We start from the raw sequence: 57671 nt of genomic DNA, 5'->3' as shown, positions 1-57671 counted from the left end.
AGCGCCAGATCGGCACCGGCGTGGTCGTGACCGAAAGTGGCATCGTCATCACCAATCACCACGTCATTGCCGATGCCAGCCGCGTGGAAATCCGCTTCCACGACGGGCATGTCGCCGAGGCGTCCATCCTCCAGGCGATTCCGGAAAAGGACATCGCCATCCTGCAGGCCAAATCCATCCCCGACGACCTGCCGGCGGCCACGCTCGGCTCCAGCCGGGAGCTGGCGCCCGGCGCCGAAGTCGTGGCGGTGGGCTTTCCGTTCGGCATCGGCCCGTCCGTCTCCGCCGGCGTGGTGTCCGGGCTGGACCGCCAGTTCATCTCGCCAGACAACAAGCAGAAGCTGGACAAGCTGATCCAGTTCGACGCCGCCGCCAACCCGGGCAACTCGGGCGGGCCGCTGGTCAACATGAACGGCGAGGTGGTGGGCATCGTCACGGCCATCCTCAACCCCAACAAGGACGGCACTTTCCTCGGTATTGGCTTTGCCATCACCATCGAAAGTGCCGGCGCATCCATCGGATCTTCCCCCTTCTAGACGCGGAGGCCTATGAACGACGAAGCCCGGAGCGCTGCGGACAGCGCCAACCTGATGGAACGCCTGCTGTACGAGGTGAAGCGCGTGGTGGTGGGGCAGGACCACTTCCTGGAGCGGGTACTGGTGGCCGTGCTGGCTGGCGGGCACCTGCTGGTGGAAGGCGTGCCGGGCCTGGCCAAGACGCTGACCGTCAACACGCTCGCCCGCACCATGAGCGGCACGTTCAAGCGTATCCAGTTCACGCCGGACCTGCTGCCGGCGGACCTGGTCGGCACGCGCATGTACAACCAGGGCACCGGCGAGTTCTCCACCGTGCGCGGGCCGGTGTTCGCCAACCTGCTGCTGGCCGATGAAATCAATCGCGCCCCGGCCAAGGTGCAGAGCGCGCTGCTGGAAGTGATGCAGGAGAAGCAGGTCACCATCGCCGGGGAGACGCATCGCGTGCCGGCGCCCTTCCTCGTCATGGCCACCCAGAACCCGATCGAGACCGAGGGCACCTACCCGCTGCCCGAGGCGCAGGTGGACCGCTTCATGATGAAGGTGCTGGTGGGCTACCCGAGCGAGGAGGAGGAGGTCGTCATCGTCAATCGCGTGACCGGCCCGCGCATCCATGTCGGGGCGATTGCCACGCCGGAGCATCTGGTCGAATTGCAGGAAGCCTGCCGCAAGGTCTATGTCGACCCGGAACTGATCCAGTACGCGGTGCGCGTGGTGGCGGCCACCCGCAAGCCCGGCAACTACGATCTCGCCGACATGGATCGCTACGTGTCCTTCGGCGCCAGCCCCCGCGCCACCATCGGCCTGATCGAAGGCGCCCGCGCGCTGGCCTTCCTGCGCGGCCGGCACTATGCCGTGCCCGAGGACGTGGTGGATCTGGTGCCCGATGTCCTGCGCCACCGGCTGGCGCTCTCCTATGAAGCCATGTCCGATGGCGTGACGGCGGACCAGTTGATCGCACGCATCCTCAAGGCCCTGCCGGTGCCGGAGCGGCCGCTGGAAACCCATGCTCGGGCGGCTGTTCGCTAGGCGCCGGGCCGGCGCGGACGGCATTGCCGCCGCCGCCCCGCTCCCGCCGGCCCCCCCGCCTGCGGAGGCKCCGCTGGGCGGCCCGCGCGTCAGCCAGACCGAGGCGCTGGTCMGCCGCCTGGAATGGACCGTGGTGCGCCGGCTGGACGGCATGCTCCAGGGCGACTACCGCACCCTGTTCCGCGGCTTCGGGCTGGATCTTGCCGATCTGCGCGAATACCGGCCCGGCGACGATGTGCGCCACATCGACTGGAACGTGACCGCGCGGCTGCAGACGCCGCATGTGCGCGAGTTCCAGGAAGACCGCGAGGTGGCAGTCTGGTTCCTGCTGGACCTGAGCGGCTCGATCGACTTCGGCTCGGGCAGCGTGCGCAAGCGCGACCTGCTGAACGATTTCACCACCGTGCTGGCGCTGCTGCTGACGCGCTATGGCAACCGGGTAGGCGCGGTGTTCTACGGCGGCGCGGGCGAGATCGCCACCTCGGTGATCCCGGCGCGCGCGGGGCGCCGCCAGTTGCTGCACCTGCTCGACCGCATGCAGGCCACGCCGGCCGCTTCGCCGGGCGACACCCGGCTGCGCGACCTGCTCGAACGCGCGCGGTCCGTGGCGAAACGCCGCTCCGTGATGTTCGTGGTCTCCGACTTCATCAGCGCGCCGGGCTGGCAGGCCTCGCTCGCCATGCTGGCCCGGCGCCACGAAATCGTCGCGGTGCGGCTGGTCGATCCGCTGGAAGTGGCCCTGCCTGATCTTGGGCTGGTGGTGCTGCAGGATGCCGAAACCGGCGAGCAGATGTTCGTCGACACCCATGACCCGGCCTTCCGGAAGCGCTTTGCGGCCGCCGCGGAGGCGCGCGAGGCGGAGTTGCGGCAGGGCTTCGCGCGGGCCGGCGTGGAGTGCCTGACCCTGTCGACCTACGCCCGGCTCGATCTGGCGCTGCTGCACTTCGCCCGGCAGCGACGCCATCGGCAAGGGGCCGCGAGCGGCGCGGGGGCATCATGATCGATGCGATGAGCCGCCTGCCCCTCTTCAGTTTCCTGTGGCCGGAAATGCTGTGGCTGCTCGGCTTCGTGCTGGTGCTGGGGGCCGGCTATGTCTGGCTCGATGCGCGCCGGCGCCGCGCAGCGGTGCACTATCCCGCGCTGCGCAGCGTCGGCCTGACCACCACGGGCGGCGCCGGCTGGCGCCGGCACGTGTCGCCCGGGCTGGCGCTGCTGGCCCTGAGCGCGTTGATCTTCGCCATCGCCCGCCCGCAGGCCGTGCTGATGCTGCCGTCCCGCATCGATACCGTCATGCTGGTGATGGACCTGTCCGGCAGCATGCGTGCGCAGGACGTGAAGCCGAGCCGCATTCGCGCCGCCCAGCAGGCCGCCAAGGTGCTGCTGGACGCCCAGCCCTCGGGGGTCAAGGTGGGCGTGGTGGCGATGGCCGCCACGGCCGCCGTGGCGCACGCGCCCAGCCGCAACCGGGAAGACGTGGCCAGCGCCATCGACCGCCTGAAACCGCAGGGCGGCACGGCTCTCGGCAACGGCCTGCTGATCGCGCTCACCACGCTGCTCCCGCAGGCCACCCCCGACGCCGCGCTCCTCATGGACGACGACATCCCCCCGCAGAAGACTGCCGATGCGCTGGGTAGCGACGACGACAAGCGACCCGGCTCCTACGCCTCGGGCGCCATCGTCCTGTTCTCCGACGGCGAAAGCAACGCCGGCCCGGCGGTGGTCCAGGCCGCCCAACTCGCCGCCGCCCACGGCGTCCGCATCTACACGGTAGGCGTGGGCACGACGGACGGCGTGGTGCTCTCGGTGGACGGCTGGTCGGCCCGGGTCAAGCTCGACGAAAAGGTCCTGAAACAGGTGGCCGACGTGACCRGCGCCGAATACTTCCGCCTGGAAGATGCCAGCCAGCTCAAGAAGGTCTACCGCGCCCTCAGCGCCAAGCTGGCGTTCGACAAACGCAACCAGGTGGAAATCACCGCCTTCTTCGCCGCGCTGGGCGCCCTGCTGGCCGGCTGCGCCGGGTTGCTGTCGCTGTGGTGGTTTGGGAGGGTGTTGTAATTTCTCTCTTGACAGAAATTACTGAAGCAATAGAATGCGATCCATGGAATTGAAACCGATCGCAGAACGCTTCGTGCTCCACTGGGGTGAAATGGGCTCGCGCTGGGGCGTCAACCGCACCGTGGCGCAGATCCACGCCCTGCTGTACCTGGCCGCCCGTCCGATGGACGCCGAGGAAATTACCGACACCCTGGGCGTGGCCCGCTCCAATGTCAGCAACAGCCTCAAGGAACTCCAGTCCTGGCATCTGGTGAAGGTGGTGCACCTAAAAGGCGAGCGCCGCGACTTCTTCGAGACGTCGAGCGACGTCTGGGAGCTGTTCAAGCTGATCGTGGCAGGCCGGCGCCAGCGCGAGATCGACCCCACCGCTGTGGCCCTGCGCGAATGCCTGGACAATCCCGCCCTCGAGGACGAGGACGCTGGCACCCGCGAGCGGATTGCCGAAACCCTGAAGTTCATCGAGACCATGAGCACGCTGGCCGATGAAATGCTGCGACTGAAACCGGAGACGCTGATGAAGACGCTGGGCCTGACCGCCAAGATCAGCAACGCCGTGCGAAGACGATCCTGAAGCCACCACGACGAACGGGCGACTGCCCGTTTCTTTTTCACGCAGTATTTCTGTCTTTACTGAAAAAACAGTATGAACGAGATCACGAACCACTTCCCCACCCGCAGGAGGGTGCTGGTCTGCGGCGCATCGGGCTTCATCGGCGCGGCAATCTGTAGGCGGCTGGAGCAGGCAGGCCATGAGGTGGTGCGGGGGGTCCGCACCCCACGATCAGACCGCGACATCGCCATCGATTTCAGCAAGGACACCACCGTCGAGGCCTGGCTGCCCCGGTTGGCGGGCATCGACGTGGTCGTGAACGCGGTCGGCATCATCGTCGAAAGCGCCCAAGCCCGGTTCGACGACCTGCACCACCGGGCGCCGGCAGCCCTGTTCCAGGCCTGCGCCCAGGCTGGCGTCCGCCGCGTGGTCCAGATCTCGGCGCTCGGCGCCGAGCAGGGCGACACGCCCTACTTCCACTCCAAGCATGCCGCCGACGAGGCGCTGCGGGCGCTGCCGGTGGAAGCCGTCGCATGGCAGATCCTGTATCCCTCGCTGGTCTACGGCGACGAAGGCACGTCGGCCGCCATGTTCCGCACACTGGCGGCGCTGCCGGTGGTGCCGATTCCCGCCCTGCCAGACGCGCGGTTCCGGCCGATCCACATCGACGACCTCGTCGCCATCGTGGAAGTGGCGATCGACCCGGCCACCCCGCCCGGCCAGACGCTTGCCTGCGTCGGCGGCAGCGAGGTCTCCTACCAAGGCATGCTCGACCACTACCGACGCGGCATGGGATTGCCGTCAGCGCACTGGCTGACGGCGCCCGCGCCGCTGATGGCGATGGCTGCGGCGCTCGGGCGATTTGTCCCCGGCGCTGCGCTCACGCCGGACAACTGGCGCATGCTGCAGGCCGGATGTACCGACGACGACGCGGCCATTACGGCGTGGCTTGGTCACCCGCCCCGGCGCGTGGACCAGTTCATCGCCCCGGCCCAGGCGGAATCCCTGCGCCATCGCGCTATCGCCACCTGGCGGCTGCCGCTGTTGCGCGCGGTCATGGCCATTGTCTGGATGGCCACGGCCTTCATCACGCTGTTCGTCTATCCGATGGAAGACAGCCTGGCGCTGCTGGGCGCCACCGGCATTCACGGCATGCCGGCGACGGTCGCCCTGTATGGCGCTGCCGGGCTCGACCTGGCCATGGGTGTGGCCTGCCTGCTGTATCCGCGCCGCGCGTTATGGGTCGCCCAGGCAGCGCTGATCCTCGGCTACTCGGCAGTCATCGCCGTGGCGATGCCGGAGTTCCTCGCCCATCCGTTCGGGCCGGTGCTCAAGAACCTGCCGATCCTCGCCATTCTGCTGATCCTCTACATGGAGCCGGAATCATGGAATACCTCGCCATCAAGGTGATTCACGTCATCTCGTCGGTGTTGCTGGTCGGCACCGGATTCGGGACGGCGTTCTACCTGTTCTTTGCCAACCGCTCGGGGTCCGTGGAGGCCATCGCGGTGGTATCCCGGCTCGTCGTCCGGGCGGACTKGTGGTTCACCACGCCGGCGGTCATCATCCAGCCGCTGACCGGTGCGTACATGCTCCATGTGGCCGGGTTTCCGCTTACGTCCACGTGGATCCTGGCTTCCGGCGCGCTGTACCTGTTCGCAGGCGCCTGCTGGCTGCCCGTGGTCTGGTACCAGATCCGCATGTGCCGGATGGCCATCGCCGCGCATGACAACGGCACGGCCCTGCCCGATCTCTACTGGCACTACGCGCGCCGCTGGGAGTTGCTCGGCTATCCGGCCTTCACCGCGATGGTGGTCGTGTTCGCGCTGATGGTGATGAAGCCAATGTAAGGGGAAGGCTGGCCGCGCCTGTGCAGCCCCCGCACAAATCCTGTGCGGCGCATGGCGTTGTAGTGCAGCGTGGCGGTACCTAGACTGGCGCCTCTTTCCTGAGGAGCCTGTTGCATGAACTTCCATCTGCCACGCTATTTGCGCTTCGCTACCGTCGGGGTCTCGCTCGCCGTATCGGCCGCATCGGCCGGCGCCGCCGGGGCGAACCCGCATCCGGGTATCCGCGCGATTCTCGGCGCCCAGCCCATCGACCATCTCGAGGCCAGCACCACCGCGCTGGTCATCATCGACTTCCAGAAGGAATACTTCTCCGGCCGGCTGCCCATCCCGGACGGCCGGCGTGCGCTGGCGCAGGCGCAGCGGCTGGTGGCGTTCGCGGATCAGGCGCGGATGCCGGTGTTCCAGGTGCAGCATGTGGCGCCGGCCGGCTCCGCCTTGTTTGCGGCCGATGGGGACACGGTGTCGTTCGAGCCGGGCATGCTGCCGCGCCCGCAGGACACCGTGCTGCGCAAGCAGACCGTGAGCGTGTTTGCGAGTACCGATCTCGACCGGCGCCTCAAGACGCTGGGCGTGAAAACCGTGATCGTGGCGGGCCTGATGACGCATGCCTGCGTGGCCGGCGCGGCGCGGGACGCGGTGCCGCTCGGCTATCACGTTGTGATAGCATCGGACGCCTCCGCCACGCGCGATATCGTGCGGGCCGACGGCCAGAAGGTCGACAAGGACGCGCTGCATCGCGCCGCGCTCGCGGAGATCGAAGACACCTTCGGCGATGTGATGACCACCGCCGACATTACCCGCCTGCCGCTGCGCTGAGCGGGTTCACGGAACGCCCTGCGGGGCGTTTCTCATTTGGCCGGACACATCGATACTTCATGGATCAGTTGCTTGCCATGCGCATCTTCTGCTGCATCGTCGAGACCAAGGGGTTCTCGGCGGCGGCGGAGCGGCTCGACATGTCGCACTCCACCGTCTCGCGGCAGTTAAAGCAGCTCGAAGCCGCCATGGGCGTGCAGCTGCTGAACCGCACCACGCGCCGCTTCGCGCTGACCGCGGCGGGCGAGCGCTATCACCAGTACAGCCTCGACATCCTCGCGCGCCTGGACGCCATGACAGCGGCGATGACCGGCGAACGCGAGCATCTCGCCGGGCCGCTGCGGGTGACAGTGCCGCTGGCCATCGGCACGCTGGAGCTGCCGGACTGGCTGCCGGCCTTCCAGGCAAGCTTTCCCGATATCGCCCTGGATCTGTCGTGCAGCGACCACTTCGTGGATCTGGTAGCCGAGCGTTTCGACGTGGCACTGCGCATCAGCAGTACACCGCTGGCCGACAGCAGCCTGATGGCGAAATCGCTGACGGCATCGGACACGGTGCTGGTGGCGTCACCGGCCTATCTGGCACGGCACGGCCTGCCGGTATCGGCGGCGGACCTTGCGCAGCATGCTGTGCTGAGCTTCACGGGCGCAAACCGCACCGGCGAATGGACGCTGACAGCCCCGGACGGGGCTGTCGAACACGTGGGTGTACGGGGTGGCATGTCGACCGATACGATCACCGCGCTGTACGCGGCGGCGTTGGCCGGCACGGGCATCGCGGCATTCACCGAACGCACCGTGCGTGCCGAACTGGCCCGGGGCGGGCTGGTTCGCGTGCTGCCGCAATACCGGCTGGGTACCAGCCACTACTACGCGCTGTATCCCCACACCCGACATCTCACGCCGCGTGCGCGCGCCTTCGTCGAATTCATGGCGGCGCACTATCGGATGGACGACCGGGCAGATTGAATCGGCTTACCGCGCCAGCCGCCTGAGCGTCTCGTCGGTGTCCCAGAGCGCGTTGGCGATGTAGCGGAAGTTGACCAGCGCCGCATGGTAGCCGTCACCCTCGGGCAGCTTGGGGCCGGCCACGGCATCGCGCACCACCGCCACCTCGAAGCCGTGCTCGAGCAGGTCGCGCAGATGGGACTCCACGCACAGGTTGGCCGCCATGCCGGCGAGGATAACCTGATCCACCCGCTGCTTGCGCAACTGCAGGACCAGATCGTTGGCCTGCGGCCCATAGAGCTTGTGGGTCGAGCAGATGATGGTGTCGCCATCCTCGATATAAGGCTTCAGCTCGGGCATGAAGTCGGCGCCCGAGTCACGGAAGCCCTCCAGCGTCAGCGCGCCGGGGCGGTCGAACATGCCGACGGCATGCTGGAACATCTCCGCCGGACCCGCCACCTTCCACTTGTGGTCGTGCGGAAAATAGTAGTGCGGAGAGATGGCGACGCAGATCCCGGCCTGCTTCGCCGCCGCGAACAGGCGGACGAGGTTGGGCACCAGGTTCTGCTCGGTCACGCTCTCCCCCACCACGCCCCAACTCCGCCCTTCGGGACTCATGAAATCGACCTGCGGGTCGATCACGACCAGCGCGGTACGCGCGAGGTCCAGCGTCAGGTCGGCGCTGGGCAGGCCCGGCTCGGCCGGGTCCTTGTAGGCAGGGTTGGCATTGCACATGGTGGGGGCCTTTCAGGTGAAGTTGCGCAGGTCAGCTGCGGATAAACGCCAGCAAATCGGCGTTGAATTTCTCCTTGTGGGTGTCGGTCAGGCCGTGCGGCGCGCCCGGGTAGACGATCAGCTTGGAGCCCTTGATCAGCTTCGCCGAGGCGCGGCCGGCGGCGTCGATCGGCACGATCTGGTCGTCGTCACCGTGGATGATCAGCGTCGGCTTGTCGATCTTCTTGAGGTCTTCGGTGAAATCGGTTTCCGAGAAGGCCTTGATCGAGTCCAGGGTGTTCTTGTGTCCGCCCTGCATCCCTTGCGCCCACCAGGCATCGATCAGCCCCTGGGACGGCTTGGCGCCCGGACGGTTGTAGCCGTAGAACGGGCCGGACGGCACGTCGCGATAGAACTGCGAGCGGTTGGCGAGCTGGGCCGCGCGCAGGCCGTCGAAGACCTCCACCGGCAGGCCGTTCGGATTGGCCGGCGTCTTGACCATCACCGGGGGCACGGCCGAGACCAGGACGACCTTGGACACGCGACGCGTGCCGTGGCGGCCGAGGTAGCGCGCCACTTCGCCGCCGCCGGTGGAGAAGCCCACCAGGATGGCGTCGCGCAGGTCGAGGGTTTCGATCACCGTGGCGAGGTCGTCGGCATAGTGGTCCATGTCATTGCCCTCCCACGGCTGGCTCGACCGGCCATGGCCACGACGGTCATGCGCCACGGCGCGGAAGCCCGAGCTGGCCACCAGCAGCATCTGCGACTCCCAGCTATCGGAATGCAGCGGCCAGCCATGACTGAACACCACGGGCCGACCCGATCCCCAGTCCTTGTAGTAGAGCTGCGTGCCGTCGCGGGCGGTGATGTAGCTGCCGTGCGGCTTGCCCGCTGCCGAGGCGCTGGCCCCCTTGGCGGCCTGTGCGGCTTCGGCGCCGCCGGGAATGCTGGTGGCCACCAGCGCGGAGGCTGCGGCGGCGCTGCCGAGCAGCAGGTTACGACGTGACACGCGATTCGGGAGACTCTGATCGGAAGACATGGCGAAGATCCTTGTTTTGCTGCGAGGTTGAGAATCGGGGGTGAACGACAGTGCGCTTGTTGCTGGTTTCCATTGAACAACGAAAACGCCCGCAGGATTGGTGCCTCTCCGGCAACACCGTGCGCGCCGGCGGGGCACTACCGGCGTGCGGGGCCGACCGCTACCTTTGGTATCAGGCAACCGGCCTGTCGTCGGGGCCGATGTTCAGCCCCGGCCATGTCGTCCGGGCGAAGGTTGCGGAGAAGCAATGATGGCGAAGCCAAAGACGCGTACCGTGCCGGCCTGGGTATGCCTTGGCGTGTTGGGCGCAGCGGTATTCCTGCCGGGCTGCGCCAGCATGAAGGGGCTCAAGACCCAAGCTACGGTCGAGGACCCCAACCGCCTGGCCGCCACCGCATCGCTCGCCGACACGCCCCTGTCGCCGGCCGCCTGGCCGGACCGCGCATGGTGGGAAGGCTTCGGTGATCCGCAGCTCACCGCGCTCGTGGAAACGGCACTGGCCGGGCAACCCACGCTGCGCATCGCCGCCGCGCGGGTGCGCCAGGCCGATGCGCTCGCCGGCCGCTCCGAAGCCGCCTTGTATCCGCAGGTCAACCTGGACGCGCGGACCACGCGCCAGCGCTTCAGCGAGAACGGCCTTGTGCCACCCCCGCTCGGCGGGAGCTGGAAATGGGCCAGTGACGTGCAGCTCGGTCTCGGCTACGAACTCGACTTCTGGGGCAAGAACCGCGCCGCGTTCGACGCCGCGCTGGACCGCGTGCGCGCCGCCGAGGTCGACTACCACGCAGCGGAACTGATGCTGACCACCTCCGTCGTGCGCACCTACCTGCGGCTCGATGCCGCCTACGCCCAGCGCGCGCTGACCGAGCAGACCTACCGCCAGCGCCAGAACACGTTCGACCTGACACGCCGGCGCGTGGATGCGCAACTCGACTCGGCCTTCGACATGAAGCAGGCCGAAGCCGCCCTCCCCGCCACGCGCGAGCGCCTTGCCGCCATCAACGAGATCATCGCGCTGACCCAGAACCAGCTCGCGGCACTGGCGGGCAAGGGGCCGGATGCCGGCGCCGACATCCGCCCCCCGCAACTGCGCGACCGCTACGCGGCGGCGGTGCCGGCCACCCTGCCGGCCGAACTGATCGGCCGCCGGCCGGATGTGGTGGCGCAGCGTTGGCGCGTGGAAGCGGCGGGCCACGACATCCGCGCCGCCAAGGCCGAGTTCTATCCGAACATCAGCCTGAACGCCTTTGCCGGGCTGTCCAGCCTGAGCCTGTCCGACTTCTTTACCGCGGGCAGCCGCACCCTTGGCATCGGCCCGGCGCTATCGTTGCCGATTTTCGACGGGGGCCGGCTGCGCGCCAACCTCGGCGTAAGGCAGGCCGAGTACGACGCCGCAACGGAGCAGTACAACGCCACGCTGATTACCGCGCTGCACGATGTGGTCAACCAGCTGGTGTCCCTGCGCTGGCATGCCGAGCGCGCCGACGAGCAGCAACAGGCGCTGCGACTGACGCAGGAAGCCTATGACATGGCCGTGTCGCGCTATCGCAGCGGCGTGGGCAACTATCTGCAGGTGCTGTCGGCCGAGGGCCAGGTCCTGCAACAGAAGCAATTGCTGATCGACCTTGAAACCCAGGAGCGTACGTTGCACCTCGAACTGATCCGCGCGCTGGGCGGCGGGTATGACACCGCGACAGCGCCGGCCCAAGGCGCCGGTGCGGCCACCCGGAGCGCATCATGAATCCCGCCAGCCAGCCCACGCCCGCGCAAGCCACCGCCGCGCCGCCCGTCGACCTCCGTCCGGCACGGCGCCGGCGCATCGCCGGCGGCGTCCTGCTCGTCCTCCTGCTTGCCGGCGCCGCCGGCTATTGGCTGCAATACGGCCGGGACCAGGTTTCCACCGAAGATGCCTATGTCGAAGGCAACGTGGTGCAGGTCACGCCGCAGGTCAGCGGCGTGGTCACCGCGATCCTCGCCGACAACACGGATCTGGTCGCCTCGGGCGTGACCCTGGTCGAACTCAATGGCGTGGATGCCCAGCTGGCGCTGGCGGCCGCGCAGGCCCAGCTCGCCCGCACGGTGCGGCAGGTGCGCGGGCAGTTTGCCGCAGTCGGCCAGGATCGCGCCAATGTGGAACTGCGCACGGTCGACTTGGCGCGGGAGCAGGAGAACATGACGCGGCGCTCGGCGCTGGTCGCCAGCGGGGCGATCTCGGGCGAAGAACTGATCCATGCGCGCCATGCTGTACGCGCCGCACAGGCCGCCCTGACCATGGCCAGCGAGCAGCTCAAGCGCAACCAGGCGCTGGTCGAGCGGACGTCGGTGGGGTCTCACCCCGATGTGCTCGCCGCCGCCGCGCAGGTGCGCAATGCCAGCATCGCCCTCTCGCGCACGCGCATCCTGGCGCCGGTGGGGGGCGTGGTGACCAAGCGCTCGGTGCAGGTGGGGCAGCGCGTCAGCCCGGGCGTGTCGATGATGTCCGTGGTGCCGCTGGATCACCTGTGGGTCACGGCCAACCTGAAGGAGTCGCAGTTGCGCGATATCCGCCTCGGCCAGCCGGTGACGCTGACCACCGACCTGTACGGCCGGCGGGTGGTGTACCACGGCCGGGTCATCGGGCAGGACGCCGGCACCGGCAGCGCGTTTGCGCTGCTGCCGGCGCAGAACGCCACCGGCAACTGGATCAAGGTGGTGCAGCGTGTGCCGGTGCGCATCGCGCTGGACCCGGCGGAAGTGACGGCCCACCCGCTACAGATCGGCCTGTCGATGAAGGTCGCCGTCGATACGCGCGCCCGGGACGGCAAGCGGCTGGTGGCCATCGACGCCTCCAGCCAGAACTACCGCACCACGGTGTTCGCGGACGAACTGGCGCGCGCCGAAGCGCACGTGCGCCGCATCATCGACGACAACTCCTAGGCGCGCCATGACCTCCGCCATGCCTTCCGCCATGCCCTCCGCGCCTCCCCGACGTCTCCTGCTGACGATAGGCGCGCTGACCACGATCGACTTCCTCCAGAACGGCATGGTGGCCTTCTCCGCCGCGCCGATCATGGGCGAGATCGGCGCGAGCCCGGACCAGTACAGCACCGTCGCGGCGGCCTACGCCAGCGTGGCGGTGGTGGTGATCGCGCTGCAGCGCTGGATCGTGGAGCGCGTGGGATGGCGGCGCTACGTCCAGGGGTCGCTGATGGCGGCGGCGCTGGGGGCGCTCCTGTGCGCCCATGCCGACAGCTACGAGACCTTCCTGGTCKCCCGCATGGTCATGGCGCTCGGCTGTGCCGGCATGGTGACGTCGTCGCGGCTGACCGTGAACCTGATCCCGCCCAGCCCGGCGCGATTCTTCGGCATCAAGGCGCTGGCGTCCGGCGTGTGCTGCGGCATGGCGCTGGCACCCTGGCTGGCCTCCGCCATCGTCAGCGCGGACCGCTGGCCGCTGATCTTCTGGCTGGTGGCCGGGTGTACGCTGGCGCTGCTACCGGCCACCAGCGTCCTGCCGGAGGCCACGGCGCCGCCCGCGCAACGCTCGGACGCCCATCCGATTCGGCTGGCCGCGCTGGCCGTGGGCAGCTTCCTGGTCCTGTATGTGCTGCAGCGTTCCTACTACGATTTCTACGCGGACCGGCTCTGGCTGGTGATCGGCGCCATCGCGGGCGGCACCGCCCTGCTCGGCTTCATCTGGACGGAGTCCCGCAGCGAACGTCCGCTGCTGCGGCTGCGCCATCTGGTCGAGCCGCGTTACCTGTGCGGGCTGGCGCTGTTCACGTTCTGCTACGTCACGCTGGGCGCGAATGGCTACCTGCTGCCCATTGTCCTGCAGCGCTCGCTCGGGCATGCCTGGTCCACCGCCGGGCAGTTCTATGCGATGGGGTTGTCGGCGGGCGTGCTCACCTGGCTGACCGTCTCGCGCCTGCTGCCGCGCTGGCCCAGTCCGCGCAAGTACTTCGTCGCCGGCTTTCTGTCGCTGGCCATCTCGGCCTGGATGATGAGCCGGATGCCACCCGCGCCCGACCTGTGGGGCCACGTGCTGCCGGCGCTCGCGTTCTACGGGGTCTTCATCATGATCCTGATGCCGGTGACGGCCATGCAGACTTTCAGCGGCGTGGCGCACAACGAGTCCGTGTTCTCCAACGCGCAGCAGACCAAGAACATGCTCGGCCAGCTCGGCCAGGCGCTGGGCGTGACCATCGCCACGGTGGGCCAGCAATGGCTGACCACGCGGCACTACAGCACGCTGCATGACACCATCCACCTCAACAGCCCGCAGTTCCAGGACGCCCACGCGCGCTTCACGGCGGCGATTGCCGCGTCGTCCGATCCGGTGCGCGCCGCCGAACTCGCCACGGCGCAGATCGCGCAGGTGCTCGCGCAGCAATCCGCCCTGCTGGCCAATCTTGACCACTTCCGCGCGCTTGCCGTGGTGGCCGTGCTGGCCATCGTCGTGAGCCTGACCCAGAAGGTGATCCGCTGAGCGCCCCGCTTGCTGGCCTCGGCGCACGCCCTTCCCATTGACTGACGCATCAGATACATTGACGGCTCCTGGCTTTTCCGAGGCGCCGTGAAACACTACAACCGCGAGAACTTCCGATTGACGCAGAGCGTTGGCTTCCATCTGAACAAGGCCCGCAACGGGCTGCTGATGGAGATCGACGCGGCGCTCCGTCCGCTGGACATCACCGGCCAGCAGATGGGCATCCTGCTGTCGCTCACGCAGGGCGCGGCCAGCACGCCGCTGGAGATCAGCAAGCTGCTGGAGATCGACACCGGCCTGATGACGCGCATGCTCGACAAGCTGGAGAGCAAGGGTATGCTGCAGCGGCAGCGGAGCGAGGCAGACCGGCGCGTGGTGAACCTGATCGTGACCGACAAGGGCCGGGACGTGGCCAGCCGCGTGCCCGACATCGCCCCGGATGTGCTGAACCACCGCCTGCGCCATTTCTCGCGGGAGGAGTTCAGCGAGTTCCTGCGCCTGCTGCACAAATTCTCCGAAGCCGCCTGAGCAGCAAGGGGTGGCCCTCAGTGGGCCGCCGCAGCAGCGCTCGACATCTTGCCCTTCGCAGGCCGGGTCAGCCAGATCAACGGGATGATGGCGACGAAGATCACCGCCGAGACCCAGAAGATATCGTTGAGCCCGAGCATGATCGCCTGCGCATTCATCCCCCGTTCGAAGAACGCCACGGCCTGGTCCGGCGACAGATGCATGGCCGTCTGGATCGACTCGAGCGCGGTCGTATAGAGCGGATTGCCCGGGCCGGCCTGTTCCGCGAGCCGGGCGTGGTGGAGCACCGCGCGATCGTTCCACACCGTGGTGGCCAGCGACGTGCCGGCCGCGCCGAAGAAGACCCGCACGAAGTTCGACAAACCAGCCGCAGCCGGAATCTTCTCCGGCGGCAGGCCGGAGAGGATGATGGCCGTCAGCGGCACGAAGAACAGCGCCATCGGAATGCCCTGCAGCAGCGTGGGCAGCACCAGCGTGAAGGTATCCACGCCGGTCGTGTATTGCGAGCGCATGAAGAACACGGCGGCAAAGCCCAGGAACGCCAGCGTCGCCAGCACACGCAACTCGGCCTTCGGCAGCAGCTTGCCGACCACCGGCGCCAGCAGCACGGCAAAGATGCCCAGCGGCGCCGTGACGAGACCCGCGTTGACCGCCGGATACGCCAGGTACTGCTGCATCCACTGGGGCAGCACCACGAGGTTGGCGAAGAACAAGGCAAAGCCCACCGAGATCGCCGCCGTGCCCGCCAGGAAGTTGCGGCCCTTGAACAGGCGCAGGTCGATGATCGGGTCAGGCTCGGTCAGCTCCCAGATCACGAAGAAGACGAAGCTGAGCAGCGCCACCACCCCAAGGCCGATGATCACGGGCGAGGCGAACCAGTCGAGATCCTTGCCCTTGTCGAGCATGATCTGCAGCGACGCCACCCAGGTAATCAGCGAGGCCAGGCCGACCATGTCGATCGGCAGCTTGCGCACCGGTGATTCGCKGTCGCGATAGACCGCCCAGGTCACGGCGGCGGCGAACAGCCCCACCGGCACGTTGATGTAGAAGATCCACGCCCAGGAGTAGCTGTCGGTCATCCATCCGCCCAGCGCCGGGCCGGCAATCGGCCCCACGGTGGCCGTCATGGCCCACAGCGCCAGCGCCTGCGAACTCTTCTCCTTCGGAAACGAGCCGAGCAGGATGGCCTGCGACAGCGGAATCAKCGGCCCGGCCACCGCGCCCTGCAGGATGCGCGCGGCCAGCAGCGCGGTCAGGTTCGGCGCGATGCCGCACAGCCATGACGCCAGCACGAACAGCAGCAGCGAGCCGACGAACAGCCGGATCTGCCCCACGCGCTGCGTGAGCCAGCCGGTCAGCGGAATGGCCACGGCGTTGGCGGCGGCGAACAGCGTGATGACCCACGTGCCTTCATGGACGGACACGCCGAGGTTGCCGGAGATGGTCGGAATCGCCACGTTGGCGATCGACGAATCCAGCACGTTCATAAAGGTGGCGAGCGCCACGGCAAAGCTGCCCAGCACCAGCCTGCCGCCGGTGAGCGGCGGGGGCGGCTGGAAGGGGGTCGCGGTAGACATGATGCGGCTCCGGTTGCGGTGATGGCTGGGGGATGGCTGGGTTACGACGCGGTGCGCGCGGGGGTCTCACGCTTGCGCGCCGCGCTTTGCTCGCCGCCCTGCCCCCGGTTGCGCGCGATGATGCGGTCGATCTCGGCATCCGCTTCGGCGCCGTACTGCCGGAACACGTCCGTGCTGTACGTGGTGCGGACCGGGGCGGCGTTGCGCGTGGGGTTGCGTGTGGCGTCCAGGGCATCGCCACGCGCCTTGGTTTCCACATCCACCTGCATCGACAGCCCGATCTGCAGCGGATGGGCGCGCAGTTCGGCCGGATCGAGGGCGATCCGCACCGGCAGGCGCTGCACCACCTTGATCCAGTTCCCCGTGGCGTTCTGCGCCGGCAGGGCCGAGAACGCGCTGCCGGTGCCGGCCGAGAAGCCGACCACCTTGCCGTGGTACGTCACCGTGCTGCCGTAGAGGTCGGCATGCAGTGCCACCGGCTGGCCGATGCGGATGTGCTTGAGCTGGACTTCCTTGAAGTTGGCATCCACCCAGACGCCGTCCAGCGGCACGATGGCCATCAGMGGATTGCCCGGCGCCACCCGCTGCCCCACCTGCACGGAGCGGCGCGCCACATAGCCGGTGACCGGCGCCGGCAGCGTATTGCGGGCATTGGCGAGGTAGGCGTCGCGCACGCGTGCGGCGGCGGCCTCCACGCTGGGGTGGTCCGCCACGGCGGCCCCGTCGGTCAGGGCATGGTTCGAGGCGAGTTGCTGGCGGGCCGTCTCCAGCGCGGCTTCGGCGGACTTGACCGCATCGCGGGCATGGGCGATGTCCTCGACCGCCACGGCGCCGGACTCGGAAACCGCCGTGCGGCGGCGCAGATCGTCACGCACGCGCGCCACATCGGCCTCCCGCTGCCGCACGGTGGCGGCCAGCACATCGTTGTTGATATAGAGCGCGCTCACCTGCCGCACGGTCTGGCCCAGCGCGGCCTCGGCGTTGGCCAGCGCAATGCGGGTATCGGCAGGGTCCAGCGTCACGACCGGCTCGCCGGCCCGCACGACCTGCGTGTCGTCGGCGTTGACCGACACCACGGTGCCGCTCACCTGGGGCGTCAGTTGCACGAGGTTGCCGTTCACGTAGGCATCGTCGGTGTGTTCGTGGAACCGGGCCACCCCGTAGTAGTAGGCGCCATAGCCTGCGGCGGCCAGGAGCGTGGTCAAACCCAGCAGCGCCAGCAGGCGCTTGCGGGAAGACTTCGGCGCGGTGGCGGACGGCTTGTCAGCGGAGGAAGGAGTCGAGGTCATGAGAGGGTCTGTTATCGAAGGAAGGGGGCGATCAGCGGGCCGCCGCTGTCTGTTGGGTGTGGGCGACGGTCTCGACGGTCTGGGCGGTCTGGGCGGTCTCGGTGTACCCACCGCCAAGCGCGGTAGCCAGCGCGATCTGCCGGTCGCGGCGTTGCATGCGCAGGTTGGTCACCACCTGGCTGCTGGCCAGCGCCGTGGTCTGGGCGTTGAGCACGGTCAACTGCGTGGTCAGGCCGCCCTGGTACTGGGCCATCGCCAGCCGGAGCGCGCGCTGCGCGGCCTCGTCGGACCGCGTGGCGTTGACCAACTGCGCGTCCACCGCGCGGATATCGGCCAGTTGCGTGGCCACATCGGTCAGCGCCTGGATCAGCGTGTCGTTGTAGTTCGCCACCGCGAAGTCGAACTCGGCATAGCGCCCCTTGAGCTGCGCACGCAGCGCGCCGCCGTCGAAGATCGGCAGATGGATGGCCGGCCCGGCCGATGCCGTGCGGCTCGCCGCGCGCAGGAAGCGGCCCCAGCCAAAGGCATCGAGGCCGATGGCCGCACTCAGGTTGATATCCGGATAGAACTCGGCCTTGGCCACCTTGATGTCGTGCGTGGTGACCTCCACGCGCCAGCGCGCGGCCACGATGTCCGGGCGGCGCGAGACGAGGTCGGCGGGCAGGTTGGCCGGCAGATGGATCTCGTCGCCCACGCCAAGCGTGGGACGTGCGATGGCCAGGCCGCGATCCGGCCCCTGCCCGAGCAGCGCGCCCAGTTGATAGCGGGTGCGCTGGATATTGCCTTCCAGCGCGGAGACACTGACTTGCGCGGCGGCCAGATTGGCCTCGGCAGTGCGCAGCTCGACTTCGGTATCGAGCCCCATCTTCACCCGGCCCCGCGCCACGCGCAGCACTTCGGTGCGCTGGCCGACTTCGTCGCGCGCAATGTCGAGCAGGGCGTAGAGGCGCCCCAGCTCGTTGTAGCTGCGGGCGATGGCGCTCGTCAGCGTCAGGCGCACCTGCTCGGCTTCGGCCTCGCTGGCGTGCACCGTCGACACGGCCGAGCGCAACGCCTCACGGTTCTTGCCCCACAGGTCCAGCTCGTAGCTGGCGCCGAGGAAGGCCTTGTTTTCCGATTGCCAGCTGCCGGCGAACGCGGGCGGGATAAAGGTGCTTTCGGTCAGGCGCTGGCGCGTCCAGCTATAGCCGGCCCCCACCTGCGGCAGCGTATTGGCGTTGGCGGTTTCGCTGAACGCCACCGCCGCCGCCACGCGGGCGCGGGCCTTGTCGAGTGTCGGGCTGTCTTTCAACGCTTCCGCGATCAACGCCTTGAGTTGCGCATCCCCGAACTGGTCGGCCCAATCCGCCGCGGGCCATCGGCCCTGCTCCGCCGGAAGGCTCTGCGTGGTGGCGTATTGGCCGGGCTGCGCCATCTGGCGGTCGCTTCGGATGCCGGCATAGTTCGCACAGCCCGCCAGCACCGCGACCACGAGGGTCGACAGCACTGGCCTGGCCAGGCGACTCACCCCGCGCGGCATTCCCTTAGATTGCTCGAACATTATCTGACCTGTCAGTTAATCATGCAAAAAAGTGGCGCAGCGTGGGCTTTTCGTACAATTTGGCCGTGCTGCGCGTTATTTGCCTGAACAATAATTGACAGGTCAGCAAAAAACAAKCCTTAATTGGACTTTGTGCGTGCACGGTGACGAAGGCGACAATAAATGCCTGATATGTCACTTATGTGGCAGTAACGTGTCCGTCATCTCAGTCGTTCCGGTTTAGCGCTACCATCTGAACCGAATTCCCGCCGCAGAACATCAGATTCGCACTTCCCGTCCTACCCATGCCCCACGCCCTCGAAGTCCCCCTGTCAACCGTCGACAAATGGCAAGACATTGTCAATCTGCTCGCCGAGATCATGTGCGTGCCGTCCGCGCTGATCATGCGGACCAAGGCACCCAATATCGAAGTGCTGGTATCGAGCCATTCGGAGGGCAATCCTTATGAGGCGGCCGAAACCGCCCCGCTGGATACGGGGCTGTATTGCGAGACCGTGATGGAGACCCGCCAGCCGCTGCTGGTGCCGGATGCCCTAGCGGACGTGGACTGGAATGCCAACCCGGATATCAAGCTGGGCATGATCTCGTACATGGGGCTCCCGATCAGCTGGCCCGATGGCGAAGTGTTCGGCACGATCTGCGTGCTCGACCGGAAGAAGAACGCCTACAGCAACCAGTTTCTCCGGCTGCTGTCGATGTGCCGGGACATCCTGCAAGCCGACCTKAACATGCTGATGGCCTTGAGCGGCCAGCTTGCGGAAAGCCAGGCCAGGATCCGGCGCCTGGTGGACGCCGACATCATCGGCATCTTCCTCTGGGAGGTGGACACCCAGGTCATCGTCGAGGCCAATGACGCCTTCCTGCGGATCGTCGGCTACGACCGCGAGGATTTGCGGTCGCGCGGCATGCGTTGGACCGCGATGACCCCGCCGGATTGGCTTGAGGTGGATCTGCGAGACCGGTTGCCGGTACTCAAGCGCAGCGGCCGCCTGCAACCGTTCGAGAAGGAATATTTCCGCAAGGATGGCAGCCGGGTGCCGGTGATGATGGGCGTGGCCCGGTTCGAGGACGGCGGCAAGGAGGGGGTCGCGTTCGTGCTGGATTTGACCGAACGCAAGCTCGCCGAAGCCGACGCCCGCGAAAGCGAGCGCCGTTACCGGGAAACCCAAAGCGCGTTGGCGCACGTCAACCGGGTCACGACCATGGGGCAGCTCACGGCCTCCATCAGCCATGAGCTGAAGCAGCCGATCGGCGCCTGTGCGATGAACGCCAGCGCGGGCCTGCGCTGGCTCGCGGCGCAACCACCGAATCTGGAAGAAGCGCGCCTCGCCTTCGAGCGGATCAACAAGGACGCCCGGCAGGCCAGCGACATGATGAGCCACATCCGCGACCTGTTCAAGAACGCCCCGCTGCAAAAGGAGGGGGTGCAGATCAACGAGGCGATTCGCGAAGTCATTACCCTGACGCGCGGCGAAGTCGTCCAGCATGGCGTGGCGGTGCAGATGCAGCTCGCGGAGGATCTGCCGCCGGTCAAGGGGGATCGTGTCCAGCTGCAGCAGGCCATGCTGAACCTGATCATGAATGCCGTGGAAGCGATGAGCGCCGTGGACGACGGCCCCCGGGAACTGACGATCCGCACCGCCGCCGATGCGGGACATGCCGTGGTGGTGACGGTACGCGACTCCGGACCGGGTGTACCGCCCGAGCACGCGGTGCGGCTCTTCGAACCGTTCTGCACGACGAAGTCCAGCGGCATGGGCATGGGCCTGACGATCTGCCGATCGATCATCCAGGCCCATGGCGGCACCCTGGAACTCTGCGAGAACGAGGCGCGTGGCGCCGTGTTCCGGTTCACGGTGCCCACGCTCGACGCCTAGCGCGCGTTCCCGGCAATCATCGCCGTGATCTCGGCGGCGTCCATCCCCGTCTCCCCCAGCACCTCGGCCGTGTGCTCGCCCAGCGCCGGCGCCGGGCGGTGGATCGCGGTCGGCGTTTCGGAGAACTTCGCCGTCGGCCGGATCTGGCGGATCGGCCCGACCACCGGATGCGTGGAGTCCTCGAACAAACCCACTTCGCGCAGATGCGGATGCGCCGGCAGGTCGTCCAGGCCGTAGATCGGCGTGGCGGGGATGTCCATCCGCTCGCACATCGCCATCCATTGCGCCGTGGTCCGCTCGGGCGCCAGTTCGCGCAGGTGGCCGTACAGCGCCTGGATATGCGCATTGCGCGCGCGCCGGCTGGCGATGTCGTAGCGGCTGGCGAGGTCGTTCCGGCCCACTTCGGCAAAGAAGGCATGCCAGTGCTTCTCGGTGTACGGCAGCAGACTCATCCAGCCGTCGGCGGTGCGCACCGGCTTGCGCCCGCCGCCGAGCAGCCGCGCGTAGCCGGCCTTGCCCGGGTTGTCCGGGAACGTCATGCCGCCCATATGCTCGGTCAGCACGAAGGCGGTCATGGTTTCCAGCATCGGCACCTCCACGTACTGCCCCGCGCCATGCCGCTCGCGATGGAACAGCGCCGCCAGCACCGCGTTGGCCACCGCCAGCCCTGTGGTCTTGTCCGCGATCAGGCTCGGCATGTAGTCCGGCGCGGCACCATCCCCCGACGCCGCCCCCACGAAACCACACGCAGCCTGGATGATGTCGTCGAACGCCGGCTTGTCGCGGTGCGGCCCGTCCTGGCCAAAACCGGTGGCGGCGCAGTAGACGATGTCCGGCTTCAGCGCCGCCACGGCCGCGTAGCCAAGGCCAAGCCGCTCGATGGCACCGACGCGCATGTTGTGGATCAGCACGTCCGCGGTCGGGATCAGCCGCTCCAGCGCCTCGCGTCCGGCCGGGCTTTTCAGGTCGAGCACGATGGAGCGCTTGTTGCGGTTCAGGGCGAGGAAGATCGAACTCATGCCCACGTGGTGCACCACGCCGTTGGCCCGCATCAGGTCGCCTTCGGGCGCCTCCACCTTGATCACGTCGGCGCCCATGTCGGCCAGCAGCTGCGTGGCCATCGGCCCCAGCACGACTGAGGACAGGTCCAGCACCCGCACGCCATGCAGCGGGCCGATGGCGGCCGGCGCGTTGGGCGTCGATCGATCGCTCTTGGCAGTCCGCTCCATGCTCAGCGCCCCTGGAATTGCGGCAGGCGCCGCTCGGCCATCGCCGCCACGCCCTCGCGGAAGTCCTCGCTGGCGAACTCCTTCAGTTGCGCCGCCAGCTCCTGCCGGTTGCCCTCGACGATGCGGTCCGCCAGCCCCTGCCGCAGCGTGGCGCGGGTGCTGCGCACAGCCATCGGCGCGGAAATGGCGATCTCCGCCGCCAGTGCGTGGGCCTGCGCCAGTTCATCGCCGGGCTCGGCCAGCACGTCGGCCAGCCCGATCTCCACGGCACGCGCGCCATCGATGCGCCGGCCCGTGTAGAACAGCAGTGCCGCCTGCTGCTCGCCGATCAGGCGCGGCAGCGTCACGCTGAGGCCGAAGCCCGGATGGAAGCCGAGCCGGTTGAAATTCACGCTGAAGCGCGCGTCGCGGCTCGTCACGCGGAAATCCGCAACCAGCGCCAGCCCCACGCCGGCGCCAACGGCCGGGCCATGCACGGCGGCCACGATCGGCTTGGCCGTGCGGAACAGGCGCATGGCCTGCCGGTAGAACGGGCTCGGGTCGCGCGCCACGCTGCTGTCCTGCGCGCCGAAGTTGGCGCCGGCGCAGAACGCCTTGCCCTCCGCCGCCAGCACGATGGCGCGGCATTCGGGCGTCTCGTCGAGCGCGGCGAAGGCTTCGGCCAACTGCGTCATACACGCCTCGTCCACATAATTGTGCGGCGGACGGCGCAGCGTCACCTGCGCCACATGGCCTGTCATGGCGACCTGGACCATGTCGGTGGAAAGCTCGGACACGGGACGTTTCGTATGCATGGGGTGTCTCCTTCGGTTGGATGGCGCCGATCAGGCGCACGAATAGTGGGTTATGTCTGGATCGATATACACTGCGGGGGTCCACCGGACGCACCCCGCCAGGGGCGATGCCCGGCCTCAACTTACAAAATCTAGGGACATCGATGGAGCAAGGAGACAGCCTCGCCGGACCTGGCGACACCACGGGCGACACCACGGGCGGCCGACGCCTGCCGCTCGCGGACCTGCGCAAGAAGGACCTCAACCTGCTGGTGGTGCTTGCCGCACTGCTGGAGAGCAACAGCGTGAGCGAGGCCGCCAAGCGGCTCGACAGCACCCAGCCGTCCACCAGCCGCATGCTGGAGCGACTGCGCGACGAAATCGGCGATCCGCTGCTGATCAAGAGCGCGCTGAAGATGCTGCCCACGCGCCGCGCCCAGGAACTGCAGCCGCTGCTCGAAAACGTGCTGCGCCAGATCGAGCAAATCTACACCCAGGCGGCCGACTACGATCCGGCGCTGGAAACCGGCTCCTACGCCATCGGCATCAACGACTCCCTGCAGGCCGTGATCGCGCCCGGCTTCCTGGAGGCGCTGCGTCAGACCGCGCCGCGTGCGCGCGTGCGCATGCAGCCGGTGCCGATGCCGAGCGGCGTCAGCGCGCTGTCCAGCGGCGCCATCGACGTCATGGTGGCCTTCCACCCGGCCGAGGAGCACGAATCGCTGCGCGCGGAGCTGCTGTTCAACGCCCAGTTCGGCTGCCTGTGCGCCACCGACAATCGCCAGATCGGCGACCATCCCACGCCGGCCGACCTGACGCCGCTGCCCTGCCTCGATGTCTCGCAGTTCGGCCTCGTGACCAAACTGATCGACCGATACTTCGGCGCCCACGGCACCACGCGCAACATCGTCGGCACGCTGACCAGCTATCTGGCCGTGCCGGACGCCGTGGCGGGCACCGCCATGTACGCGATGGTGCCCGGCTACCTCGCCCCGCTGCTGTGCCGCCATCCCGGCGTGCGCTTCGCGCCAGTGGTGGACCCGCTGCTGACCGTGCCGGTGCACCTGTGCTGGCACAACAACGTCCACACGCACCCCTTCGTGTCGGTGCTGCGCACGCTGCTGACGCAGGCCGCCGCGCCGCTGGCGCACTGACGTCCCGGGGTGTCCATGGCGGCTGCGCCCCATCGCGGCTACTCCGGACGGATGCCCGCCGCCTGCGCCACCCGGCGGAAGCGCGCCATCTCGGTCTGGTGGAAGCTGCGCATCGCGTCGGGGTCGTAGGGCATCAGGCTCGACCCCGAACGCGCGACGTAGGCGGCGGACTCCGGCGTCTTCAGGATGGCCTGCATCGTCGTGGCCAGCCGGCCGACGATATCGTCCGGCGTCTGCGCGCGCACGTAGAACGACACCCAGCTGTACTGGATGTAGTCCGGATAGCCGCTCTCGCGCACCGTGGGCACGTCCGGCAGCTCCGGATGCCGGCGCTCGCCGGACACCGCCAGCGCGCGCAGCTTGCCCTGCTTCAGCAGCGGCAGCGCGCCCCCGGTATCGACCAGCGCCAGGTCAAGCTGGCTGCCGAGGATGTCGGACATGATCTGCGCCTGGCCCTTGTACGGGATATTGGTGAAGCGGATGCCCGCGAGCGAGCCGAACCAGACCGCCGCGAGCTGGTAGCCGGCGGAGTAGGTGCCCACGTTGAACGGCCGCTCCTGCTTCTTCGCGGCGGCGGCCAGATCGCCCATGGTCTTCAGCGGCGACGTCAGCGGCACCACGAACACATTCATATTGCGGCTCAGGCCCGCCACCGGGCGCAGATCGGCGACGGGGTCATAGGGCAACTGCTTGATGACGAGGGGATTGACCGACATCGGCGAATTGCTGGCCAGCAGGATCGTGTAGCCGTCCGCCGGCGCGCTCTTGAGCGCCTGGATGCCGATGACGCCATTGGCCCCGGGCCGGTTCTCCACCACGACCGCCTGGCCGAGTTCGCGCGCCAGCGCCTCGCCGTAGAAGCGCGCCGAGGCGTCCGAGCCGCTGCCGGGCGTGAACGGCACGATGATCCGCAAGGGCTTCGAGGGGAAGTCCTGCGCGCGCTCGCCCGCCTGCGCCGTCGGCGCGTAGACGAGCAGCGTGGTGGCCACCCCGGCCAGCATCGTCTTCAGCCATGTCATGGTGTCTCCCCGTGTGTCGTCTGAAGGCTAGGCCGCCGCGGCGGTCAGGTCCGCCCACAGCGCATCGCCGCCGCGCGCAATCGCACGCCGGCCAATCTCGGCCGCCCAGTACGCCTCGGTGCCGCACTCGGCACGCCAGGCCCACACGCGCCGCGTGGATTGGTGCAGCGAATGCTCGTGCGTGAAGCCGATCGCCCCATGCACCTGATGCGCGATGGCCGCCGCGCGGCCGGCGGACTGCCCGCAGATCACCTTGGCGACCATCGCCGCCTGGGTCCAGTCGCCGGCATCGACCGCCGCGCAGGCGGACGCCACGGCCATGCGCGCGGCCACGGTCTCGTTGGCGAGGATGGCCAGTTGCTGCTGCACCGCCTGGAACTTGCCGATCGGGCGGCCGAACTGCGTCCGCTCGTTCGCGTACTGCACGGTCTGGTTCAGGATGCGCTCCAGCAGGCCAGCGATGCCGATCGCCCGCGTCAGCGCGCCGAGTGCCTGTGGCGCCGCTGGCCATCCCGCCGGATCGCCGCGCACGGCCGCGCTGTCCGGCACGCGCTGGAAGGTGAGCCGGTCGCGCGGTTCGTTGGCGAGGTTCACGCCGGTCTCCACCGCAGCGGCGCCGGTCGCGGCGAGCAGCCAGAGCGGCGCCTTGGTCTCGGCATCKATCGCGCGGATCAGCACATGGCCCACGTAGCGGCCCCACGGCACCGCTACCGCGCCATCGAGTGCCCATCCATCGTCATGCAGACAGGCGCTGACGGGCGCGGCGAGATCGGCAAGGCCGATGGGGCCGCCCGGCATCGCCACGCCAAGCTGGTTCAGGACCCAGCCTGCCACTGCGGTGTCCAGGAACGGCGCCGGGGCGTTGGCGCCGGCCAGCAGCACCGGCAGGCCCTCGGTCCAGCTGGCCTGCGCGCCCTCGTCCGCTTCCGGCACGAAGAGGCGGGTCAGGCCGCTGGCCTCCACCTGGTCCCACAGTTCGGCCGGCCACAGGCCGTGTTCCATCGCGTCGATCCGGGCCGGCGTCACGGCATCGGCAAAGAGACGGCTGGCGCTGTCCGCCAGCATGCGTTCGAGTTCGTTCATCGGACCCCCAGTCCCTTGGCAATGATGCCGCGCAGGATTTCGCGGGTGCCGCCGCGCAGCGAGAAGGACGGCACAACCTGTGTCAGATAACGGTGCGTGGCCGCGAACGGCGACGCGCTCCCCTGCAGGGCATCCCCGAACAGCTGGTGCGCCACCTCGGGAATTCGCTGTTCGAACAGCGCGCCAAGGTCCTTGACGTTGGCGGCGGCCACCTGCGGGTTCTCCCCGCGATTCAGCATGGCCGCAATGCCGCGCGACATCTGCCGCAGGGTGGTCAGTTCCGCCACCAGCAGGCCCAGCTCCGTGGCCTGGCGGCTGTCGGCGGCGTCGGCGTGATCGAGCATCTGGGGCAGCAGCGCGTAGCTGCTCAGGTAGCGCTCGGGGCCGCTGCGCTCGAACGTCAGCTCGGCCGTCACCTGCGCCCAGCCGTCGCCTTCCTTGCCGATCAGCATGCGGTCCGGCACGAAGACATCGGTAAACACCACCTCGTTGAAGCCCTCCTCGCCGGAGAGGCTGCGGATCGGCCGCACCTGCAGGCCCGGCGAGTTCATGTCGACGAGGAACTGCGACATGCCCTTGTGCTTCTCGTCGGCGCCGCGATCGGTGCGCACCAGCGCAATCATGTAGTGCGAGCGGTGCGCGTTGGAGGTCCAGAGCTTGGTGCCATTGATGACCCAGCCGCCTTCCACGCGGTCGGCGCGGGTGCGGATCGAGGCGAGGTCGGAGCCCGAGTCGGGCTCGCTCATGCCGATGCAGAAGTAGACCTCGCCACGGGTGATGCGCGGCACGATCTCGGCGGCGACGGCCGGATCGGCGTAGCGCATCAGCAGCGGTCCGCTCTGGCGCTCGGCCACCCAGTGGCCGCCGACCGGCGCGCCGGCGGCGAGCAATTCCTCAAGGACCACGTAGCGTTCGAGCATCGAACGCCCCTGGCCGCCGAACTCGCGCGGCCAGGTCATGCCGATCCAGCCCTGCGCGCCGAGCGCCAGGCTGAACTCGGCATCGAAGCCGCTCCAGCTCTTGGCGCGCAACGGGCGCGGCCGGTCCGGCATGACCCGGGCGAGAAATGCCCGCACCTCGGCCCGCAATGGTGCCAGCGGCCCATCGGGCTCGGCTGGGCGGATCACTATCCTGGCGGCTGTGTCCACGCTGTCTCCTGTCGTTATCATGTGTCGCGTTGCCGGGGGCCCCGCGAAAGTGACGACGAGATTAGCAAGCCGCAGACGCCGCACCTATCGCACGGACGGCATATCCGAAATGCGTGCGATAGGTGCGGCGCGCCCGGGGCATGGTTTTCCCGTAGCCGGACCTATGCCTGCGCGGCGCATACCGGCCCGCGCATAACGGATATGCCCCGCCGAGCCTTGCCTCGGTGCGGCGCGAGCCAGTAGGCTCTTCCTCCATCAAACGACGACGGATCACCGTTGCGGAGGAGACCACCATGAGACACCGACAGGACAAGGTTCGCGCCATCCCTCACCAAACCCGGCGTCGTACGCTGCACACGCTGGCCACCCTGGCGGCGGCCATCGGGCTAGCGCCGCTGGCTGCCCTCCCCGCCCTGGCGCAGGGCGATGCCGCCAGCTTCCCCAACCGGCCCGTGAAGTTCATCGTGCCGTTTCCGCCGGGCAGCGGCACGGACACTGGCGCGCGCATCTTCGCCAAGAAGATCGGCGACCTCACCGGCCAGCCGGTCACGGTGGAGAACAAGCCGGGTGGCAACGGCTTTATCGGCGTGCAGACCGCGCTCAACGCGCCGGCCGATGGCTACACGGTCTTCATCGGCAGCAACTCCACGCTCTCCACCAACGCCGCCACGTTCCGCAAGCTGCCCTATGACCCGCTGACCGACTTCGCGCCGATCAGCCTGCTGACGCGTGGCCCGTGCCTGATCATCGTGCCGCCAAACTCGCCGTACAAGAACGTCGAGGAGCTGGTCGCGGACGGCAAGAAGCGCCCCGGCGCGCTCAACTACGCGAGCGGGTCGATGTCGTACACGCTGTATTCGGAATGGCTCAATGACATGACCGGCATGCGCTCCACCGGCATCAACTACAAGGGGGCGGGCGATGCGATCAACGTGACGCTCTCCGGCACCGTGGACTTCGCGGTGGTGGACGCCAGTGGCGCCATCGAGCTGGTGAAGAGTGGGAAGCTGCGCGCGCTGGCGTACACAGCCCCGCAGCGCACCCACCTGCTGCCCGATGTGCCGAACGCGCAGGAGGCGGGCATTCCGCAGTTCCTGGCCTACAACTGGGTGGCTGCGGCGGTCTCGGCCAAGACGCCGCCGGAGCTGGTGCGCCGCTGGGCCACGCTGTTCCACCAGGCGGCAGAGACACCGGAACTCAAGGACTACTACAAGCGACAGTCCACGACGGTCATCATGTCCAGCCCGGCCGAGATGCGCCAGTACCAGCAGGAGGAAATCCAGCGCTGGAAGCAACTGGCTTCCCGCGCTGGCATCCCCCTGCAGTAAGGGTCGCAGTCAGGGCCGCTGTACGGTCCTTTAGCGCTCCAGGTTCTTGCGCTCCGTGGCGGTGAGCATGCGCAGCTGCGATTCGCCCAGATCCATCTGCCCCAGCACCTGCACCACGCCTTGCGGATCGTACTTCGGCGGCGTGGCGCTGGCGCCTTCGCGTCCTCGCGGCGCGTAGGCGCCGGCGCTGCCGTCGCCCTCATTGCCGTTGCCGAGCACCCGCACCGTGAACACCGACGGCAAGCCCTGGCGCGCCGCGGCGCGGTCGCGCTGCACGGCATCCTGCGCCGCGCTGGCCGCCTGCGACGCCGCCGCGCTGGCGTTGCTCAACGCCCCCACGTTGATCGCCGCCACCACCGGCATGCCCGCCGCCTTGCCCTGCACCTGGATGTTCTCCGCATTGACCACCCGCAGCGCCGCCAGATTGACGTTGCCCGAGACCCGGATACCGGCCTCGCCCGCGTCGATGGTGCCGAGCGGCGCAATCAGGTCGATATCGCCCGGCGGTACTTCCGGGATCGGGTTCAGCGTGGCGATACCCGCGCCCGTATTCGGCGTGGTCGGTGACAGCGCCACCAGACCGATATCGTCATAGGTACGCCGCTGCGGCGTGTAGACCACGGTGGACTTGGAACCGCGCCCCGCGTTGATGTCGCCCTGCGCCGACCAGCCCAGGATATTGCCGCCGAAGGTCGTGAAGATGCGGCTCTGCCCTAGCAGGATACTGTCGCGGGCATACATCTGGATCTCGCCCGCGCCCTGCGTCAGCACGCCGGAACCCTCGCCCGGCACGAATCCGCCGTCCACGCCGACCAGCGTCCGGCCACCCGGCGTGAACACGCTGATGTCGCCGCCGAAGTCGGTGTGGATGCCGGCATCGAGCACGTCGTAGAACGGCACGCTGCCGGGGCTGCCCGCAGCCAGCCACTCGGCCTTGCTCAGGTACTTCGTGCCCGGTTTGGGACGCGTGGTGAAGCGMCCGTCCAGGTTGTCCTGCCCGCTCTGGTAGAACCGCGCGCTGCTGAACATCGTCAGGTCGCCCTGATAGTCACCCTGAGCGTCCGCCGMCTGCCCCGGGAACAGCGTGGCGATGGCCTCGCGGCCACGCAGGTAGCTGCCCGCGCGCGGACCGGTGGCGTCGTTGAACTCGCGGCCCGAGGCCTTGAGTTCCGCGTAATACACGTTGCGCAGGTAGGCGCGCTGCTGTTCCGGCGGCAGCGCGGCGAGGAACTGCCGCGCGTCCATGGTGGCGGCATCGAAATGCACGCCCAGCCCGTTGCTGCCGCCGAAGCGGTCCGTCAGCCAGTTGACCAGGTGTAGCTGGCCGGCCAGTCCGTATTCGCGCTGCAGGTCGCGGCTGGGCGCCGCGGTGCCGGCGGCCAGCGCCGCCTTGCGCGACTGGTCCAGCTCGGCCTGCCGGGCGGCCAGGAAGGCCGGGGCGCCGGCCTCGTCGCCGGTGTAGCCGAACTCGGCGCGCAGCCAGTCACCCAGCGTCAGCTTGCCGCCGTAGGTGGTCACGGCCTTGCCCGGCTGGTCGGCCAGCGGGCGCCCGCTGTCGGCCTGATTGGCCGCATCCAGGTAGCGCGCGGCGAAGGCGTCGAAGCCCAGCCCGTCGAGCCCCTTGGCGCCCACACCGGCGGCCACGGCAATCGCCGCGCCGTTCGAGCGGTCGTGCTGCGCCGAACCGGCCACCGCGCCGATGCTGCGCAGTTCGCCCTTGTCCGCCAGATAGAGATCGCGCCCGGCAGTCACTTCCAGCAGGCCGGGGCCCGCCACATAGAAGCTGCCGCCCCGGATGTCGCGGCCCGCCGAGATCACCGAGATGTCATCGTCGTTGCCATGCACGATCAGGTTCCCGCGCGTGGTGGCGATCGTGTTCCGGGTGGGCCGCAGCGGCGCGTCGGGCTCGGAGCTGTAGTACTGGCCGAACCAGCCCAGCGCGTCTTCCGGTGCCATCGCGAAGGTGCCCAGCGGCGTGCCGGCGTTGACGATATCGCGCCCCGCGCGGATCGCCACCGGCCCGCCCCCCTCGTACAAGGGGCTCTGGGTGCCTACCGTGCCCGTCAGGCTGCCCACGTAGATGATGGCGCCGGTGCGCAGGCCGACGATATCGCCTGCGTTCGCATAGAAGCGCGCGGGCGGCTGCCCCTCGCGGGTATAGCCGGATGCGGTGGGCGACGTGAGGCTGAACAGCGGATACGCCTGCTCGCTCTCCACCCCCTTCGAGAACAGCACGCTGGGCGCCAGACCCTGCGGGTCGATATTGCCGACCACGTGCTGGCCGTACCACGCGGTACCGACCACGCCGAGGAAGCCGGGGTTGAACGGGCTCGGCAGCAGCGTGGGATTGGCGCCGGACTGGGTCACCGAGTAGCCGGCGGCGTAGATCGAATCGCCAGCCAGCAGCTCCAGCGCGCCGGTGCCCGTCACCGCGAAATGCGGGCTCACCGGCGAAGGTGCCAGGATCAGGCCGACCGGCGACTGCTCCGGACTGTTGTTGCTGACCCGGCCGGAACTCGCGTTGCCGTAGTACAGGCTGCCGTTGGGCGCCGCCGCGCGCAGGATCGACGGCATCACGAAGCGGCCGTCGGTGGCGCTGTGGTTGCTGCGGTCCCGGTCGTCCGTCCACGACGTGGACGGCGTCAGGTTGCCGCCGGCGCTGAACAGGTCGATGGCGGTGGACGGCGTCCACAGCGAGAACCAGCTCCAGCCCTCGCCATCCTGCGCGGTGCCGTCGAGCGTGAACGGCGTGCCGTTGTGGAACTGGGCCACGCGGCCCGGATCCGCCACGCCGCCGATGACCAGGTCCCCGCGCGACTCGATGCGCACGCCGGCATCGCCCACCACCAGCACCGGCCCGCCGCCCGCGATGGACGAGGTGGCCACATAGGGCTGGTAGGCGCGCGTCTCCATCGGATCGGCACGGTCGTAGCGCAGCTCGATGCCGCCCACGGCGCCGGCTTCCAGCCGCAGCGCGCCGCGCAGGTTGACGAACGTGCTGTTCAGGTCCAGGCGCGGATTCGAGAAGCGGGTCAGCGGCGTGATCTCGCCATTGCTCTCGGGCTGGTTGCGGACTTCCGCCACCGGGTTCAGGCCGCCGCCGATGCGGATGTCGAGGTCGCCCCCGCCGGTCTGCGTCAGCGTGCTGCCATCGGCCGAGACGCGGCCCGTGCTGCCCACGGCCAGCACCAGACCCTGGCTCCGCGAGAGCACCGGCGCGCCATTGCCCATGCGCGATTCCAGCATGCCGGCGTTGCCGCCGGCTTCCATCACCAGATTGCCGCCGCCGAGCGTGCCGATACCGGTGAAGCCCACCAGGAACGGCAGGGTGCCCTGCACCGCGTACTGGTCGTCCTTGGCCGCCACATAGCTGCCGAAGTTGACCCACCACGCCGTGGGCACGCCCTCGCCGGGCGCTGCCGCGCTGCCGGTGCCCTGGCGCCACAGCCAGCCGCCCACGGCCGAGGTGTCGAAGTGGATGCGCATCTGGCCGAGCGCGTCGTCGTTGCGGATGGTGCCCGGCTTGGTGCCGATGATGTCGCCGCGCACATCGCCCTGCGCGCGCACCAGCACGTTGCCGCCGTGCTCGGGATACCACGCCTGGTACGTGCTCTGCGCGCCGCCGTTGATAAACGGTTCGAGGTAGGCGCCGTTAGCGCCCAGCAGCGTGCCGTCCGCGCCCCTGGCGCGCGCCTGGTTATAGGCCGCACCCACGCCGGCCGCCTGCGTGCCGGCGGTATAGACGCCGAACGGCGAGGTCATGGTGAAGTCGGCCGCGGCCAGCAGGTCGAGGTCGCCGGTGCCGGTGCGCAGCACGCTGAACATTTGCTGGCGCCCCGGCATCATCTTGTCCTCATAGACCGGCGGCGTGCCATCGGCGATCTTCTCGACGAGGATGCCGAGGCCCAGGTCGTTGAGCCCCGCCACTGCTTCCTCACCGCCATACGCCTCGAGGTTGATCGGCGTGCCCGGCACTTCGCCGAACATCCAGGCCTCCGGCCCCCAGATGTACTGGCCCGGGATGCCCGTGCCCGGCTTGAGCACGGTCTGCTGGGCCAGCCCGTAGTGGGTATCGGCCAGCAGGAGCTGCCCGCGCGTGCTGCGCGGCTGCAGCGCGCGGGTGTCGGCCGCCGTGAGGTCGGCGCCGCCTACCAGCCGCATCGACCACGCCTGCGAGCCCTGCTCCAGCATCGGCGCCAGCGCCCAGGTGCGGCCCTGGTTGCCGCTGGCATCCGCGTCGCGCATCAGCACGGTGGTGGCGTCGCCGGGCAGCTTCACCACGGTTTCGGCCGGGATCATGGCGCCCTTGCGCAGCATCAGGTCACCCGCCAGCACCACGCCGTTGACCGGGCCGTAGGTGGGCATGTCCACCACGGCGCCATCGGGGAACGGCAGCGGCACGCCGGCCGGCCACGTCATGGCCGCCACATGCGCGGCGCCCGGCAGGCGGTTGCCCGCGTCGAGCTGCATGCCGGTGGTCAGCGTGAGCGCGGCAGACAGTACCGTGCCGGCCGGATGCACCACATTGCCCGCGCCGTCGCGGATGGCGCCGCCCAGCACGGTGCCGGCCGGCAGCACGAGGTCCGCTGTCAGCGTGGCGCGCGTGGGCAGCTCGGTGCCGGCGCGCAGGCTCATGGCCTGGATCGGCAAGGCGTAGTTGAGCGCGCGGCCCGGCTGGAAGAAGGTGCCATCGGCCAGCGTGACCTTGCCGTCGGTCGGCACCACCACGTCGCCGCCCCAGGGCACGCGGCCCTTGACCAGCATCCAGCCGTTGTCGTCCGGCGTGACGGGCAGCGCGGCGCCGTCGAAGCCATCGGACACGCTGCCAAAGATCTTGAAGTCCCCGCCGGCACGCATCACCAGCGCGCCCGCCTCGCCGGAGCCGCGCACGCCGGTCTGCTGCGTATGCGGGTTGACGCTCGCGTAGCGGTAGCCGGACAGGTCGATATCCCCGTCGATATGCAGGTCGCCATCGGGCGTGATCGAGACGATCTCCACGCCCGGGCGCAGGTGGAACGCGTCCGCGTAGGTGCGCAGGCCGGCCAGCCTGCGGGTCATCAGGTCGCCGTTGGCCAGCGCGTTGCCCATGAAGGTCAGGCTCTCCGCGTGCTTCTGGTCCAGGTAACCCTGGGTGATGGACTGGTAGTCGCGCCCATCGGCCGTGCCGCCGGAGACCAGCGGCGCGTCGTTGTAGGTCTGGAACGCGTTGACGGTGATCGCGCGCGCGCCGTCGATGCGCACGCTGCCTGATGCGTCGATGTCGACGTCGTTGCCGGTGGCGCCGCCCAGCCGGCGGGCGCTCAGCTCCACCGTGCCGAGCGACAGCGGCGTGCCGTCGGTGCCGGCGCGCACGTCCATGCGCGCGCCGTCCGCCAGCGTCAGCCGGCCTTGCCCCGCGTTGATGTCGATCACGGCGCGGTTGGGCGCCTCGATCACCTGCCCGTAGCTGTCCACGCGCAGCACGCGGCCATGGGCGTCCAGCAGCGCGCCGCCGCCGATCGTCACGCCATCGCGCGCGGCCAGGCGGATGCTGCCGACCTGCTCGCCGCTGGCGTCCACGGTGCCGTTCACTACGAGGCGGCCGCCATCCACCGAGACGCTGATCTCGCGCGCCTTCAGTTCGTCGCCCACCGTCAGGTCGCCCTGCTTGATCTGGAAGTTGCGGCTGCCGGTGACCCCGCCCGCCGTCAGGCGCTGATTGAGGCCCGTGAAGTCGGCCACGTGCTGGCCGCGAATGTCGGCGCCGCCGGCCGCGTACGGCACCCACGTGCCGCCCGCATCGTAGTAGCCGGTGCTGCCGCCGGCGATGGCACCGCGCAGGTCCACCGTACCCGCGCCAGCCCCCACCGCCACGGCGGTGAGCTTGCCGGCGCGGTTCTCCAGCGCGGAGAGGTCGATGCGCGAACCAGCCGTCTGCAGGATGTTGCCGGACTGGCTTTCCAGCACCACGTCGCCGCCCCAGCTGTACTTGCTGACGTCGAAGAAATCGACCTTGCGGCCGGCGAGGTCCAGCCGGGCGCCATCGCCGAGCACGACATCGCCCTCGGCGGACACCGTGAGCTTGCCGCTGGGCAGCGCCACGGTGGTGTCGAGTGCCACGCTGCGTCCGGCGAGCGAGACTTCCGCGCCCAGCGCGGCAATCAGCTCCGCATTCGTCAGCGCGGGCGCGGTGGCCCCGGCGGGAGCAGCCACGTTGACAGCGCCGCCCGCACGGATCTTGTTGACCGAGCCGGCCGCGCCGGTCAGCAGCGGCGTATGGATGGTCAGGTCGCCGCCGCTGTAGGCGTAGGCGTTAGTGGCTGCATCCCAGGCGCCGCGCGTCTGGTAGACCGCGAGCGAGCCGGTCTGGTTGGCCGTGACGCGTTCGCTGGCGTTCAACTCCACGCCGCCGAAGCCCAGCACCAGCCGGTCCATATCGTGGATGGTGTCCGGGCGGGTGCCCGGGCCGTAGCCGAATTCGATCTGGCGGGCATCGACGATKAACTGCCCGCTGCCGTTGCCGGCGCCACCGGCCGCTACCTGCCCCGGCGCGGTGTTGGTGCCGTTCCAGACCAGCGTATCGGTGCGGATGCGCGCCTGGGCGTCGGCGTCTCCCAGACCGTAGATGGCCGGGGTGGTCAGCACCAGCCGTTCCAGCGAGGACTTGCCGGTGGCGGGGTCGATGGTCGACAGTTCGATCGAATCGTAGAAATTGACCGCGTCGCGCGCCGTCAGCACCAGATTCTCCAGTGCCGGCGCGCCCGCGCTGGTGTCGCCGCGCAGCAGGCGGTCCAGCACGCCCTGGTTGAGGGTCAGCCCCGGGGTCAGGGCATTGCGCGCGGCCACGGCGGCCAGCGACGCCTCGCTCCCCACGTTGATGCCGCCCACGGCCAGCGTCAGGTTGCGCGTGCCGTAGCGCGCCGTATCGCGCAGCTCGAAGGTCTGGTCGGTGGCCGCCGCGATGGTGCCTTCCGAATAGAGCTGCGTGGTGCCGTTGCAGACGGCGCCCGCCGCGCAGGCGCCAATGTCGATGCGGCCCGGGCCCTGCGCCGGGTCATTGCCGATGGCAGGCGGCAGCAGGTCCAGCCAGCCGTTGGACACCGCCAGCACGGACAGCCGGGCCGGATCGTAGACGTAGCCGTCCATGGAATCCCACGCGGCCTTGCCCTGGCCGAGCGTGTTGATGCCCGCGCCCTGCTCGATGACGATGCCGCCAGACTTGGCGCCGGTGACGAGGAACACCTCGCCGGCCTTGAGCACCGCGCCTTCGCGCAGCACGATGTTGCGGGCGTTGCCGGTGAAGGTGGCGATGTTGTCGCGCGGTGCGCCGGTGGTGGCGCGCACCACGGCGGGCAGGCCGCCGATGCCGAGGCGGTTGGCGCCGATGGCATTGAGGTCGTCCGCGTGCAGCGAGATCTGGTTCAACAGATCCCCGCCGGGCAGCGCCCTCGGCGTCGCGCCGGCCGCCAGGATCTCGTAGTCGCCGGAGTTGCTGACGACCAGCGCGCTGCCGCCATAGCCGCCCGTCGGCGTGCCGTAGGCGGTGGTGCCGTTGGCAAAGCGCAGCGCGGGCGCGTCACCGATCTTGCCGGCCTGGATATCGGCGATGAATTCGAGCTGAAGGCCCTTGGCGTCGCGCTCGAGCATGGGCCGTGGCACGCCGTTGAGCGCCGCGTTCGCCAGCCCGAATTCGGCGTAGCTCGTCTCGTTGTACTGCGACAGCCGGCGCAGCCTGTCGGCCGAGGTCAGCAAGACCTGCGTMGGCAGCGCATCGCGGAGGGTCGTGTTGGCCGTGCCGAGCTGCGCGGAGGTGGCGTACGAGCCATTGCGCATGGCCAGCGCCGGTCCCTGCCCCAGCCCAGCCTGGCTGGCGCCGTTGAGTTCCACGCGGAACGCGCCCGGTAGCAGCGCGAAGGTCGAGGGCAGCAGCGTGTAGGTGCCGGCAGGCAGCCCCGGCACGCCCGCGCCGATGGTGATCTGGCGGCCGATGGCCGGGTCGCTGGCGCCGTGCTCGGCCACGATCGGCGCATAGCCGGCCTGCGCGCCCGGCACGATGGCGTAGATGGGATTGGTGCCCAGGCCCGGCAGCGTGAAGCCGCCCTTCGGCGACACCTGCACCAGCGGATTCATCCGCGCGTCAGTGGAGCCGCCGCGCCCGGCCAGGAAGGCCGCGCCGGTCAGCTCGCCGCCGCCGGTCATGTCCAGCAGCGCGCCCGGCTGCACATCGATGGCGTGGCCGGTCAGGTTGATGGTCGGCCCCGCGCCCACGCCGGGGTACACCACGTCCGTGCCATTGTGCATATAGCTCAGGCCGTCCAGCGTGCCGCCGTAGGGCATCACCAGCCCGTTCGCGCTGACCGAGGTCACGCTGCCCGGCAGCACGTTGACGACGCCGGTTTCCGTGCCATTGCCGCTGGTCCCGATCGAGACCGAGCCGAGCGGGGCCCGCACGACGCCGCCCTGGTTGACCGTGGGGCCGGAGAGACTCAGGGTGCCGAAGACCGAGTACGGCGTGGCGGGGAGTGCGTCGCCCACCCGCTCGATGTTCAGCACGCGGGTCGGGTCGAAGGTGCGGATGGGGCTGCCCCACTGGTTGACACCGTCGATCTGCCCGACCAGGACCCTGCCGCTGTCCTGCATGGCCGGGTAGATCTGCGAGGCGGCCAGCGTCAGGTCGCCCGGCTGGTACAGCAGCGCGGCGCCGGACATGCGGATGTCCGAGGCGCTGCGCAGCGTCATCTGGTCGAAGGCATCGCGCTCCACCTTGAGCGGATCGACGGCGTTCTGGATGATCTCGCCGCGCGCGCCAACGCTCAACTCGCCCACGATGTCGAGGAACTGCGCATCGGCCAGGAAGCTGGTGCCGTCCGCCACCAGCGGCACACCGAGCGTGCCGCCCGCCGCGCCGGAATTCTTGGAGCCGCGCACCGGGTTCGGCATGATGCCGTTTTCGCCCTGGCTGCGCGTGGTGCCAGCGAGGCGCATATAGGGCGCCGCCAGGCTGACACGCGTGCCGGCCGCAGCCTGTTCGGCCAGGCCGATGGCGCTGGCGGTCAGGCTCAGGCTCTGGCCCATGGCCAGGTTCACGTCGCCATCGAAGCTGATCAGGCCGTTGGCGAGCAGCGCCAGGTTGTCGAAGCCACCGGCCGCCACACGGTCCACGCCGATACGGGCGGTGCCGTAGCGCAGCGCGGCATCGCGCATGCCGGGGCGCAGCGCGTCGGAGAGGCCGCTATCGCCCTGCACCTGCGCCACCACCAGTTCACGCGGCACACGCACCGCGTCGTCCACGGCCGCGCCCTTCAGGGTGTTGCGGTCCACGCCGAGGTAGGACGGCGTCTCCAGGTTGATCGCCAGCGTGCCGCCGGCCGCGCCCGCGCCACCGGCTGCCGCGCGCAGGTCGCCATCCACGAACAGGCCGCGCATCGAGCTGAGCGCGATCACCCCGCCGTTGCTGGCCACGTTGATCGGGCCGACGCCGGCTACGTCCACCACTGCCGACGCCCCGGAGGCGTCCAGCCGCGCACCGGGCCGCACCACCACGAAGGCATCGGCCGCATCGACCTCCCGTGCGCCGTCCACGTGGCGCGCGCCGATCTCGATGGTGCCGCCGTTGGCGACCTCGCCATAGGCCCGGCCCTGCACGTCACGCGCGGTGACCGCACGGCCTGCCACGTCGATCACGGCATCGCCGCCGATCCAGATCGAGCGGCCATCGGGCGTGCCGCTCGGCGACGCCGCATTGCCCACGCCCAGCGCGGTCTGCAACACGGCGACGCTGCCGCCCCAGGCGTTCAGCGTACCGTCGATGGTGATCTGGCCGTTGCCCTGCAGCGTCAGCGCGTGGCCCGGATCGACCGTGACCGTGGCGCCCTGCCCCACCGTCACCGGCGCCTGGCCGTAGACGTTGCCGCCACCCAGCACGAGGTCGGCGCCGCGCCGCTGCGTCAGCACGCCATGGACCGGATCTTCCTCCCACAGCGGCGGCAGCCAGCGCTCCAGCGCCTGCGAGGGGTCCGCGCCGGTGGGCACCCTGTGCGCCGCCGTGGTGTCGTGGCGCAGCACCGGCATGATGACGTCGACGGTGGCGCCGTTGGCGATCTGCGAGCCCTGCTGGCCCGATACGTCGTACTTCGAAAAGCCGGTCTGGAACAGGTCGGTATCCAGCACCAGCAGCGGCTTKACCGCTACGTCGGTGGAAAGCACCGCGCCAGCCGGCAGGCGGTCTCCGGCGGCCATCGCATGGTCGGTCTGGAACGCCGTGCCCGCCTTGACCGTGGTGCTGTACATCGCCACCGGCATGCCGTTCGGGAACACGTTGCCCGGCACCACGTAACCGGCGCCCATTTCGCCCTGCGTGCGCACCAGCACGGTCCCAGCAGGCACCGTGGTGCCGCTCGCGTACCAGGCGCCGTTCGTGTCGTACACAACGAACTGGTTGAAGCCGACGCCCGGCGGCACCACCCACCCCTGGGTGAGCGTGAGCGGCCGGCTCGGCGCGATGGCGATGGTGCCCGGCGACACCTGGCCCGGCGCAGCGGTGTCGGACGTGAACGTGTAATCCACCGGCAGCACCGTGCCCGCCTTGATCGTGAACGGCTGGTCCAGCGTCAGGTGCACCGGCACCGATTCCCCGGCGCGCAGCACGCCGGATTCGGCCAGCAGGCCGCCGCCGATGGCGACGCCCAGCCCCGAGTCGATGGTCAGCGTACCGCCGCCGTTCACCCCGTAGCCGCGCAGATCGCCATCCATGCGCAGCGTGCCCGAGCCGGTGCCGGCCACGTCATACTGGTTCGAGCGGAGCGTGATATTGCCGCCGCGCCCGCCGCGCAGCGAGCCGTCCGCCATCAGCGCCGCACCGGACGACACGTCGATCAGGCTGCCCGCGCCGAGCGTGACGTCGCCCGAGCTGCTGACCGTGACCGAGCCGCCGTTCACATAGGGCAGGCCGTCGATGTTGCCCGGGTCCTGCTTGAGATTGGTCCACAGGCCGCGCGCATCGAGGGTGACGCCGGGCGCCACGGTCACGGTTGCCGTGCCGGTGGGCGCGTCGGTGACGGGCCGGTCGATCCAGTTGCCCGGGCTGCCCCGGCTGACGATGTCCCCGAGCGCGATGGTGCCGCCACGCGCGGTAAGGTCCGCGCCGATGTCCACCGTGGTGGCATGCAGCCCCAGCGCGCCGCCCGTCGCCACGGCCAGCGGCGCATCCACGGCAATGCCATCCTTGGCGAAGACCGTGAAACCGCCGAGTTCCAGCCCGTTGAGCCAGCCCGCGTCGAGACGGATATGGCCGCCGCTCTGGTCCGCCGGCAGCGCGTCTTCGAGCGCGATACCCTGCGCGATGCCCTGCACCGCGCCAATGTCGACCTGCCCGGCCACCGCCGTCGGGATTTCCCGGATCGTGTTGGTGGCGGGGTCGAACAGCGGCGTCAACTTGCCGATCACCAGCTGTCCGCGCCGCGGCGCGGCAATCTGGGACTGCTGGTAGCCGTCCAGCCCGGCGTCGCGCGCCTGGCCCTGGCGCGGGCCCTGATAGACGGTGGCGTCGATATCGCCCTCCATCACAGCCGAGGCGGTGGACACCACCACGCGGCCGGCATCGCGGCCCACGGTGTAGCCGTTCTCCAGCCGCTCGCGCGGCGCGATCAACGGGTTGTAGAACTGCTCGGTGGCCTTGGCGCCCCAGCGCTTGTGCGCGGCCTCAAAGCCGCGATACACGCCCTCGTAGGTCATGTCGCCGGGCGCGGTGGCGAGGTTGTAGAGCTGGCCGTCGCTGCCGCGCAGCCAGGTCTGCTTGATCTTGCCGGTCTGCACGTCCAGCGAGCCGCCCGCCACATTGATGGTCGAGCCCGCCCGCGAGACCAGCTCGCCGCCTTCGAACAGCACGGTGCCGCCCAGCGCGGCCCATTCGCCGATGCCGTGGCCGCTCGTGTTCAGGTAGCCGCTKACTTCCAGCAGGCCGCCGCCGGTGTACCAGCGGTCCGTGGTGGCGCCGTTGGTGCCGGCCGGCACGCGCACGAGGTAGCGCCGGTCCACCCACATGGTGGTGTTGTTCAGCTTGCCGGAATCGCGGTTATTCGGGGCGTCGCGCTGCTCGTTGCCCTGGACGTTGATCTCGACGTTGTTGGACTCCATCGCCACGCGCACGCCCACCGCGCCCGACACATCCAGCACGGCGCGATCGGCCAGCAGCGTGCGTCGCGCGGCATTGACCTGGATCTGTCCGCCGGTGGCCAGCGCCAGCGAATCGGCGTCGAACAGCACGTCCCCGCCCGAGGCGATCTGCACCAGCGACTGGTCGCGCCGGTTGTAGCCGCCCTCGCTGGCGGTGGCGGAATCCTTGATCAGCGCGTCGCGCTGCACGTCGAGCGCGGTCTCGTTGCTGTCGGCCAGCAGGATGGCGGTGACGCTCCCCGGGGCCAGCGTCACGCGGCTCTTGTCATCGCCCTCGGCGCGCAGGTGCACCGTGCCGCGCGTGGTGACGGAGCTGCTGGAGAGCAGCACGCCGCGCTGCTCGACCGTATGGCCCTTGAGCGTGATGTCGCCGGTGGCGGCCTGGATCAGGCCGGCGTTGGTGACCAGCCCGGCCGTGCTGCCCGGGTTGCGCAGCACATCCACCTCATTGCCGCGCGTGGTGGACGTCTTGTTCGCGTCGGTGCCCATGCCCCGGCGAATCACAAAGCTGTCGCCGGCGGCCAGCGTAGTCTGGCCGTTCGGCGTGACGATGGTGCCCCGGTTGTGCGCCTCGCGGCCGGCCAGCAGCACATAGCCGCCGCCCTCGGTCACGCTCTGCGGCGTGCGCGTGGCGATGCGGGCGCCCGCTTCCACCACCACGTCGCCGGTGGCGTTGCCGAAAGAGGTAGCGGTCGCCGTCGAGACCAGGTCATTGGCGAAGGTGGGCACGTAGCCGCTGCCCTTGGCCTCGCTGAACAGCCCCTTCTGGAACTGCGAATCGGTCATGCCGGCGGCGGCGGCCACGAGGTTGCGCGTGTCGACCTGGCTGGTGCCCTTGAAGACGATGCCGTTGCGGTTGACGATCATCACCGTGCCATCGGCCTTGATCTGCCCTTGGATCTGGCTGGGCCGCGCCTGCGGATCGTTCACGCGGTTGAGCACCGCCCAGTCGGCCTGCTGGTGGAACTCCACCGTGGTGTTGCGGCCCACGTTGAAGGTTTCCCAGTTCAGGATGGCGCGGTCGCCGGTCTGCTCGATGGAGACCACGGTCCGGCCATCGACAACCTTCTGCCCGGTGGCCTTGTCCAGCGGCCGGGCGTTCTGCCAGCCCGCCGTCAGGCTGTTGGTATCGACCTTGAGGCCGCCCTCGGCCAGCCCGTCGGGGACGGACGGGTCCTGCGCGGCGGCGTTGCGCGCCGCAGCCTGCGCGGCCTGCATGGCGGCGATGGCCTGCGCGGTGGTGGCGAGGTTCTGGATCGAACGCTGAAGCTGCTGGTTGGCCTGCTGTTGCTGCGCGGACGGGTTGGTCAGCGCGGAGGCCGGCATGCCGTTGGGCAGCCGGCCGGTGGCGGCCGCCGTGCCCTGCATCATGTTCTTCTGCGCCATCCAGTCGCGGCTGAAGGCCTGCTGGGCGTGCGCGCCATCGAGCATGCCKCCCGCTGCCACCAGCAGCGCTATCGCATGGGCCAGCGGCCGGCGGCGTGGATTCGGAAGCCGGAAGCCGCCGCCGTGTTGTGGCGAAGGCATGTTCCCGCTGTGAGCGCGCATCTGCATGGTGATCTCAATCCCGTCAAGCAACGTTGGCGGGCCGCCTCTCGCAATCTGCGTGGCGTGGCGGCCCTGTCGTCATGTCCACCGACGGCAAGCGCCGTCGATGCTCCTGGGACCTAGACCATTGGGCCGAAGGGAATCGGCAAGCTTTTCCTTGAAGATTTCGTGACAGCGATCCGGGAAAACCCGGACCACCGTGCCTGCGAAAAACCTAGCTCAGCAGCACCATGCCGCCCGGCAGCGTGCGCGCGTGCAGCCCGAACGAGCGCTGCATCTGGACGATGGCCTTGTCGAGCGCGTGAATCTGAAAACGGCCGGTGACCGGCTTCGCCGCGAGTTGGCGGTCCAGCAGCACGACCTTGCCGGTACGGTAACGATTGATCTCGTCGAGCACCTCGCCCAGCGGCGCATCGGTGAAGCGCAGGTAGCCCTGGCGCCAGCCCGGCATGCGCGCGGCATCGAGCTGTTCGGCGCGGCCCAGCGTGTGGTCGTCGTAGCGCAGGCGCTGGCCGCCCGACAGTTGCACGGTGCCGCTGGCATGGGCCACCTGTACCTGGCCGTCGATGCAGGTCACGCACACCGCGCCGTCCAGGTGCCGGACCTCGAAGCGCGCCGCCTGGCGCTGAAGCGCCTGCGTATGGCCGGCGCCGGCCGCCACCACGAAGGGCGTTTCGGCACGGCTCAGGTCGATGGCGGCTTCCCCGGCGATCAGGTCGATGCCGCGCGTGCCGCCCGCGCCGGGCCACACCGCGATGCTGGTGCGCGTATTGAGTTCGACATCGACGGCGCCGCCCAGCGCCAGCCGCCGCTGTTCGCCGGTGGCGGTGCGGTAGTCGGCACGCCATTCATTGGCGGCGGGCCACAGGCCCAGCGGCGGGTGGACGACGGCTGCTACCGCCGTCGCCGCGGTGGCGCCCAGCGCGCCACCGAGGAACGCACGCCGCTGCCAGCTGGACGGACGCCGTGCCGCCGGCAGGGTGGCGTGTATGGCGGCGGGGTTGCGCGCCTTGACCATCGCGGCGGCCTCGCCGAGCTGGGCCCAACGGGCGCGCGCGGCGGCAAAAGCGGCGGCGTGGGCAGGGTTCGCCTGACACCACTGCCGCAGCGCCGCGCCGTCGGCATGCGTGATCTCGCCCGCCGCGACACGGCGCACCCAGGCGAGCGCCTGCCGCTCGACGGGATCCAGTTCGCGCGGCGGGGGGAACGGAGCATTCATGGTTGGGATCATGGCGTCAGACGAGCCATCCTCGGGTAGCGCCCGGCCAGCAGGCTTACAGACAAGACGGTTGGGCGGACGCGGATCGGCACAATTTCTTCACTCATGCTTCGGCATGTGCGCCATGCAGTACTCATGGGCGCGTTTCAGTTCCAGACCGACCAGTCGCGTGGATACGCCGAAGCGCACCGCCACCTCCTGGTTGGAGCGCTCCTCCACGCGCACCGCGAGGAAGATCGCCCGCCGCCGGGGCGGCATGCTGTCGATCAGCCGCGCCAGCGCCTCCAGCTCGTCGCGGGCGGCCACGGTCTGCGCCGGCCCCGGGGCGGGATCCGCGATTTCGAGCATCAGCGTGTCCACCTCGTCCGCACTCATATAGCGGCGGTCGCGCTGGAGCCGGTCCAGCGCGAGGTTGGTCGCCATCCGCATCAGGTAGGCGGCCGGGCTGCTGACCGGGCCGCTTTCCTCGCTGCGGTCTTCCAGATGGACCCAGGTGTCGTGCAGCGCGTCACTGGCCAGCTCGGACGAGCCGAGCCGCCACGTCAGGCGGCGCTTGAGGTCTTCGTAGCGCAGCGCGAGGAGGTCGCGCAGGGTGGCGCGGGTGGAATCGCTCATGGCTCAGCCCGCCTGCCGTTCGCACGCCGGGCGGCAGGCGCCGGCCTGCGCCGCCCGTGCGTCGCAGTGCACGGGGTGGGCCAGCAGCACGAAGGGCCGCGACGGATCGGCGGGCGACAGGCCCACATCGACCTGTTCGAGGGTCTCAACGATGGCTGCATCGCGTGCCTTGTCGCCGGTGGTGTCCAGCAGCCGCACCTGCCGCACATGGCCGGAGGCATCGACATGCACGCGCAGCGCCAGCCGGTATTCCCCGAACGCCAGCGACGGCCGCGCGCACAGCGCCCGGTAGATGCGCGCCTGCACCGCGCCGTCGACCTGGCGCTGCCGGCTGGCGGTGGCCTCTGGTGCGGGCGCATCCGGCGGGCGGGGTGTGGGGATCAGCACGAAGGCGTCGGACGCAGCGGCCTGCACGGTCAGCCCGGTGCCGTCCACCAGCCTGCGCAGCGCGTCCTCGGGGCGATAGCTGCCATGCACCGGATTCGAAGTGCGGCCCTCCGCGAGTTCCGAAGGGAAGAAGACGGACAGGCTGGTCAGCCTGTCGTACTGCGCCAACGCCTGTTTCAACGGCTGGGCCGGCAGGTCGAAGGCGATCTCGGCCATGCCGTCCGGCGTGGCCTGCTGGGCGCGGAGCTTCTGGCAGGCCATGCAGAGCACGAGCAGCGTCAGGTAACCCACCAGCGCGCGCGCACTGGGCGATGCGACCAGCCTTGCCATCACGATCCAAGATGAGTCGTCCGTTGAGGAATGCCCGACGGCGCCGTTTGCGGGCGCCTTGAGCCGGTCCGCATCGTAGGACTCCTGTGTGACGTAACCGTGACTGCAAGGCGGCGTACTGCCCTCCCCCCTCCGGGAGGGGGGCGTGGCAAGCTTCAGCCGGCAACGGCGTCGGTGGCGGCGGTGACGTCATCGGTGACGGCTGCATCGGTCGCCGCTTCCGTCGCCGCTTCCGTCGCCGCTTCCGTCCCGGCAGCCTGGAAGTTGCGCAGATGCAGGAAGAACTGCCCCATCATCTGCACCCAGAGCTGCATCGCCACGCCGAGATAGGTGGGCGCGACGCCGCCGGAGACCATCACATCCATCTCCAGCACCACAAACTCGCCGTGCTGCGCCACACGCGCGAAGCGCCGGCTGCGGTGCCACTCGGCCACCACGCCCTCGGGCAGCGTGCCGCCCTGCACGCGCAGCGGGCAGCTCAGCGTGAAATCCACATACTCGCCGGGCGCGGCGGCATTGCCCCACAGCACCTGGAAGCCGACGCCATGGCTGGCGCTATGCAGGCGCGGCACGCCCTCCTGCTCGATAACGGTGACGGCGCAGCCGGCCGCCTTGATGGCGTCCGCGACCTGCTCCGGCGTGACGGTCTGCAGGAGGGTCGGGGTCGGTTGTTCGATGGTTTGTGCGACGGCGTCGAACGGGGTGGCGATGGTGGTCATGTACTGGTCCTGAAATCTGAAATCGGTAGAAGAGGGGTTAGTGCGTCTTTTGCGGCGCGGCGTCCGGCTGGCTCGCCGACTGGGCGGGCGGGGCCGGCGGGGCAGCCTGCGCCGCCGCAGCGGCGGAGAACTGCCCTTCGTAGAGCTTGTCGCCAAACTGCTGGGCGATCTGCTCGTAGCGCACGCGGCTCTGCGCGGCAAAGGGCTGGCGTGCGCTCAGCACCGTGCCGAGATCGACGGTCTCGTAGGCCTGCAGCACCTCCTGGCCCACCGCGTACAACTGCGCGTTCTTGGCTTCGCACTGGGTCAGCGCGGTCTTCTGCGCGGTGGTCTCGGCGGCCAGGCGCTGGCGCTCGGCGTCCAGTCCGCGTGCCATCCTGAGCAGTTCGTCGTACGCGCCGCGATACTGGGCGATCTGCGCGCCAGCCTTTTCCACCTGCGCCTGGCCCTGCTGCTGGCTCTGGCGCAGCGCGTCGCGCGACTGGCGCTCGCTGGCCAGCTGCGCGCGGGCAGCCTCCAGCTCCTTCTTCAGGGCATCGACATCGGCCGGTGCCGCGCCAGCCTTGGCGGCGGGCTGGCTGCCGCCGCCTGCCTTGAGCACGGCCAGTTCGTTCTGCGCCTGCTGGAGCTGCGCGGTGGTGTTGCGGAGCTGGTTGCGCAGGCGCTCTTCCATGCTCTGGCCGGCCGGGGCCTGCTGGGCATGGGCGGCGCCGCCGGCCACCAACAGCGCGGCGGCCAGGGCAATGCCGGGGAGGAACGGATGGGACACGGTGTCCTCCTTAGAAACGGGCGTTGACTTCAAGCTGCAGCGTGTCGATCGACAGCGGCGGCCCGAACACTTCCTTGGTCGAGATCCAGCGGCCGGTCACCCAGGCGTTCTTGTCGAACGCATAGGAGCCGCCGAGGTAGTAGCCGCGCGCATTGGTGCCGCCCATGTGGAAGGTCGAATCGTTGTAGCCGTCCGGCATGGCGTCCGGCTCGATGCGCTTGTAGCCGGCCAGCACGTTCCAGTCGCCGCGTGCCGAAGGCGTGGGCTTGCCGAAGGTGGCCTGGAACATGTAGGCGTTGCCGCCACTCTTGAAGTCCGCGCGGCTGGTGCCGCCGCTGGCGCCGAAGTTGTTCACAATGCCGCCGTTGGCGCGCGCGAACATCTCGTCCGGGTCGTAGGCGAGGTTGCGGATGTAGTTGCCGTCCAGCCGCAGCATGTACTTGCCGGCCACCTTGGTGTCCCAGCGCAGGTTGACGTCGAGCAGCTGKAATTGCGAGGCCAGGCCCACGTACTGCGGCTGCGGCGTGTTAGCCGGGTCGAGCGGGTTGAGCGCGATATTGCGCAGCAGCATCAGCGTGTTGCCCTTCTGCATGAAGGCCGGACGGCTCCAGTCGGTGCTGCAGCTGGTGGCGCCCGCGTACAGCGCGCAGGGGTCGGACACCCGGCCGCTGACGTTGTGGAAGTCGTAGTAGGCCAGCGCGCCGCGCAGGCGGTTGTCGTCGTTCACCTTCCAGCTCGCGCCGATCTGCGCGCCCAGCAGCCACTTGTTCTCGCTGCTCATCTTGTCCTGGCTGTTGCCCGGGAAGCCGTCCGACGAGTATTCGAGCGGGATCAGGCCCAGCGAGCCGAACAGCGAGATGTCGCGGTTAGGCAGCGCCTTGTCGAACTGCGCGGCGATGCCGTCGAAATTCAGGTCATTCGAGAACAGCGTGTCCGACGACACAAACGGGTTGCCGAAGCGGCCGCCGGTGACCTTGACCCATTCKAACGGCTGGTACGACAGCCAGCCCTGGTCGAGCCAGACGTCCTTCTTGGCCAGCCCGCCGCCGAGCGTCTGGTTGGTGGAGACCGGGCTGTTGTCGTTGCCGGTGGCCAGGCGCACGCCGGCCTTCACGCTCTCGGACACATCGGCGAGCACGCCAATCCGCGCGCGGGCCTTCCACTGGAGCGTGCGGTTCTGGCGCGTGTTGAGCAGCGGCGGGAGCGCCAGGTTGGTGTTCGGGTTGACGTCGAAGCCGCCGCCCGAGTTGATGGCGGCCCAGTCGATCTCGATATTGCTGTTGTTGCCCGAGTAGAAGCGCGATTCGTTGCGCAGGCGTACATCGCCCTCGACATGGATGCGCTGGGTCCACTCCGGCGTTTCGTTCGGCGCGGCCCAGCCTTCGGCCTTGGCCTGGGCCATTACCTGCACCTTCACCTCGTCGCGGATCTCGTCCCGCACGGTTTCCGGGATGTACGGCACGCGTACGTCGCCCGGTTGCAGCGCGGCGGCGGTCACGGCACCGGCAGCGGCACCCGTGGCGACACCGGCCCCGGCGCCGGCACCCGTGCCGCTGGACGCCTGCATGGTCGCCAGTTGGCGCTGGGTCTGCTGCGCGGCCATCGCCTCGGTCTGGGCCTGCGCCAGCAGGGCCTCGCCGGCGTCCTTGCGCAGCGCGCCGCTCTCGATCAGGCCACGGATCAGCTTGACCATGGTGCTGTCGCCCTGGGCGGCGGTCTGCGCGTTGGCGCCGCCACCCGCGGCCAGCAGCGCGACGGCCAGGGCAAGCGCCTGCGCGCGGCGCCGGGTGCGTGGAGCGCGCGTGATGGGCGTGGCGCGCGGGTGGATGGCGGAGGGATTCATCGGTGTGTTCTGCATGATGTGTTGGGAATGGGGAGCGCGCGGCATCGTCATGGCCGGCGCCCCTTGATCGACATGCGCAACGGCGAGCGCAGCGTGGCCGGCGGGCGTTCGTCGGCACGGAATTCGCGCACCATGGCGAGCACCGCTTCGTCGGTCTTCGCGTTGCCGGTGCCTTGCGAGAGCTGCACGCGCGTGACGGTGCCGTCCGCATCGAGCCAGACGTCGATGCGGATATCGTCGAACGCCAGCTGGCGGGTGCGCGCGTCACGCGCAAACGCCTGCTGCAGCGCGCTGGACAGCCACGACGCGTAGGAGCGGCTGCCGAGCCCGCCCCCGCCGCCGGTCATGCCGCCGCCGCTGCCCGCGCCGATGCCGAACGCATCGGTGCCGGCCTGCGCGGCGCCGTCGATGGTGACMGGGTCGCCCAGGTCCTTCGAGGGGCTGGGCGGGCTGTCGTCCTTGGGCGGATCGAGCGGCTCCATCGGCTTGGGCTCGGGCTCCTTGATTTCCGGCTTGACCTTCTCCGGCTCCGGCTCGGGCAGTTTCTCGGGCTCGGGCGGCGGAGGCGGCGGTGGGGGCAGCACCAGCGTGGGCGTGGCGGCTACCTCGCGCTTGGTGCTGGCCGTGCCGGACAGCAGGTACCAGACCACGGCCGCGAGCACCACGAACGCCAGCGCGCCAATCAGGTGCCCGCCCCAGCGGCGCCAGAGCACCGCAACGCGTGCGCGGAAATCAGGCGGGGGATCGCGACGGTTCACGCTGTCTCCCTTACGCCGGCTTGCCGGTGACGAGGCCGATCTGGTTCAGCTCGATCCGCCGCAGCAGGTCGAGCACCTCCACCACCTTCGCGTATTGCACGGCGGCATCGCCGCGCACGATCACCGGGAAATCCGGCGTCAGCGCCTTCTCGGTGCGCAGGCGCTCCTCCAGCTCCGGCAGTGACACCGGGTAGGCGTCCAGGAACACCTGGCCGGCGTTGTCGATAGTGATCGCCTTGGTCTTGGGCTTCTCCAGCGCCACCGAGGCGCTGGCCTTCGGCAGATCCACCTTGATGCCGGGGATGCTGGCGTTGCTGGTGAGGATGAAGATCACCAGCACCACCAGCAGCACGTCCACGAATGGCGTGATGTTGATGCCGCCGGTGCGCTTCTTCGTGCCGAACTTGGCTGCGTGTGCCATGGTTTCGGTACCCCGTCAGGCGCTGTGCAGCGCGGCGGGCACGCGGCGGCCCTCGCCCTGCTCTTCGGCCAGGCGCGTGGCGAACTCATCCACGAACACCGCCATGTCGGCGCCGATGGCGTCCGAGCGCGAGGCCAGCCAGTTGTAGCCGAACAGCGCCGGAATGGCGACGCCGAGGCCGGCGGCGGTACACAGCAGCGCCGCGGCCATGCCCGGTGCCACCGAGTTGATGTCCACGGCGCCGGCCATGGCCGCCACCACGAACACCAGCATGATGCCGATGACGGTGCCGAACAGGCCCACGTACGGGGCGCCTTCGATGGTGGTGGAGAGCCAGTTCATGCGTTGTGCCATGCGCTCGTTCTCGCGCACCATCACGCCGTCCATCGCCGCGCGGATCGCGCTGATGGTGGCGTCGGACACCGCGTTGAGGTCGTAGCCCATCTGGTGGCGGCGGTGCAGCTCCTCGGTGGCCACCTCGTACAGGCGCCACAGCGACGAGTTCGCCTTCACCTCCGCTGGCACGCGGCCGGTCTTGGCGAGATGGTCCAGCGAAGCCGCGGACGTATCGCGGAAATGCGTCATGAAGGCGGCGTTGGCGCGCGCGTTGGCGCCATAGCTGCGGCCCTTGGTGATCATGATGGCCCACGACGTGGCCATCATCAGGCCCAGCAGCGCCACCACGATCCAGGCGTCCAGCGGCATGGCCGCGAGGATGAAGCCGAAGTGGCTCTTGCCGGCCTGCTGTTCATCGGGGCCGAACGCCGTCAGGCGCGATTCGGCGCCTTGCGACACGGCGTCCGCCAGCAGCAGCGGCGCCGGGCGCGCGATCTTCGACAGGCGCAGTTCGTCGATGGCACCGGCGAACGGCGTGCCGCTGGTTTCGGCGGTACCCCCGGCCACCGGCGCGCCGATGGCGGCAGGCGTGTTCAGCGCCGGCAGCGCCAGCGGCAGCGTTGCGGCAGAGCGGCCACCCACGAAGAGCGTGACGGCCTTGCCATCCGCATTGACCGCCAGGTGCGACCACTGCCCGGCCTGCACCGGCTGGCCCGGGCGGCTGCGCTGGCCGTTGACCTGCACGAACGGCACGCCCTGGTCGATGCCGATCACCAGTTCGCTGGCGCCATCGCGGCGGGCATAGATCACCTGCTGCGCGCCAAGCTGGTCCGGGCGCACCCACGCCGAGAACGTGAAGGGAGCGCCGGCCTGGAGCGCCAGCGACGGCGAGGCGGGCAGCATCAGCGGTGCGGTGCCGAGCTGGGCGCCACGCCCGATGATGGTGCCGTCCTTGCTCACCACGGCGGTCTGGCTGTTGTTGCCGTAGGCGGTGGAGTCCCGCGCCGGCACGTTGGCCTCGGTGAAGTGGTAGACCAGCGTGTAGTCGGGGTCGAAGCTGCGCTGGCCGTTGCCTGAGGCGGGTGCCTTGGGGTTGCCGTAGTACATCCAGATCTGCTGCGGGCTGCCCGCCGAGACGGCCGGTACATCCACCCAGACCAGTGCGATGCCCAGCAGCGGGTCGAACTGTTCGATCTGGTGGTTCAGCACGGTCTTGTCGTCACCGGCGACAAAGCGCAGGTCGGCGCCGCTCTCGCTGACGCCCTCGAAGGTGAAATTGCCGGTATGCAGGCGCAGCAGCACCGGCGTGCGGCCGGCATCGCCGCCGATGGCGCCGCCCTGCGGGCCGGCATCGATCGTGACCGGCTTGCGATAGGCCCAGTCGGGCTGCCACCAGGCGTGCGCCAGGCCCGGCAGCAGGGTGCTCGCTAGCGCGAGCAGAAGCAAAACGATGCGTCGCATGACAAGGGTTCTCCGTAGATATATGAGGGGCGCCCGCGCTCAGTAACTCGCGGTGACGCTGAAATTCAGGCGTGGGTCGAAGCGTTCCGTGCGGGGGCCGGCCTTGAGCGGGAAGCCCAGGTCCAGGCGGCCCGTGACCTGCTGGCCGAGGCGGAAGCTGGTGCCCAGGCCCACCGAGGCCAGCGAGAACGTGCTTTCCTGCTCGGGCAGCGGTTCGCGCAGCCGCAGCTGGCCGCCATCGACGAAGGCGTACACGCGCCAGTCCTCGACCACGGTGGGGAAGAACGGCAGCGGCGGCGCGCGCAGTTCGACCGAGCCGACCACGCCGTAGTCGCCGGTGGCTTCAGCCGAGAGGTAGCCGCGCACCGAGTTCATGCCGCCGGCCGCGAGCTGTTCGCTCGACACCAGCGGGGAATCGGTGATCTGCCCGGCCAGCCGCCATGCGAGCTGGGTGTTGCCGGGGAAGCTGTAGCTGCCGGTGGTATCGGCCTTGAGCACGGTGAAGCTCGGCGACGCCTTGTAGCGCTTGTAGTCGAACTGTTCCCAGTTGCTGCCGTAGCCGAGGAAGCTGCGCGTGCCGGATACCAGCGCGATATTCAGGCCGTACTGGCCGCGCTCGCTCTGGGTGAAGCCCGCATAGGACAGCGTGATGGGCGCGTACTTGAGCGGCACGTTGTCGCTGGAGGCGCCGAACCGGGTGGTTTCCTGGTTGTCCTTGAAGTCCACGCCCAGGCTCAGGGCATGCCACCACGCGCCGGTGTCCGGCACGGTGTAGGTGCCCTTGATCCCGACCGAATGGCCCTTGCCGAGCACGCTGGTGCCGCCCACGGTGGCGACATTGCTGTCCGACTTGTAGCCCGAGGCTTCCACGCTCCAGTTCGTGCCCCGGAACGGCGCCACGTAGGAGCCCGAGAACACCTTGGTCTGGTTCATGTCCTGCGGCGCGCCGAAGAAACTCAGCGAGGCGCTGTGGCCGAGCTGCCAGAGGTTGTCGTGCCCCAGCGAGGCGGTGGCGCGCAGGGCCTCGGTATCGGGGCTGTAGTCGTTGTTCAGGCCGACGCTGGCGCGCCACGGGCTGCTGTCGTCCACCTTCAGGTCGACATCCATCGTGCCGGGCAGGCTGCCCTGCCGGACCAGCGGCGCCACCTGGCGCTTGGCGCCGCGATTCACGGCGGTCAGCTCCGCCTGCACCTGCGTGAAGTCGGGCACGGCGCCTTCCTTCAGCGCCGGTACCTGCTCGCGCACCTCGCGCGGCGAGTTGTACTCGGTGCCCACCACGCGCACGCGGCCCACGCGCGTCTCGCTGACCTGCAGGAACACGATGCCGCCGCTGACCTGCTGCTCGGGCAGTTCGACATAGACCGACTGGTATCCCTTGGCCTGGTAGGCCGCCGTGAGCGCGTCCCGCGCGCCCTCGATGTCCTGCATGGTGCGGTCCGGGCCCAGGAACGGGCGGACCGCCCGCTCGATCGAGCGGACGTCGAGCACGGTATTGCCGCGCACGATGTACTCGTTGACGTTGACACGCCGCGCCGTCTCGGCCTTGCCCGGCGCGGGCGCAGTGGCCTCAGCTGCGGTAGCGGCCGTGGCGCTGGCGGCCGGCGCCTCTGCCGTTGCCGCCTGCTGCGCCCCTGCCAAACCCGAGGTTCCCAGTCCAATGACCGCCAGCCACACCGCACTCCAGCTCGAAGGCGGGCCGTTCTTCTTCACGTCATGCATTGTTGACTCAATTGCTCTTGTTCGATTCGGTGCCGTGGCGCGCCCGCGGCCTCGACCAAGGCCCGTGATGCGGATGCATTCGGCAGCGGGAGACATGATGGAAAGCCTTCATGTCAGCGTTGCGCTCGGTTGCCTAGACGGCCGGCACGGGCGCCGACTGTCGTTTGTCACAAAAGCTTCATCGAGAAAAAAATGGTGCGCGGCCGCGCGGCACGGCTGGCTATACTCGGGCGAGGCAGAGCGCCCACACGAACGACAGGAACGACAGGAACGACACGAACGGAGGCATCGACATGGGCATGCAGAACTGGCTGGTGGCGATAGCCGCCATCGCGGCGGGTAGCGCGGCGCCCATGGCGTCGGCCTGGGCGGCGCCGTGCGTGGAAGTGGAGGTGAACGGCGAACACGCGCCTTCGTACGACTGCCTGACCGAAAAGCTGAAACCCACGGGCGGCGGCCCGGCCGGCAAGGGAGAGTCGACGATGTCGTCCGAGTCGATCGTGCAACGGCCATCGAACCAGCTGGGGCTCTATAACAACGCCGCCACCAGCCATCGCATGGGGAACACCTTCGGTACGTCGGTCTATCCCCAGCGGCCGGCCACCCCGCCGCCGGCTGCGCCGGTGGTGCCGCGCGGGCAGCCCTGACGGCTGCCGTTTTTCTCGGGCGGCGCACCCCCTGCGCCGGCCCATGTCACCGCCTTCTACCCGCGTCCCCTCTCCTCTCGCTGCCCGCAATCGGCGCCTTCGACCTGCCCAAATGTATCTAAATGTTTCCAAACGTATCATGTTGTACAAATCAATACGAATCATTATCATTCGTACTTCCTTTCGTATTGACCTCTCAATTCATGCGTCTCACACGTATCGCGCTCGTTACCGGCTCCCTGCTTTCGACGTGGCCGGCGGCCCATGCCCTCGCTGCCGACGGCCAGGAATTGCCGGCCGTGGTGGTCACCGGCACCCGCTCGGAGAAGTCGATCGATGAGACGCCCATCCGTACCGAGGTGGTGGATCGCCAGGAAATCGAGCGCACCCACGCCCGCACGCTGAAAGACGCGCTGGAGAACGTGCCCGGCTTGCAACTGCGGGAAATCCACGGCAAGTCGGGCTACGAAGTGACGCTGCAGGGCATGACCAGCGACCAGGTGCTGGTGCTGATCGACGGCCTGCCGATTACGGCCAGCACCGGCTCCACGGTGGATGTCTCCCAGTACCTGCTGACCGACGTGGACCGGGTGGAGGTGGTGAAGGGGGCCAGTTCGGCGCAATACGGCAGTTCGGCCATGGGCGGCGTGATCAACGTCATCACGCGCCCCATCCGCAAGGGCTTTTCAGGCGCGGTTTCGGCCGATGGCGGCAGCTACGGCGGCCAGAACGCCGATGGCTCGCCCGGCCTGCTGCACGGCAACGTGCGCGTGGAAGGCGGCACCGAGCAGTTCCGCGGCCGGCTTTCCGCCGATGGCCTGGACAACAAGGGCTTCGCGGTGGACCCCGATGGCTGGACCCGCCACGGCGACGCCGTGCGCCGCCAGCAGTACGCTGGCCGGCTGGAGTGGCTGCCCACGCAGGCCGGCAGCTTCTGGTTCGACGCCAGCGCCTATCGGGAGACCGACGAGCAGCGCTACCAGTACTACGCCCCGCCCAACTACGTGCCGCAGCGCAAGACCGAGGATATCGACCGCAACCGCTATACCTACGGCGGGCAATGGCGCTTCGACAACGGCGTGCGGGCCCGGCTGGCGGGCGTGGCCGAGACCTACGACACCACCACGCGCGAGTTCTCCAACAGCTTCCAGACCGCCACGCGCAACAGTTCGCAGCGCACCGACCATGTGTCGACCCAGTTCGACCTGCCGGCTTGGTACTCGCAACTCTGGCAGTTCGGCGCCGATTTCCACCGCGAGCGGCTGGACCAGACCGTCAACGGCGCCTCCGAGCTGGCCGGGAATGCCGAGCGCCGCGCCGGCGAGCTCTACTTCCAGAACGACATCCTGTTCAGCGAGACCTGGGAGATGATCGTCGGCCTGCGCGGCCAGCAGGATTCGGACTTCGGCAGCCACTTCGCGCCCAAGATCGGCGTGCGCGGCAACCTGCTCGCCACCGAGGACTGGAAGGGCGTGCTGCGCGCCAACTACGGCCAGGGCTATCGCGTGCCGAACCTCAAGGAGCGGCACTACCTGTTCGACCACAGCTCGCTGGGCTACATGGTGCTGGGCAACCCGGACCTCAAGCCCGAGTCGTCGCACAGCTTCCAGCTCGGCGGCCAGTTGAGCTGGCGCGACCGCGTGACGGTGGATGCCAACCTGTTCTACAACCGCGTCTCGGACCTGATCCAGACCGACATGGCCAACTTCACGCTGGTCAACGGCATTGCCACCTACACCTACCGCAACGTGGCACGGGCACGCACCCAGGGCGCGGAAACCTCGCTGCGCTGGCGCGCCACCGGGGCGCTGGGCCTGACCGCCGCCTACACCTACACCGACGCAGACGACCTCGACACCGGCGCGCAGCTGACCCGCCGTCCGCGCCATATGGGCCGGCTCGGCGCGGACTGGCGCGTGCTGCCATCCACCGAGATCACCGCTCGGGCGCGCTTCCAGAGCAGCGAAGTGGCGGATTCCACMACCGGCGCGCGCTCGCCGGGCTGGGGCACGCTCGATCTGGTCGTCAACCAGCGCATCGGCCGCAATGCCGCCGTCTTCGCGGGCGTGAACAACCTGTTCGGCCGCCAGCGCGATTTTTCGAATGCCAGTGATTTCGGGCCCGTGGCGGGGCGCTTTGTCTATCTGGGCGCGCGATTCAATGTCGACGTCGTCCGCTGATTCCAACAAGCAACCAGGGGAGCGAACTACCATGAACAATACCCAACCCACCACTCGCCGCGCGCTGGGCGCGCTCAGTATCATCGCGCTCGCCGCGACCCTTGCCGCCTGCGGCGGCGGCGGCGACGACGGCGGTACCGCCACCACGCCGCCCACCAGCGGCGGTGGCGGCGTGGTCGCGCCGCCGACCGTCACGCCCACGTCGAGCTTCACGCAGACGGCCGAATGGACGTTCACGCTGCCGGCCGCCGGCACGTCGCTGTGCTACGACTTCAACACCAAGGCCGAAGTGGCCGGCTGCACGGGCACCGGCTGGGACCTGAAGGTCACCAGCAGCGGGCTCACCGGCACGCTCTGGAGCAATAGCGGCACGAGCGGTACCGGCGGCGGCGGCGTGTTCGGCAGCCCCCTCGCGAACACCTGGGCTGACCTGTCCACCTGGAAGAACGCCACCATCGATCCGGTCAATGGCACGCTGCCTGCCGCCGTGTTCCTGAAGGACTCCGCTGCCGGCGTGTTCGCGAACAGCAACTCGATCAGCTCGGCAGCCTTCGAGTACGGCGTGGCCAGCGCCACCGACCACCTGCTCTACCCCACCTATCGCACCTTCATCGTCACCAGCAACAGCGCCAGCGCGGACACCACGGGCACCGTGGGGGCGCCGGTCTTCGCGCTGCAGGTCACTGGCTACTACGGCGGCTCGGGCGGTACCACGTCCGGCTATCCGTCGTTCCGCTGGATCGACCGCACTGCGCCGGGCGTGGTGCGCACGGCCCAGGTCAATGCCTCGGCGGACTGGGTCTACTACGACCTGGTGGCGGGTGCCGTCAGCACGGCCAGCGGCACGTGGCATATCGCGTTCAACCGCTACAACGTGAAGCTGAACGGCGGCCAGTCCGGCAGCGGCACCGTGGCGGGCTTCCTGGGCAAGACGCCGGCGGGCTTCTATGACGGCACTGGTGCGCCGGTGGCGTCGAAGTTCACCGATGCCTCGAACCTCACTGCCACGCTGGCCGACCTCACCGCGCCGGACCTGACGCTGCCCACGGCCGCCAACCAGTGGATCAAGGACGCCAACGCGTCCGCGCTGAACCCGAAGTACACCGGCGCCTACCCGAACGCGCTGAACTACGGCTGGCTCTCCTACTTCCCGACCGCCGCCGCATCGGCCGCGAACGGCCTGCCCGCCGTGGCCCACCTGATCGCCGCCAATCCGCAAGGCGCCGTGATGCTGCGCGGTGGCGAAGGTTCCACCTACGCCCGCTTCCACCTGACCAAGATCCAGTACGCGGATCCGAACGTCAACAGCAGCGCACAGACGTGGACCATCAACTTCGACGTGCAGCCCTGATACCCGACACCCAAGAACCCTATGGCACAAGATAGTTTTGAAGCCCTGCGCCAGCGCCACGCCGCGCTGGTGGCCGCCACACCCGACCTGCGCATCCGCGAGCGCGCCAGCCGCCTCGGCGCCACCGAAGCCGAACTGGTGGCCGCCGGCTGCGGCGTGACCTCGCGCCAGCTGGGCGGCACCGCGCAGGCGCTGTTCCGCGACCTCGGCTCGCTCGGGTCGGTCATGGCGCTGTCCCGCAACGACGCCGCCGTGCACGAGCGGCACGGCCACTACGACAACATCCAGGCCGATGATGGCCCGGTCGGCATCGTGCTCGGGCCGGACATCGACCTGCGCATGTTCTTCAGCGCGTGGCAGTACTTCTACGCGGTGACCGAGAACGGCCGGGACAGCATCCAGTTCTTCGACAAAGCCGGCGAGGCGGTGCACAAGATCTACCGCACCGACCACACCGACGCGGCAGCCTGGCAGGCGTACATCGACCGGCACGCCCTGCCGGCGGGGACGCCGGTGACGCCGGTGGTGGTGGCGCCGTTCGCGGCGTCCACCGAGGCCGCCCAGCCCGCCGACCCCGAAGCGCTGCGTGCCGACTGGCGCGGCCTGAAGGACACGCACGACTTCTTCAGCATGCTGCGCCAGCACAAGGTGTCGCGCATCGGCGCGCTG

Annotated in this window: 42 protein-coding genes (2 of these 42 only partly in view); 21 read left to right on the top strand and 21 right to left on the bottom strand. The window is 69.2% G+C overall.

Annotation, left to right across the window (positions count from 1 at the left end):
• The 9 genes from AC1EJR_RS20585 to AC1EJR_RS20545 all read left to right on the top strand — a co-directional run.
• On the top strand, nucleotides 1-536 hold the 3' portion of the coding sequence (locus AC1EJR_RS20585) for a S1C family serine protease (protein ID WP_477110037.1). The gene continues 412 nt to the left of window position 1, outside the view; the window shows 536 of its 948 coding nt (coding positions 413-948); its start codon lies beyond the left edge, outside the window; it ends in the stop codon at nucleotides 534-536.
• A gap of 12 nt (nucleotides 537-548) precedes the next feature.
• Entirely contained in the window at nucleotides 549-1562 is a 1014-nt protein-coding gene (locus AC1EJR_RS20580; protein ID WP_441645765.1) for an AAA family ATPase, read from the top strand.
• On the top strand, nucleotides 1540-2562 hold the full coding sequence (locus AC1EJR_RS20575; RefSeq protein ID WP_477147482.1) for a DUF58 domain-containing protein: 1023 nt from the start codon (nucleotides 1540-1542) through the stop codon (nucleotides 2560-2562). The genes AC1EJR_RS20580 and AC1EJR_RS20575 overlap by 23 nt, the downstream gene beginning before the upstream one ends.
• Nucleotides 2559-3617, top strand: coding sequence for a VWA domain-containing protein (locus tag AC1EJR_RS20570; RefSeq protein ID WP_477147481.1), 1059 nt, complete (start codon nucleotides 2559-2561; stop codon nucleotides 3615-3617). The genes AC1EJR_RS20575 and AC1EJR_RS20570 overlap by 4 nt, the downstream gene beginning before the upstream one ends.
• Before the next feature lie 43 nt (nucleotides 3618-3660).
• On the top strand, nucleotides 3661-4188 hold the full coding sequence (locus tag AC1EJR_RS20565; RefSeq protein WP_441592511.1) for a GbsR/MarR family transcriptional regulator: 528 nt from the start codon (nucleotides 3661-3663) through the stop codon (nucleotides 4186-4188).
• 72 nt (nucleotides 4189-4260) lie between these two features.
• Nucleotides 4261-5577 carry an SDR family oxidoreductase gene (locus AC1EJR_RS20560; protein WP_441592510.1) on the top strand — a complete coding sequence of 439 codons (1317 nt, stop codon included), beginning with the start codon at nucleotides 4261-4263 and terminating at the stop codon, nucleotides 5575-5577.
• Nucleotides 5550-6017: a DUF2269 family protein gene (locus tag AC1EJR_RS20555; protein ID WP_477147487.1), complete on the top strand. Its 468-nt coding sequence runs from the start codon at nucleotides 5550-5552 to the stop codon at nucleotides 6015-6017. The genes AC1EJR_RS20560 and AC1EJR_RS20555 overlap by 28 nt, the downstream gene beginning before the upstream one ends.
• A gap of 114 nt (nucleotides 6018-6131) precedes the next feature.
• Entirely contained in the window at nucleotides 6132-6833 is a 702-nt protein-coding gene (locus tag AC1EJR_RS20550) for a cysteine hydrolase family protein (protein WP_092295170.1), read from the top strand.
• Between the two features lie 59 nt (nucleotides 6834-6892).
• Nucleotides 6893-7801, top strand: coding sequence for a LysR family transcriptional regulator (locus tag AC1EJR_RS20545; protein WP_441592509.1), 909 nt, complete (start codon nucleotides 6893-6895; stop codon nucleotides 7799-7801).
• A 6-nt stretch (nucleotides 7802-7807) separates the two neighbouring features.
• On the opposite strand, the gene AC1EJR_RS20540 is transcribed toward AC1EJR_RS20545, so the two are convergent.
• Together AC1EJR_RS20540 and AC1EJR_RS20535 are read right to left on the bottom strand one after the other, a co-directional pair.
• Entirely contained in the window at nucleotides 7808-8515 is a 708-nt protein-coding gene (locus tag AC1EJR_RS20540) for a cysteine hydrolase family protein (RefSeq protein ID WP_441592508.1), read from the bottom strand.
• Nucleotides 8516-8546: 31 nt separating this feature from the next.
• Nucleotides 8547-9533, bottom strand: a complete 987-nt coding sequence (locus AC1EJR_RS20535; protein WP_092295178.1) for an alpha/beta fold hydrolase — start codon at nucleotides 9531-9533, stop codon at nucleotides 8547-8549.
• Nucleotides 9534-9589: 56 nt separating this feature from the next.
• Between AC1EJR_RS20535 and AC1EJR_RS20530 the strand changes: the two genes are divergently transcribed.
• The 5 genes from AC1EJR_RS20530 to AC1EJR_RS20510 all read left to right on the top strand — a co-directional run bounded on the left by AC1EJR_RS20530 (nucleotide 9590) and on the right by AC1EJR_RS20510 (nucleotide 14529).
• Entirely contained in the window at nucleotides 9590-9784 is a 195-nt protein-coding gene (locus tag AC1EJR_RS20530) for a hypothetical protein (protein WP_143093902.1), read from the top strand.
• Nucleotides 9781-11274 carry an efflux transporter outer membrane subunit gene (locus AC1EJR_RS20525; protein ID WP_477113240.1) on the top strand — a complete coding sequence of 498 codons (1494 nt, stop codon included), beginning with the start codon at nucleotides 9781-9783 and terminating at the stop codon, nucleotides 11272-11274. The genes AC1EJR_RS20530 and AC1EJR_RS20525 overlap by 4 nt, the downstream gene beginning before the upstream one ends.
• Nucleotides 11271-12449, top strand: a complete 1179-nt coding sequence (locus AC1EJR_RS20520) for an HlyD/EmrA/EmrK family protein (protein ID WP_092295182.1) — start codon at nucleotides 11271-11273, stop codon at nucleotides 12447-12449. Before AC1EJR_RS20525 ends, AC1EJR_RS20520 begins: the two co-directional genes overlap by 4 nt.
• 7 nt (nucleotides 12450-12456) lie before the next feature.
• On the top strand, nucleotides 12457-14001 hold the full coding sequence (locus AC1EJR_RS20515; protein WP_477147480.1) for an MFS transporter: 1545 nt from the start codon (nucleotides 12457-12459) through the stop codon (nucleotides 13999-14001).
• Between the two features lie 87 nt (nucleotides 14002-14088).
• The gene (locus tag AC1EJR_RS20510; protein WP_092295184.1) at nucleotides 14089-14529 is read left to right on the top strand and encodes a MarR family winged helix-turn-helix transcriptional regulator; all 441 of its coding nucleotides are present in this window, start codon (nucleotides 14089-14091) and stop codon (nucleotides 14527-14529) included.
• A gap of 17 nt (nucleotides 14530-14546) precedes the next feature.
• Here the strand turns inward: AC1EJR_RS20510 and AC1EJR_RS20505 are convergent, their stop codons facing one another.
• Genes AC1EJR_RS20505 through AC1EJR_RS20495 form a run of 3 tightly spaced genes read right to left on the bottom strand, consistent with a single transcriptional unit; the run spans nucleotide 14547 to nucleotide 18914 of the window.
• Nucleotides 14547-16106 (bottom strand): DHA2 family efflux MFS transporter permease subunit, encoded by a 1560-nt coding sequence (locus tag AC1EJR_RS20505; RefSeq protein ID WP_477147479.1) that lies wholly within the window; start codon nucleotides 16104-16106, stop codon nucleotides 14547-14549.
• A 41-nt stretch (nucleotides 16107-16147) separates the two neighbouring features.
• The gene (locus AC1EJR_RS20500) at nucleotides 16148-17395 is read right to left on the bottom strand and encodes an HlyD/EmrA/EmrK family protein (protein WP_092295190.1); all 1248 of its coding nucleotides are present in this window, start codon (nucleotides 17393-17395) and stop codon (nucleotides 16148-16150) included.
• Nucleotides 17396-17426: 31 nt separating this feature from the next.
• Nucleotides 17427-18914 (bottom strand): efflux transporter outer membrane subunit, encoded by a 1488-nt coding sequence (locus AC1EJR_RS20495; RefSeq protein WP_477113287.1) that lies wholly within the window; start codon nucleotides 18912-18914, stop codon nucleotides 17427-17429.
• Between the two features lie 305 nt (nucleotides 18915-19219).
• On the opposite strand from AC1EJR_RS20495, the gene AC1EJR_RS20490 reads away from it, so the two are divergent.
• Nucleotides 19220-20812 carry an ATP-binding protein gene (locus AC1EJR_RS20490; RefSeq protein ID WP_454757623.1) on the top strand — a complete coding sequence of 531 codons (1593 nt, stop codon included), beginning with the start codon at nucleotides 19220-19222 and terminating at the stop codon, nucleotides 20810-20812.
• Here the strand turns inward: AC1EJR_RS20490 and AC1EJR_RS20485 are convergent.
• On the bottom strand, nucleotides 20809-22041 hold the full coding sequence (locus tag AC1EJR_RS20485) for a CaiB/BaiF CoA transferase family protein (RefSeq protein WP_092295198.1): 1233 nt from the start codon (nucleotides 22039-22041) through the stop codon (nucleotides 20809-20811). The two genes, AC1EJR_RS20490 and AC1EJR_RS20485, sit on opposite strands and share 4 nt — an antisense overlap.
• Before the next feature lie 2 nt (nucleotides 22042-22043).
• Nucleotides 22044-22835: an enoyl-CoA hydratase/isomerase family protein gene (locus AC1EJR_RS20480; protein WP_092295200.1), complete on the bottom strand. Its 792-nt coding sequence runs from the start codon at nucleotides 22833-22835 to the stop codon at nucleotides 22044-22046.
• 143 nt (nucleotides 22836-22978) lie between these two features.
• On the opposite strand from AC1EJR_RS20480, the gene AC1EJR_RS20475 reads away from it, so the two are divergent.
• Nucleotides 22979-23968: a LysR family transcriptional regulator gene (locus AC1EJR_RS20475; protein WP_441592503.1), complete on the top strand. Its 990-nt coding sequence runs from the start codon at nucleotides 22979-22981 to the stop codon at nucleotides 23966-23968.
• A 38-nt stretch (nucleotides 23969-24006) separates the two neighbouring features.
• Here AC1EJR_RS20475 and AC1EJR_RS20470 read toward each other — a convergent pair whose 3' ends face one another.
• From AC1EJR_RS20470 to AC1EJR_RS20460, 3 genes are read right to left on the bottom strand one after another with little or no spacing between them, the layout of a single operon-like run.
• The gene (locus AC1EJR_RS20470) at nucleotides 24007-24987 is read right to left on the bottom strand and encodes a Bug family tripartite tricarboxylate transporter substrate binding protein (RefSeq protein WP_477105595.1); all 981 of its coding nucleotides are present in this window, start codon (nucleotides 24985-24987) and stop codon (nucleotides 24007-24009) included.
• Between the two features lie 27 nt (nucleotides 24988-25014).
• Nucleotides 25015-26070 (bottom strand): acyl-CoA dehydrogenase family protein, encoded by a 1056-nt coding sequence (locus tag AC1EJR_RS20465; RefSeq protein WP_092295210.1) that lies wholly within the window; start codon nucleotides 26068-26070, stop codon nucleotides 25015-25017.
• Nucleotides 26067-27239: an acyl-CoA dehydrogenase family protein gene (locus AC1EJR_RS20460; RefSeq protein WP_441592501.1), complete on the bottom strand. Its 1173-nt coding sequence runs from the start codon at nucleotides 27237-27239 to the stop codon at nucleotides 26067-26069. Before AC1EJR_RS20460 ends, AC1EJR_RS20465 begins: the two co-directional genes overlap by 4 nt.
• A gap of 272 nt (nucleotides 27240-27511) precedes the next feature.
• Here AC1EJR_RS20460 and AC1EJR_RS20455 point away from each other — a divergent pair, with 272 nt between their 5' ends.
• A complete protein-coding gene (locus tag AC1EJR_RS20455) occupies nucleotides 27512-28546 on the top strand; it encodes a Bug family tripartite tricarboxylate transporter substrate binding protein (RefSeq protein WP_092295215.1) in 1035 nt (344 codons plus the stop codon).
• 30 nt (nucleotides 28547-28576) lie between these two features.
• Here AC1EJR_RS20455 and AC1EJR_RS20450 read toward each other — a convergent pair whose 3' ends face one another.
• The 11 genes from AC1EJR_RS20450 to AC1EJR_RS20400 all read right to left on the bottom strand — a co-directional run bounded on the left by AC1EJR_RS20450 (nucleotide 28577) and on the right by AC1EJR_RS20400 (nucleotide 52824).
• Nucleotides 28577-42226 (bottom strand): filamentous haemagglutinin family protein, encoded by a 13650-nt coding sequence (locus AC1EJR_RS20450; protein WP_477147478.1) that lies wholly within the window; start codon nucleotides 42224-42226, stop codon nucleotides 28577-28579.
• A gap of 235 nt (nucleotides 42227-42461) precedes the next feature.
• Nucleotides 42462-43466 carry a FecR family protein gene (locus AC1EJR_RS20445; RefSeq protein WP_177219930.1) on the bottom strand — a complete coding sequence of 335 codons (1005 nt, stop codon included), beginning with the start codon at nucleotides 43464-43466 and terminating at the stop codon, nucleotides 42462-42464.
• 99 nt (nucleotides 43467-43565) lie between these two features.
• Nucleotides 43566-44081, bottom strand: coding sequence for an RNA polymerase sigma factor (locus AC1EJR_RS20440; protein ID WP_092295224.1), 516 nt, complete (start codon nucleotides 44079-44081; stop codon nucleotides 43566-43568).
• A 3-nt stretch (nucleotides 44082-44084) separates the two neighbouring features.
• Nucleotides 44085-44798, bottom strand: coding sequence for an STN domain-containing protein (locus tag AC1EJR_RS20435; RefSeq protein ID WP_477113237.1), 714 nt, complete (start codon nucleotides 44796-44798; stop codon nucleotides 44085-44087).
• A gap of 155 nt (nucleotides 44799-44953) precedes the next feature.
• Nucleotides 44954-45517, bottom strand: a complete 564-nt coding sequence (locus AC1EJR_RS20430) for a YbjN domain-containing protein (RefSeq protein WP_477113236.1) — start codon at nucleotides 45515-45517, stop codon at nucleotides 44954-44956.
• A 37-nt stretch (nucleotides 45518-45554) separates the two neighbouring features.
• Complete coding sequence (locus AC1EJR_RS20425) at nucleotides 45555-46286, bottom strand: hypothetical protein (RefSeq protein WP_441645078.1); 732 nt, start codon at nucleotides 46284-46286, stop codon at nucleotides 45555-45557.
• 10 nt (nucleotides 46287-46296) lie between these two features.
• A complete protein-coding gene (locus AC1EJR_RS20420) occupies nucleotides 46297-48129 on the bottom strand; it encodes a putative porin (RefSeq protein WP_477147477.1) in 1833 nt (610 codons plus the stop codon).
• A gap of 47 nt (nucleotides 48130-48176) precedes the next feature.
• Nucleotides 48177-48887 carry an energy transducer TonB family protein gene (locus AC1EJR_RS20415; RefSeq protein ID WP_177219931.1) on the bottom strand — a complete coding sequence of 237 codons (711 nt, stop codon included), beginning with the start codon at nucleotides 48885-48887 and terminating at the stop codon, nucleotides 48177-48179.
• A gap of 10 nt (nucleotides 48888-48897) precedes the next feature.
• The gene (locus tag AC1EJR_RS20410) at nucleotides 48898-49308 is read right to left on the bottom strand and encodes an ExbD/TolR family protein (protein ID WP_092295239.1); all 411 of its coding nucleotides are present in this window, start codon (nucleotides 49306-49308) and stop codon (nucleotides 48898-48900) included.
• A gap of 15 nt (nucleotides 49309-49323) precedes the next feature.
• Complete coding sequence (locus AC1EJR_RS20405) at nucleotides 49324-51105, bottom strand: DUF2341 domain-containing protein (RefSeq protein WP_092295242.1); 1782 nt, start codon at nucleotides 51103-51105, stop codon at nucleotides 49324-49326.
• Between the two features lie 39 nt (nucleotides 51106-51144).
• Complete coding sequence (locus AC1EJR_RS20400) at nucleotides 51145-52824, bottom strand: ShlB/FhaC/HecB family hemolysin secretion/activation protein (protein ID WP_477113234.1); 1680 nt, start codon at nucleotides 52822-52824, stop codon at nucleotides 51145-51147.
• Nucleotides 52825-53117: 293 nt separating this feature from the next.
• Between AC1EJR_RS20400 and AC1EJR_RS20395 the strand changes: the two genes are divergently transcribed.
• The 4 genes from AC1EJR_RS20395 to AC1EJR_RS20380 form a co-directional block, all read left to right on the top strand.
• Nucleotides 53118-53471, top strand: a complete 354-nt coding sequence (locus tag AC1EJR_RS20395; RefSeq protein ID WP_477113233.1) for a hypothetical protein — start codon at nucleotides 53118-53120, stop codon at nucleotides 53469-53471.
• A gap of 203 nt (nucleotides 53472-53674) precedes the next feature.
• Entirely contained in the window at nucleotides 53675-55651 is a 1977-nt protein-coding gene (locus AC1EJR_RS20390; RefSeq protein WP_477105589.1) for a TonB-dependent receptor plug domain-containing protein, read from the top strand.
• Between the two features lie 31 nt (nucleotides 55652-55682).
• Nucleotides 55683-57002: an HmuY family protein gene (locus AC1EJR_RS20385; RefSeq protein WP_441592488.1), complete on the top strand. Its 1320-nt coding sequence runs from the start codon at nucleotides 55683-55685 to the stop codon at nucleotides 57000-57002.
• A gap of 21 nt (nucleotides 57003-57023) precedes the next feature.
• A protein-coding gene (locus AC1EJR_RS20380; protein ID WP_477113232.1) for a hemin-degrading factor crosses the window boundary here: on the top strand, nucleotides 57024-57671 show its 5' portion. Its footprint extends 399 nt past the window's final position; 648 of the gene's 1047 nt are visible here — the first part of the coding sequence; its start codon is at nucleotides 57024-57026; its stop codon lies off the right edge, out of view.

Source organism: Cupriavidus sp. 05T42, from assembly GCF_056396345.1.
Note: the sequence above shows the minus strand (reverse complement) of the source record. Positions and strands in the feature narration are given on the sequence as shown.

Bases quoted from the DNA above. Each gene is read 5' to 3' on its own strand.
- AC1EJR_RS20580 (WP_441645765.1), top strand. From the start codon at position 549: ATGAACGACGAAGCCCGGAGCGCTGCGGACAGCGCCAACCTGATGGAA.
- AC1EJR_RS20565 (WP_441592511.1), top strand. From the start codon at position 3,661: ATGGAATTGAAACCGATCGCAGAACGCTTCGTGCTCCACTGGGGTGAA.
- AC1EJR_RS20560 (WP_441592510.1), top strand. From the start codon at position 4,261: ATGAACGAGATCACGAACCACTTCCCCACCCGCAGGAGGGTGCTGGTC.
- AC1EJR_RS20550 (WP_092295170.1), top strand. From the start codon at position 6,132: ATGAACTTCCATCTGCCACGCTATTTGCGCTTCGCTACCGTCGGGGTC.
- AC1EJR_RS20545 (WP_441592509.1), top strand. From the start codon at position 6,893: ATGGATCAGTTGCTTGCCATGCGCATCTTCTGCTGCATCGTCGAGACC.
- AC1EJR_RS20540 (WP_441592508.1), bottom strand. From the start codon at position 8,515: ATGTGCAATGCCAACCCTGCCTACAAGGACCCGGCCGAGCCGGGCCTG.
- AC1EJR_RS20535 (WP_092295178.1), bottom strand. From the start codon at position 9,533: ATGTCTTCCGATCAGAGTCTCCCGAATCGCGTGTCACGTCGTAACCTG.
- AC1EJR_RS20525 (WP_477113240.1), top strand. From the start codon at position 9,781: ATGATGGCGAAGCCAAAGACGCGTACCGTGCCGGCCTGGGTATGCCTT.
- AC1EJR_RS20520 (WP_092295182.1), top strand. From the start codon at position 11,271: ATGAATCCCGCCAGCCAGCCCACGCCCGCGCAAGCCACCGCCGCGCCG.
- AC1EJR_RS20495 (WP_477113287.1), bottom strand. From the start codon at position 18,914: ATGCCGCGCGGGGTGAGTCGCCTGGCCAGGCCAGTGCTGTCGACCCTC.
- AC1EJR_RS20485 (WP_092295198.1), bottom strand. From the start codon at position 22,041: ATGGAGCGGACTGCCAAGAGCGATCGATCGACGCCCAACGCGCCGGCC.
- AC1EJR_RS20480 (WP_092295200.1), bottom strand. From the start codon at position 22,835: ATGCATACGAAACGTCCCGTGTCCGAGCTTTCCACCGACATGGTCCAG.
- AC1EJR_RS20475 (WP_441592503.1), top strand. From the start codon at position 22,979: ATGGAGCAAGGAGACAGCCTCGCCGGACCTGGCGACACCACGGGCGAC.
- AC1EJR_RS20470 (WP_477105595.1), bottom strand. From the start codon at position 24,987: ATGACATGGCTGAAGACGATGCTGGCCGGGGTGGCCACCACGCTGCTC.
- AC1EJR_RS20460 (WP_441592501.1), bottom strand. From the start codon at position 27,239: ATGATAACGACAGGAGACAGCGTGGACACAGCCGCCAGGATAGTGATC.
- AC1EJR_RS20455 (WP_092295215.1), top strand. From the start codon at position 27,512: ATGAGACACCGACAGGACAAGGTTCGCGCCATCCCTCACCAAACCCGG.
- AC1EJR_RS20445 (WP_177219930.1), bottom strand. From the start codon at position 43,466: ATGAATGCTCCGTTCCCCCCGCCGCGCGAACTGGATCCCGTCGAGCGG.
- AC1EJR_RS20440 (WP_092295224.1), bottom strand. From the start codon at position 44,081: ATGAGCGATTCCACCCGCGCCACCCTGCGCGACCTCCTCGCGCTGCGC.
- AC1EJR_RS20435 (WP_477113237.1), bottom strand. From the start codon at position 44,798: ATGGCAAGGCTGGTCGCATCGCCCAGTGCGCGCGCGCTGGTGGGTTAC.
- AC1EJR_RS20430 (WP_477113236.1), bottom strand. From the start codon at position 45,517: ATGACCACCATCGCCACCCCGTTCGACGCCGTCGCACAAACCATCGAA.
- AC1EJR_RS20410 (WP_092295239.1), bottom strand. From the start codon at position 49,308: ATGGCACACGCAGCCAAGTTCGGCACGAAGAAGCGCACCGGCGGCATC.
- AC1EJR_RS20405 (WP_092295242.1), bottom strand. From the start codon at position 51,105: ATGCGACGCATCGTTTTGCTTCTGCTCGCGCTAGCGAGCACCCTGCTG.
- AC1EJR_RS20400 (WP_477113234.1), bottom strand. From the start codon at position 52,824: ATGCATGACGTGAAGAAGAACGGCCCGCCTTCGAGCTGGAGTGCGGTG.
- AC1EJR_RS20395 (WP_477113233.1), top strand. From the start codon at position 53,118: ATGGGCATGCAGAACTGGCTGGTGGCGATAGCCGCCATCGCGGCGGGT.
- AC1EJR_RS20385 (WP_441592488.1), top strand. From the start codon at position 55,683: ATGAACAATACCCAACCCACCACTCGCCGCGCGCTGGGCGCGCTCAGT.